Genomic DNA, 57671 nt, shown 5'->3' on the forward strand with positions numbered 1-57671 from the left:
ATCAGACACCGTCTGAATTTGCAGCGGGCTGGAGAAAGGGTCATTCTGAGAATGAAGATTCCGACGTTACTAACTGAGTGTTGTATCTAATCGTGGGGGCAGGTCACGTGGAGTATGCCTGTCAACGCGAATGGCTTATCGCCCATAAGGTTGATTTCCTGCAGGGGTATTATTTCATGCCACCTATGGCACTGGCTGAATTTCATCGCTATATGCAGCAGTATGGCTCCGCAGCAATAGGGTCTGCATGGAGGAGAAAAAGACTAAATTCAGACCCAATGCAAGTGGAGCGTTGTCGCTCACTATAGATACCGATACTGAGGCCCCACGAGATGATCGAGGGGCCTCAGTTTGTGTATTTAACTAAACATCACCTGCGCCCAGCGCGCCAGCCCCGCCGTGACGGAGCCAAAGTCATCGCCGCCGGCAATTGGAATGCCCGGCAGTTGTTCTGCCAGCGCTTTCTTGATCAGCGGCGAACGGGCGCTACCGCCGGTCAGGTAAATCACGTCCGGCTTCTCTTTGCCGTTCTCCAGCGCCAGTTGCACCTGTTCCAGAATGTGCTGCAGCGGCTGGGCGAGCGCGGTTTCCAGTCCTTCCTGAGAAATGGCGGTTGCCAGATCTTCACTGATAAACGGCAAGGAAACCGCGTGCTCCGGGCGATCGGAGAGGGCGATTTTGCTCTCTTCGGCAGTACGCACCACGCGATAACTCAGACGCTGACGCCAGACTTTGTAGAGCAGGGCGACCTTGTCGGCCTCCCGGGCATCGCGCACCATATCGTTCAGGAAGCGGCCATTCGCGCTGCTGTAAAAATCGCTCTGCGCGGGGACGTCGTTGATGGCGATAGCGTTCCACCAGGGCAGGATCGGCAGGGCGATCCCTTTTTCCGTTTGCCCACCCATGCCCAGCAGTGGCATCAGACTCTTAAAGGCGAGCGCGATATCCAGATCGTTACCGCCCACGCGGCAGCCGCTGTGCCCCAGCAGGCTGTTTTCGCGGTCACGACGGTTATGCCACTGCGGCCCCATCAGCAGCAGTGAGCAGTCGGTTGTGCCCCCGCCGATGTCGACGACCAGCACGCGCTTCTCTTCTGTCAGCGTGGCTTCAAAATCCAGCCCCGCCGCCACCGGCTCATACTGGAATACCACGTCGCGAAAGCCCGCGCGGTGCGCGGCACGCTCAAGGATCCCCTGCGCCTGCAGGTTAGCCTCGTCGCCACCCAGCCCCTGGAAGTTGATCGGACGGCCAATGACCGCCTGATCGATCGCCTCCGGTACCTGGGTTTGCGCCTGATTGCGAATGTGCAGCATCATGGCGCAGACCAGATCTTCAAACATCGCCACCTGCTGCGGCTTCAGCCCGCTGGCGCCGAGAAACGATTTTGGCGATTTAACGAAGTAGACCTCTTCCGGGTCGTCAATGTAGTGTCCGAGCGACGAGAGGCCGAACTGGACGCTCGACGGTGTGACGTCGATATCTTCTTCGCGGTTAAAACTGACGGCCCGGCGCAGCAACGCTTGTGATTCCGCCGCCGTGGCCGGAACCTGATGGTGGCGGAACAGCCATTCGCTGACCGCTTCGCGGGTTGGTGCGCAGAGCATTGACGGCAGCAGCGTACTCTCGTTTTCCATTTTCAGGAGCAATGGTTGTCCGTTTTGCATAATCGCAACCGAACAGTTCGCCGTACCGTAGTCGAATCCAATAAACACGATTAATCCCCATGCCAGTGAGAAGGGGCGAGACTTTAGCGGAATGCCCGACCGGCGACAACAGGAATATGAAAGCAAGGCGAAACAAGGCCTTTCGGTTTATGCTGAGGTGAACAAAAAAGGAGTGACAATGTATACCCTGACCTGGCAACCCCCTTACGACTGGCAATGGATGTTTGGCTTTCTTGGCGCGCGTGCGGTGGAGGGGATCGAGACGGTTACCGAACGCTACTACGAGCGCAGTTTCACCTGCCAGCGACACCAGGGGATCTTTCGCGTCACCCCGGATCTGAACACCCATACGCTCAACGTCACGCTTAGCCCGGGGTTAATCCCGGTTGCGCAGACCTGTCTTGAACGCATCGCAGGTCTGTTCGATCTTGCCTGCGATCCGCAGCAAATTCAGCAGGCGCTGGGCGACCTTGGCGCTGCGCGACCAGGGTTGCGCTTACCGGGGGCGATGGATGCCTACGAGCAGGGCGTGCGGGCGATCCTGGGGCAACTGGTCAGCGTGGCGATGGCGGCGAAGCTGGCCTCACGGGTGGTTGCCCTGTGCGGCGAACCGGTAAAAGATGCGCGGGGCTATCTGTGCTTTCCCACTCCTGAGGTGCTGGCTGCGGTGGATCCGCTGGCGCTGAAGGCCCTCGGCATGCCGGTCAAACGGGCGGAGTCGTTGATTCATCTGGCCCGCTCCGTGGTCGACGGCACGTTTCCGCTGTTCCCGCCTGCGGATATTGAGGCCGGGATGAAAGCCTTACAGCAGCGGCCGGGGATAGGGCGCTGGACGGCAAATTACCTTGCCCTGCGCGGCTGGCAGGCGAAAGATGTGTTCCTGCCGGATGACTACCTGATTAAGCAACGCTTTGCCGGCATGACGCCCGCGCAAATTCGCCGCTACGCCCAGCGCTGGCAGCCGTGGCGCTCTTACGCCCTGTTGCACATCTGGTACACCGACGGCTGGACGCCATCAGTTGATGGCGAAATAGCTGGTGTTCAGCAGTAGATCCAGCGGCTGCGGCTCACCGATGGTGTCACCGAAAATAAAATCAACGCCGATGCCGGAGAGCGTATCCATCATGATGGGTTGGTTACACGGACCGGCGATGGTACGCATCCCCAGACGCTGAGCATGGCCCTGAATAATGGTAACCATCATCTCATCCATCAGGTTGCCGTGCACATTGGTCACCACTTCGGCGTCCAGCATCAGATAATCAGCCACGTTGGCACCAAGGTGGCTAAAGAGCTCCATGTTGCGTCCCGCCTGGCTGAGCACCACGCGGCAGCCAACGTGGCGGAGCTTTTGTAGCCCCGTCTGGACGTTTGGATCCGGGTTTGCCACAACGTCGATCGCGATGACCAGATGCAGCAGACGGCCCGGTAAAGGTCCTTTATCCAGCAGGTCGAGCAATTCGTCGATCAGCGTGGCGCTGGCTAAACCCGCGGCGGACAGGGGAAGGGCGACCCCGAGGCCTTTTTTGGCAACCGGAGCGGCATACGCGCGGAAGAATTCGCTAAATATACGGCGGTCCAGCGCATGTAAAAGCTCAGGCTCCGCCAGGCCGGAACGGAAGGCGTGCTCTTCCAGCACTTCTCCCTGGCTGGTCCACAGGCGCAGCGAAATCAGCCAGAAGTTGCAGCTTTCCGGGATGCGCGGGGAGGCCACGCTGCGGGCGATCATCATCAGATGGTTGTCTTTGATCATATGCCACTGTTCATCAAGCGACATCATGCTGCGCGCGCTGTGGGCCCGCTCCTGCTGCGGCTCGTACACCGTCACCACGCCGCGACCGTTGTTTTTCGAGGCGTAGCAGGCAATGTCGGCCTGGGACATGACTTCCGAGGCCTGATGATTATTTTCATCAATCAGCGTGATCCCCGCGCTGGCGCCGATCCGGTGCAGGCGGCCCTCCCACATAAAGTGATAGTCGTTGATGGTATGGACCAGCCGACCCGCAATATAGCGGGCACTTTCAATATTGCAGTCCGGTAGCAGCAGCCCGAATTCATCCCCGCCCAGACGCGCCAGCACGTCGCTGGAGCGCAGCATGGTCAGCATCAAGGACGCAAGCTCCCGCAACAGGGCGTCGCCTGCCGCGTGGCCTGCGGTATCGTTGACGGCTTTGAAGCGATCAAGATCGATAAACACCAGCGCATGTCGCTGGCGCGTCTCCTGCACGGTTTGCAGCAGCCGCTTGAGGTGATTTTCGAAACTAACCCGGTTTGCCAGATGGGTGAGGGCATCGTGAGAAGCGCTATAACTGAGCTGACGCAACATTTTGCGCGATTCGGTGACGTCCTGAATAACCAGCACCGAGCCGATATTCTGCCCGTCCAGCGTGCTGAGTGGGGTGATGCTGTAATGGATATCAAAAACGCCGCCGGTACGGCAGTTCAGCACCACATCCTGCTCGATATCTGAACGGGACATATCGCCGCTGTGAATATTCTCCATCAGCGGCCCTTTTTCGCCGAAGGTGATATGCAGAACCTTCAGCACCGGCTGGCCGATGGCCTCGGTTTGCAACCAGCCGCTCATTTTCTCGGCGACCGGGTTCATAAAGGTGACATTCATGTCGACATCGGTACACAGCACTGCTTCGCCGATGGAGTCGAGGGTAATGTGCAAACGCTCTTTTTCCTGGAACAGGGCCTCATTGAGCTGCTTCACTTCGGTCATGTCCATATTGATACCGAGCAAGCGTTCGACTTCCCCCTGTTTGTTCAGGACCCGGTTCGCCAGGGAGCGAATATGGCGTACCCCCTCTTTCACGCGAATACGGAATTCAAGCTTAAACGGCAGCCGTGAAATGAGTGATTCCCGAAGCACTTTTTCAGCATGGGCGCGATCTTCAGGCAGCATCGTATCGTGCCAGAGCTGCCACGTAGGTTTGATGTGCGGCGGGATTTCATACAGCTCAAACATCCGCTTATCCCAGCTGATGATGTCCGGCTCCAGATCCCACTCCCAGATGCCAATGCCGCCCGCTTCATTGGCAAGGGTAATGCGCTCCATCAGCCGTTTATTGACCCATTCGGTCTGCTTCAGATCGTTAATATCTTCAATCTGGGCAATGAAATAGAGCGGTGAACCGTCGGCATGACGTACAACCGAGACCGCAAGCAGCGCCCAGACCACTTCGCCGCTGCGGGTGTAGTAGCGTTTCTCAAGGGTGTAGGTGTTGATATCCCCGTTGACCAGTTGTTCAAGCTGTTCGAGATCGGTGTGCAGATCTTCTGGCCAGGTTAGCTGCTGGAAGGTGAGCGACTGCAGCTCCGTCTGGCTGTAACCGAGAAAGTTACACAGCGCTTTATTGGCCTGCAGCCACTGGCCGTCAATGCTGACCAGCGCCATGCCAATGGCGGAATACTCCATCGCATTACGAAAACGCTCTTCACTTTCAGTGATGTGTTTTCGCTCTGCGCGAAAGGCATACATCACCATGGTCATGACGTTGGCTGGCAGAAGCAGCATCAGGAACGGCAGCCAGGGGGCATTCAGCATCGCGCCGGTGTGCTGCGTGGTCAATGCCTCCGGGTTATGGGCAATCATCAGCGAAACCACCATCACGGTGACCAGAAACACCATAAAGGCTTCCATGCGCGGCAGGCGCACAGCGCTCCACATCAGCAGAACAATGACGCAGGTAAAAGGCCACGGCAGCCAGACGATGGCCGCCCAGCTAAGGACCAGCGTCACGGCCATGGTTACCAGCGTTTCCAGCAGCAGCTTCGGGTCTCGATGGCGCAGGAGATAGTGCGGCTTAAACAGTAACCCTAATGGCACCAGAGCCAGTGCGCCAACCGCTTCAGACAAGACCCACACGAGGAAATTACGCAGCGGCTCCGGGCTGGGTATCAGTAAATGCACCAGCACACCGCCCACCAGCGGGGGGATCAGCGCGCTGCCGATGGCCAGGCGGATCCAGTCATTCAGATTCTGCAGCGGGTTGTACCAGGGGAGCAGTTTGCGCAGTAATAACGCACCAACTACCGCTTCCACTACGTTAATGGCGGTATAGGTCGGATTAATCGACGACCAGGAGAAGAGCATCCACGAGGCCAGAATATTGCCAAACGAACAGGCCAGGGCAATACCGGGCCACATTTTTCCGGCGTGGCGATAAAACGCCACCATCATAATGGCGGTGGGAAACCAGAGCGGAGCCAGCAGCGCGCCGAAGCGGGTCAACTCCAGCGAAAAAAGGGTAAAGATAAAGGTGACCAGGCCCAGACAGACAAGTCGCATAAGAGGATGTGGGGTGGTAACCAAAACCCGCTGGTGTTGTTTATTCATTACCGCTTTATCCAGAGACGCCATGCCGTCGGGAGTGAAGGTCCGGACGAGTGAATGTGCTAATTTGGTTTATGCTAGTACAAACAATTTACAATTCATATGGCGACTGCTCATAATTTGACATCATAGATTTATTAAATAGTTAGTGTTTAAAAAAATCCTGTTAAACGCTGAAAAAACGCGCGCAAAAATTTCACTCAGGGAACATGACGTCACTTTTCAGCCTGTCTCGCATAACCTGCGCTTTCGACTGGTATCACGCCCGTGAAATCCCTATAATTGCCGCGTTTGACGCTCCGGCGTCGTCCTTCCTTAACATCCAGGTTAATCAGGTCGCTAAATTTATGACTGATAAGTCTCATCAGTGCGTCATTATAGGCATTGCCGGCGCATCGGCTTCAGGTAAAAGTCTTATTGCCAGTACGCTTTACCGCGAACTGCGTGAACAAGTTGGTGATGAGCACATCGGCGTCATTCCCGAAGACAGCTATTACAAAGACCAATCCCATCTGTCGATGGAAGAGCGCGTAAAAACGAACTATGACCATCCTAATGCCATGGATCACAGCTTGCTGTTCCAGCATTTAGAAGCGCTCAAGAGCGGCCAGGCGATTGAACTGCCTGTTTATAGTTACGTGGAACATACCCGCACGCAGGAAACGATTCGCATTGAGCCAAAGAAGGTGATTATCCTTGAAGGCATCCTGCTTCTGACCGACGCGCGTCTGCGCGAGTCAATGAACTTCTCCATCTTTGTTGATACCCCGCTGGACATCTGCCTGATGCGCCGCATCAAGCGTGACGTGAACGAACGTGGCCGTTCAATGGACTCCGTCATGGCGCAGTACCAGAAAACCGTTCGCCCAATGTTCCTGCAATTTATTGAACCATCCAAACAATACGCCGATATTATCGTGCCGCGCGGAGGCAAAAACCGCATTGCCATTGATATCTTAAAAGCGAAAATCAGCCAGTTTTTTGAATAAGCCGCGCGAATTGTGTACCGTTCAGAGATAACCTGCTTTGCCCTGAGTCTTTATCCTCAGGGCACGATGCACGAAAGGAGAGAGTGCCATGCGTCTTTGTGATCGCGATATAGAAGCCTGGCTGGATGAAGGCCGCCTGTCTATTACCCCACGTCCACCCGTGGAGCGTATCAATGGTGTCACCGTTGATGTGCGACTGGGGAATAAATTCCGCACCTTCAGCGGCCATACCGCACCGTTCATCGACCTTAGCGGGCCGAAGGATGAAGTCAGCGCCGCGCTTGATCGCGTGATGAGTGACGAAATCGTTATCGACGAAGGCGAGGCCTTTTATCTGCATCCGGGCGAGTTGGCGCTGGCGGTGACCTTTGAATCGGTGACGCTGCCCGCGGATCTGGTGGGCTGGCTCGATGGCCGTTCCTCTCTGGCGCGTCTGGGGTTGATGGTACACGTGACCGCGCACCGTATCGATCCAGGCTGGTCGGGCCGAATCGTGCTGGAGTTTTTCAACGCCGGTAAACTGCCGCTGGCGCTGCGCCCGGGCATGATGATTGGTGCGCTGAGCTTTGAACCGCTGACGGGTCCGGCCGATCGTCCTTACAACCGCCGTCAGGACGCAAAATACCGCGACCAGCAGGGTGCGGTTGCCAGCCGTATTGATAAAGACTGATCGTTAGTCCATTGAGGATGCCATGAGAAGAGTTCTGACAACGCTGATGATTTTGCTGGTGGTGCTGGTTGCTGGCCTTTCAGCGTTGGTTCTGCTGGTTAACCCGAATGATTTCCGCGCCTATATGGTGCGGCAGGTCGAAGCCCGCAGTGGTTATCAACTGAAGCTGGATGGGCCGCTGCGCTGGCACGTCTGGCCCCAGCTCAGCATTCTCTCTGGCCGCATGTCGTTAACCGCGCCGGGGGCTGCTCAGCCCCTGGTGTCTGCCGATAACATGCGCCTTGATGTGGCGTTAGTTCCGCTCTTTTCGCACCTGTTGCAGGTCAACCAGGTGATGTTAAAAGGCGCGGTGATTCAGCTGACGCAACAAACTGAAGCCGTGCGTAACGCGGATGCGCCGGTTGCGCCGCGGGAAAATACCTTACCTGATGAACCGTCAGATACGGGCTGGTCATTCGATATTGGCAAACTGAAGGTGGCCGATAGCGTGCTGGTTTTCCAGCATGAAGACGATGAGCAGGTCACCGTACGGAATATCAACCTCAAAATGGAGCAGGATGAGCACCATCTTGCTTCGCTGGAGTTTAGCGGACGGGTCAACCGCGATCAGCGCGATCTCACTTTGTCTCTGAATGCCAGCGTCAATGCGTCGGATTATCCGCACCAGCTTACCGCCGACATTCAGCAGCTGAACTGGCAACTGACAGGAGCCGATCTCCCTGCCCAGGGGATTGCCGGTCAGGGAACGATGCAGGCCGTCTGGCGTGAAGAGTTAAAACAGCTTGAGATGAATAATCTCAACCTGCAGGCGAACGACAGCAGCCTGAAAGGGCAGGCGAGCGTCATTCTGGAGGCGAAGCCGAAATGGGTGCTCAATCTGCAGTTTGACAAGCTCAACCTGGAAAACCTGCTTCCTCCGCCTCCGGCGAGCGCTACGGACAACGATCCCGCGCAGCTCGGGCAAAACCAGGGGAAACAGACGCGTCCGGTTATCTCGTCTAATCTCGATCAGCCGGACTATAACGGTCTGCGGGGCTTCACGGCGGACATTCTGCTGAAGGCCAACAGCCTGCGCTGGCGCGGTATCGATTTCACCGACGTGAGCAGCCAGATGTTCAACCAGAACGGTTTGCTGGTGATCTCCGAACTGAGCGGCAAAATGGGCGCCGGGCACCTTTCCCTGCCGGGCACGCTGGATGTGCGTAAAGAGGCCTCGACTGCGGAATTTCAGCCGCGTCTCGACAACGTTGAGATTGGCACCATCCTGAAAGCCTTTGACTACCCCATCTCCATGACGGGTCAACTGACGCTGGCGGGGGATTTCTCGGGCACGAAGATCGATGCTGATGCTTTCCGCCGCGACTGGCAGGGGCAGGCTCACCTTGAACTGAAAGATGCCCGCATGGAAGGGCTCAACTTCCAGCAGCTGGTACAGCAGGCGGTGGAGCGTAGCAGCGATGTTAAAGCGCAGGAAAATTACGACAGCGCCACGCGTCTCGACAGCTTTAGCAGTGACCTGACGCTCGACAATGGGCAGCTCTCTCTGAACGGCATGCAGGGGACCTCCTCACTGTTGTCATTAACCGGCGAGGGCAAGCTGGATCTGGTAAAAGAGACGGCAGATACCCACTTCAACGTTCAGGTGCTGTCCGGCTGGCAGGGTGAAGGTAAGCTGATCGACTTCCTGAAAGAGACGCCGGTACCGCTGAGCGTATATGGCCAATGGCAGTCGCTGAACTACAGCCTGCAGGTGGATCAGATCCTGCGCAAGCATCTGCAGGATGAAGCCAAACGTCGGTTGAACGACTGGGCGGATCGCAATAAAGATACCCAAAACGGGAAGGATGTGAAGAAGCTGCTCGATAAGCTGTGATGCCTGTTGTGCCGGGTGGCGCTTCGCTTACCCGGCCTACAAAAGCCGGGCACAGTAGGCCGGGTAAGCGAAGCGCCACCCGGCTTTTTTACACCTCAAAATCCATCTCGTCTTCGTCGCGCAGCGGTATCAGCTGCACCTTCTGCACTCGATGGTTTTCAATCTGCAGCGTCTTGAGCATATAGTCGCCTACCTGAACTTCTTCACCCGGCTGGGGAATGCGCTGCAGATACTCCATCAGCAGACCTGCAATGGTGTGATACCCGCGCTTTTCATCCAGCGGCAGGGGAACATACTGGACCAGGTCTTCAAGCGGCATATGGCCGTTGGCCGTCCATGAACCGTCCGCGTTTTTCTGAATGTCGTGGCGCGCATCGATTTCATCCACTTCGTTTGGCAAATTACCGGCGATGGTTTCCATCACGTCGCTGAGCGTGACCAGCCCCTCAACCGAACCAAACTCATCCACCACAAAGGCAAAGTGCGTACGCGCGTTACGGAATTGCTCAAGGGCAGAGAGCAGCTGCAGCCCCTCCGGGAACACCAGCGGCTGGCGCACCAGGGCGCGCAAATTGAGTGCCTCACCGTGCAACTGCTGTTGCAGCAGGTCAATGACGTGCACCACGCCCAGCAGCTCCTCTTCTTCGTCACCCCCCGTCACGACCACCCGGGTATGCTGGTTTCTGTCCAGCAGGGCGCGGATCTGCTCTTCCGGGGCGGTGAGGTCGATATGTTCGATGTCATGGCGCGACGTCATGATGCTGCTGACCGTGCGCTGGTTAAGATTGAGCACCCGCTCAATCATCAGTCGTTCCTGCGGGTTGAAGATCTGCCCGTCACTGTGATCGGCCAGCATCGCGGAAGATTCAGCATCCAGCTCCGCATCTTCTTTCTTCCCGCTGAGCAGGCGCATCACCGTGTCGGCGGTGCGTTGACGTAATGTCTGATTTGCCGAGAGGAAGCGGCGGCGGTTGAAAATCGCCAGCTGGTTAAGCGCCTCAATCATGACGGAGAAACCAATGGCGGCGTAGAGATAGCCTTTCGGAATGTGGAACCCAAAGCCGTCGGCCACCAGGCTAAAGCCAATCATTAACAGGAAACTCAGGCAGAGAATGACAATGGTCGGGTGGCTGTTCACAAACCGGGTCAGCGCTTTACTCGCCATCACCATCAGCGTAATGGCAATGATCACCGCAGCCATCATCACCGCCAGATGGTCGACCATCCCGACGGCGGTAATGACGGAATCCAGGGAGAAGACCGCATCGAGCACCACAATTTGCGCCACCACCGGCCAGAATTTAGCCCCACGCCGCTGGGTGGGGTTTTCGCTGTCTTTGCCTTCGAGCCGCTCGTTCAGTTCTACCGTGGCTTTAAACAGCAGGAACAACCCGCCGAAGAGCATGATCAAATCACGCGCGCTAAAGCTCAGGCCGTGAACGGAGAAAAGGGGCTTTGTCAGGGTCACCAGCCAGGAGATTGAGGCCAGCAGCAGCAGTCGCATCACCATCGCCAGCAGCAGGCCCGTTACGCGCGCACGGTCGCGCTGCGCCGGGGGGAGTTTTTCGGCGAGGATGGCGATAAAGACCAGGTTATCAATACCGAGCACTAATTCGATGACGACCAGCGTAACCAGCCCGGCCCAGATTGATGGATCGGCAATCCATTCCATAGTAATCGCAATACCTTCTGTTATATGAGCAATGTCACACTTCGATCATGGATAAAGCCAGGGGAAATTGCAATGCCGGGCTGAGATTTCTCTTAATACGATCCGGCAAAAAGGAAGAACAATGCGGAATCTGTAAATAAGCTAAATACGTAGATTTAATTACGGCGAACGCATTTTAGGATATATCGCAATAAATGGTTTTTATTTTAATTTTGTCAATATAAAGAAAATCCTAAAACGTCAAAACTTTGCTCTTAATATTAATCTTAAAAACCGTTATTAGGACAGTTGTCTCCTTGCCTGCTATTAGGTTAGCTGCAACAATTCTCCCAGCATCAAATGTTAAATCTCCTTGTTGCTATTATTGTTCCGGTCTTCAGTGATGGTTATTCATTATCTGCCGTGTATCGCAAGCGGCTGATATATTTCCAGAAGGCCTTATCAAAGAGGGTGTCTATCCATAACGCATTGTTTAGTCAGTGGATTGGTAACTGAAAGCCAAGGGCGGTAGCGTGCCTGAAAGCGTGTGAATCAGCCTCGATTATTCTGTCAATAGCCAATGGATGAATAAGCTTTTTTTAGGACTGATGCCAGTTATATTTCTATTTGAACAACTGCATGCTGAAAGCCAAATCGACCCGGCTTATTTAATTGCACAGGATAATTACTCTGCCAAAGTGATAAATAATCAATGATGAAATCCAAAATGAAATTGATGCCATTATTGGTGTCTGTGACCTTGATGAGTGGTTGTACAGTCTTTCCCGGCAGCAATATGTCAACAATGGGTAAGGATGTGATCAAACAACAGGATGCTGATTTTGATCTCGACAAAATGGTGAATGTTTATCCACTGACACCACGTCTGGTCGAACAATTACGTCCACGTCCAAATGTTGCGCAGCCGAATATGTCTCTGGACCAGGAAATTGCCTCCTACCAGTACCGCGTAGGTCCGGGTGACGTGATTAATGTTACCGTGTGGGACCATCCGGAATTGACCACGCCAGCGGGCCAATACCGCAGCTCAAGCGACACCGGTAACTGGGTGCAGTCTGATGGCACCATGTTCTATCCCTATATCGGCAAAGTACACGTTGCCGGGAAAACCCTTGCCGAAATCCGTAGTGATATTACCGGCCGCTTAGCGCAGTACATCGCCGATCCGCAGGTGGACGTTAATATCGCCGCATTCCGTTCGCAAAAAGCCTATATCTCCGGACAGGTGAACAAATCTGGCCAGCAGGCCATCACCAACGTGCCGCTGACCGTGCTGGACGCCATTAACGCCGCGGGCGGCTTAACCGACGGTGCCGACTGGCGCAACGTCGTTCTGACCCACAACGGCAAAGAACAACGCATTTCTCTGCAGGCGCTGATGCAAAACGGCGACCTGACGCAGAACCGTCTGCTCTATCCGGGCGACATTCTGTATGTACCGCGTAATGACGATCTGAAAGTCTTCGTGATGGGTGAAGTGAAGAAACAGAGCACCCTCAAAATGGACTTCAGCGGCATGACCCTGACCGAAGCCCTGGGTAATGCAGAGGGTATCGATCTCACCACCTCTAATGCCACCGGTATCTTCGTGATCCGTCCGCTGAAAGGCGAGGGCAGTGCGAAAGGCAAGATTGCCAATATTTACCAGCTGGATATGTCCGATGCGACTTCTCTGGTAATGGCAACGGAGTTCCGCCTCCAGCCTTATGACGTGGTGTATGTCACCACCGCACCGGTTGCCCGCTGGAACCGTCTGATCAACCAGTTGCTGCCAACCATCAGTGGCGTTCGCTACATGACGGATACGGCGCGCGACATTCATACCTGGTAATCCGCGATGTTTAATAAAATTCTGGTGGTATGCGTGGGGAACATTTGCCGTTCCCCAACGGCTGAGCGGTTGCTGAAACACTACCAGCCCGAGCTCACCGTCGATTCTGCAGGGCTGGGCGCGCTGGTCGGTAAAGGTGCCGATGAAAGCGCCGCGAGCGTGGCCCGCGATCACAACCTTTCTCTTGACGGGCACTGCGCCCGCCAGGTCACCGGCCGCATGTGCCGGGAGTATGACCTGATCCTGACGATGGAAAAACGCCATATTCACTCGCTATGCGAAATCGCACCGGAGATGCGCGGCAAAGTGATGCTGTTTGGTCACTGGGAAAACGAACGCGAAATCCCCGATCCCTATCGCAAAAGCCGTGAGGCCTTTGAGGCGGTGTATACCTTACTTGACCAGTCTGCCCGTCAGTGGGCGCAGGCACTGAAAGCTCAGCAGGGATAACAATGACAGAAAAAACAAAACCTTCTGCCGCCCCGATTTCGGGCAGTGATGAAATCGATATTGGTCGCCTGGTCGGCACCGTCATAGAGGCGAAGTGGTGGGTACTTGGGATCACCGCCGTGTTTGCCGCCGCGGCGATCGTCTATACGCTGTTTGCGACACCCATCTATAGCGCCGATGCGCTGGTGCAGATTGAGCAGAACACCGGCAACTCGCTGGTGCAGGATATTGGCTCTGCCCTGGCGAACAAACCGCCTGCCTCCGAGGCCGAAATTCAGCTGATCCAGTCGCGTCTGGTGCTGGGTAAAACGGTTCACGATCTGGGGCTTGATATCTCCGTCACCAAAAATACCTTCCCGATATTTGGTGCCGGCTGGGATCGCCTGACCGGGCACAGCAACGACACGGTAAAAGTTACCGACTTTGTGCTGCCGAAAGGGAGCGCGGATCAAACCTTTACCCTGACAGTGCTAGGGCCGAAGCAGTATCAGCTGACCAGCGACGCAGGCTTCAGCGCGCGCGGTGAAGTGGGACAAATGCTGACAAAAGATGGCGTCAGCATGAAGGTGAGCGCTATTCAGGCGCAGGAAGGCAGCGAGTTTACCGTCACCAAATTCTCCACCCTGGGGATGATCAACAATCTGCAAAATAACCTGACGGTCACCGAAAATGGCAAGGACACGGGTGTCCTGAGCATGACCTTTACCGGTGAAGATAAGGATCAAATCCGCGAAATTCTCAACAGCATTACCCGCAACTACCTTGAGCAGAACGTCGAACGCAAGTCGGCTGAAGCGGCGAAAAGCCTGGCCTTCCTCGCCAAACAGCTCCCGGAAGTACGCGCACGTCTGGATGACGCAGAGAACAAACTGAACGCGTTTCGTCAGGATAAAGACTCCGTCGATCTGCCGCTGGAAGCGAAATCGGTGCTCGATTCGATGGTCAATATTGATGCGCAACTCAACGAGTTGACCTTCAAAGAGGCGGAAATTTCTAAGCTCTACACCAAACGTCACCCGGCCTATCGCACGCTGCTGGAAAAACGTCGCACCCTCGAAGAGGAGAAAGCGAAGCTTAATGACCGCGTCACCGCGATGCCAAAAACGCAGCAGGAAATTGTGCGTCTGACCCGCGACGTGGAATCCGGCCAGCAGGTCTATATGCAGCTGCTGAACAAACAGCAGGAGCTGAAGATTACCGAAGCCAGCACCGTCGGCGACGTGCGTATTGTTGACCCGGCCATTACCCAGCCTGGCGTACTGAAGCCGAAGAAAGCGCTGATTATCCTCGGCAGCATTATCCTCGGCCTGATGCTCTCCATTGTTGGTGTGTTGCTGCGCTCGCTGTTCAACCGCGGTATCGAAAGCCCCCAGGTGCTGGAAGAAAACGGTATCAACGTTTACGCCAGTATCCCGCTCTCCGAATGGCAGAAATCGCATGATCGGGTCAAAAGCGTCAAAGGCGTCAAGCGTTACAAACAGAGCCAGCTGCTGGCAGTGGGTAACCCGACGGACCTGGCAATTGAAGCGGTGCGCAGCCTGCGTACCAGTCTCCACTTCGCCATGATGCAGGCCAAAAACAACGTACTGATGTTAACCGGTGTCAGCCCGTCGATAGGTAAGACCTTTGTCTGTGCCAACCTGGCGGCGGTGGTCAGCCAGACCAATAAACGGGTGCTGCTGATCGACTGCGATATGCGTAAGGGCTATACCCACGAGCTGCTGGGGACCAATAACGTCAACGGTCTGTCGGAAATCCTGCTTGGCAAGGGTGAGATTAGCCAGAGCGCAAAACCGACCAGCATCCCGAAATTTGACCTCATCCCACGTGGTCAAGTGCCGCCAAACCCATCCGAACTGTTGATGAGCGACCGCTTTGCCGAGCTGGTGGAGTGGGCGAGCAAAAACTATGACCTGGTGCTGATCGATACACCACCAATTCTGGCCGTGACCGATGCGGCCGTGGTCGGTCGCCTGGCGGGAACCACGCTGATGGTGGCGCGCTATGCGGTGAACACCCTGAAGGAAGTGGAAACCAGCCTGAGCCGCTTCGAGCAGAATGGCATTGAGGTGAAAGGGGTGATCCTGAACTCCATCTTCCGCCGTGCGACCGGGTACCAGGATTACGGGTATTACGAGTACGAATATAAGTCTGACAGCAAATAACAATCCCCCTCACCCTAACCCTCTCCCGAGGGGAGAGGGAACTGCCCGGTGCAGCTATTCTCCCTCTCCCTTTGGGAGAGAGGCGGGGTGAGGGATCAGGGGAAGACTATGACCACACAACGCCCTTTAGTTTCTATTTATATGCCGACATGGAATCGTCAGCAGCTGGCGATCCGTGCAATCAAATCGGTGCTGCGCCAGGATTACGATAACTGGGAGATGATCATTGTTGATGACTGTTCCTCTTCGTATGAGCAGCTGCAAAAGTTTGTCACTGACCTCAATGACCCGCGTGTCAGCTATACCCATAACGCGATCAACTCCGGGGCGTGTGCGGTGCGTAATCAGGCAATTATGCAGGCCAAAGGGCAGTATCTGACCGGCATCGACGACGATGACGAGTGGACACCAAACCGTCTGTCCATTTTCCTGTCGCACAAGGAACAACTGGTCACCCACGCTTTCCTGTATGCCAACGACTATGTCTGTCAGGGCGAGGTTTACTCGCAGCCTGCCAGCCTGCCGCTGTACCCGAAATCACCATACTCTCGCCGCCTGTTCTACAAGCGCAACATCATCGGCAATCAGGTGTTCACCTGGGCGTGGCGCTTTAAAGAGTGCCTGTTCGATACCGAACTGAAGGCCGCGCAGGATTACGACATCTTCCTGCGAATGGTGGTGGAGTATGGCGAGCCGTGGAAGGTGGAAGAGGCCACGCAGATCCTGCACATCAACCACGGGGAGATGCAAATCACCTCCTCACCAAAAAAATTCTCGGGTTACTTCCATTTCTACCGCAAGCACAAGGATAAGTTTGACCGTGCCAGCCGGAAGTACCAGCTCTTTACCCTCTATCAGATCCGCAATAAGCGGATGACCTGGCGTACCTTGCTGACGCTGTTTTCCGTGCGCAACGGCAAGCGACTGGCTGATGGACTGCGGGGGAAATAATGTTTCTGGAAGATTGCCGCGCTAACAGCTGGAGCCTGCGCCCGTGCTGCATGGTTCTGGCGTACCGCATCGCGCATTTCTGCTCGGTGTGGCGTAAGAAAAATGTTCTGAACAACCTCTGGGCGGCACCGGTTCTGGTGCTGTACCGGATTATCACCGAATGCATTTTTGGCTATGAAATTCAGGCTGCGGCCACCATCGGCCGCCGCTTTACCATTCACCACGGCTATGCGGTGGTCATCAATAAGTTCGTGGTCGCCGGGGATGATTTCACTATTCGTCATGCGGTCACCATCGGCAACCGGGGGCCGGAGAGCCTGGCCTGCCCGGTCATCGGCAACAACGTCGAGCTGGGGGCGAACGTGGTGATCATTGGCGACATTACCATTGGTAACAACGTCACGATTGGTGCAGGCAGCGTGGTGCTGGACAGCATTCCGGATAACGCGCTGGTAGTGGGCGAAAAAGCCCGCGTGAAGGTGATCAAATGAACATTCTGCAATTTAACGTCCGTCTCGCCGAGGGCGGGGCGGCTGGCGTGGCGCTGGATCTGCACCAGCGTGCGCTGCAAAAAGGGCTTCAGTCTCGTTTTATCTACGGCTATGGCAAAGGCGGTAAGAAAAGCGTCAGCCACGATAGCTATCCGCAGGTGCACAAGCAGACGCCACGTCTGACGTCTGTCGCCAACATTGCGCTGTTTCGTCTGTTTAACCGCGATCTGTTTGGCAACCTGAACAACCTCTATCGTACGGTCACGCGCACTTCCGGCCCGGTTGTGCTCCATTTTCACGTGCTGCACAGCTACTGGCTGAACCTGCAAGAGGTGGTGACGTTTTGCCAGAAGGTACAGGCTCACAAGCCGGATACCCGCTTCATCTGGACGCTGCACGACCACTGGAGCGTGACCGGACGCTGTGCGTTCACCGACGGCTGTGAAGGCTGGAAAAACGCCTGCCAGAAGTGCCCGACATTAACCAATTACCCGCCGGTGAAAGTGGATCGCGCTCACCAGCTGGTGGACGGAAAACGTCAGCAGTTCCGCGATATGCTGTCGCTCGGCTGCACGTTTATCTCCCCCAGCCAGCATGTGGCCGATGCTTTTAACAGTCTGTATGGGGCAGGGCGGTGTCAGATCATCAACAACGGGATCGACGTGGCGACGGAAGCGATTCTGGCCGAGTTGACCCCGGTTGCGGAAACCGCAGGCAAACCGAAAATTGCAATCGTCGCTCATGACCTGCGTTACGACGGCAAAACCAACCAGCAGCTGGTGCGCGATATGATGGCGCTGGGTGACAAAATCGAACTGCATACCTTCGGCAAATTCTCGCCGTTCGACGGCGCTAACGTGGTGAATCACGGGTTTGAAACGGATAAGCGCAAGCTGATGAGCGCCCTCAACGGGATGGATGCGCTGGTGTTCAGCTCGCGCGTCGATAACTACCCGCTGATCCTCTGCGAAGCGCTCTCGATTGGCGTGCCGGTGATCGCCACCCACAGCGATGCGGCGCGTGAAGTGCTGGAAAAATCGGGCGGGAAAACGTTCGCGGAACAGGAGGTGCTGCCGCTGGTGCAACTGCCGAAGCCGCAGATTGCGCAGGCCGTTTTTGGCACTGACCTGGAATCGTTCCGCAACCGCAGCCGCAAGGCCTACAGTGGACAACAGATGCTGGAGGAATATGTCTCGTTCTATCAGAGTCTGTAGTTATCTGCTGCTGCCGCTGATCTATCTGCTGGTCAACGTCAAAATTGCCCAGCTTGGCGAAAGCTTCCCGATAACCATTGTGACTTTCTTGCCTGCTCTGCTTCTGTTGTACGTCGATAAAATCAACCTCAAGAAGCTGATGATTGCCTTAGGGATGGGCTTTGGCCTGACGCTGTTTAACTACATCTTTGGCCAGTCGCTGGATCCCAGCAAGTACGTCACCTCTACCATGCTGTTTGTTTATATTGTCATTATTATTGGCATGGTGTGGAGTATTCGTTTTAAAACTATTTCTCCGCACAATTATCGGAAAATCCTCAGGCTCTTTTATATTGCCGTTGCGTTAATTGTTATGCTTGCTGCACTGGAAATGGCGCAAATTATTCTCACCGGTGGTAGCAGCCTGATGGAGATAATTTCGAAATATCTCATTTACAGTAACAGCTATGTACTGAACTTCATTAAGTTTGGCGGTAAGCGTACGACAGCCCTCTATTTTGAACCGGCGTTTTTCGCTCTGGCGTTAATCTCAATTTGGCTCAGCATCAAACAGTTTGGTATCAAAACCCCTAAGACCGATGCTATGATTCTTGCAGGAATCGTTCTGTCTGGTTCGTTCTCAGGGGTCATGACATTTATCCTGTTTTACCTCCTGGAGTGGGCATTCCAGTACCTGAACAAAGATGCGATTAAGAAAAAGCTGCCGCTGGCGATCATCTCCCTGACGGTATTTTTAGTAGGCGTGATATTTGCATTCCCGTATATCTCAGAGCGACTGGGAGATTTGGGAACGGAAGGCTCATCGTCCTATTATCGCATTATCGGGCCGCTGGTGATGGTGGGTTATTCCTTAACCCATATCGACGGTGTAGTAAGATTCGGCTCACTTTACGAATATGTTGCATCATTCGGAATCTTTAACGGTGCGGATGTCGGTAAAACCATAGACAATGGCCTGTATCTGTTAATTATTTATTTTTCGTGGTTCGCCGTACTGTTGACGCTCTGGTATCTGTTTAAAGTTTTCAAAATGATGATTAACGCGTTTGGGGATAACCAGAACTTTCGCGTGCAGCTTTATCTGTTTACGCCAGTGTCGCTGTTTTTTACGGGGTCAATATTTAGCCCGGAATATGCTTTCTTGATTGTCTGTCCGTTTATTCTGCGCAAGGCGCTTAATATTACGAACGTATGACGAAATGAGGTGATTTATGTTTCTTAGCGTCATTACTGTTGCCTTTCGTAATTACGAAGGGGTGGTAAAAACCTGGCGCTCGCTGCGCAACCTGGCGCGCGATCCGAGTCTCAGCTTTGAGTGGATCGTGGTCGATGGCGGCTCGAACGATGGCACGGCGGAGTTTCTGGAAAAACTCAACGGTGAGTTCAACTTACGCTTCGTAAGCGAGAAAGATAAAGGCATCTACGATGCGATGAACAAAGGCATTAACATGGCGCAAGGCCGTTATGCCATCTTCCTTAACTCGGGCGATGTGTTCCATGACGATGTGGCGCAATTTGCCCGTCAGCTGGCGCGCCAGAAAGACGACGCGATGTATATTGGCGATGCGCTGCTCGATTTTGGCGACGGGCATAAAATTTGCCGCAGCGCGAAACCCGGCTGGTATATCTATCACAGTTTACCGGCAAGCCATCAGGCCATTTTCTTCCCGGTAAAAGGTCTGAAAAAACAGCCTTACGATCTGCAGTATAAAGTGTCATCAGATTATGCCCTGGCCGCCAGTCTGTATAAATCAGGCTACCCGTTCCGTCGAATTAAAGGGCTGGTGTCTGAATTTTCAATGGGCGGTGTATCCACCTCGAATAATCTGGAATTGTGCCAGGATGCAAAAAACGTACAGCGTAAGATATTACGCGTGCCCGCATTCTGGGCGGAATTGTCTTATTTATTCCGCCTGCGCACCACGGGTAAAACGAAAACCTTATATAACAAAGCCTGAATATAAGGAAATGTAATGCAGGATCTTAACGGGTTCACCGTGCCGAAAGGTTTCCGGGGCGGGAACGGAATTAAAGTGCAGTTATGGTGGGCCGTTCAGGCCACCTTATTTGCCTGGTCACCGCAAATACTGTATCGCTGGCGTGCCTTTTTATTGCGTCTGTTTGGCGCAAAAATCGGAAAAAACGTAGTTATTCGTCCATCGGTAAAAATTACTTACCCCTGGAAATTAACGCTTGGCGATTACGCCTGGGTAGGGGATGACGCCGTGTTATATACCCTTGGCGATATCACGATTGGTGCAAACGCAGTGGTGTCACAGAAGTGTTATTTGTGTACCGGCAGCCACGATTTTATGAGTCAGCATTTTGATATTACCGCTTCGCCAATTGTGATTGGCGAAAAATGCTGGCTGGCAACAGATGTATTTGTTGCACCTGGTGTTTCTGTTGGCGATGGCACGGTAGTCGGTGCCCGCAGCAGCGTTTTTAAATCGCTACCGGCAAATAAAATTTGCCGTGGCAACCCCGCAGTGGTGATACGCGAACGCGTTGAAACTGATTAAATTCATAAGTAGAGGAATATAAACATGTCTAAAGTCGCTCTCATCACCGGCGTTACCGGGCAGGATGGTTCTTACCTGGCAGAGTTACTGCTGGAAAAAGGTTATGAAGTTCACGGTATTAAGCGTCGTGCTTCTTCTTTCAACACGGAACGTGTGGATCATATTTACCAGGATCCGCATGCGGCGAACCCGAAATTCCATCTGCACTACGGCGACCTGACCGATACCTCCAACCTGACCCGCATCCTGCAGGAAGTACAGCCGGATGAAGTTTACAACCTGGGCGCGATGAGCCACGTAGCGGTTTCTTTCGAATCCCCGGAATACACCGCTGACGTTGACGCCATGGGTACGCTGCGTCTGCTGGAAGCGATTCGTTTCCTCGGCCTTGAGAAGAAAACCCGTTTCTACCAGGCATCCACCTCTGAACTGTACGGTCTGGTGCAGGAAATCCCGCAGAAAGAGACCACCCCGTTCTACCCACGTTCTCCTTACGCGGTAGCCAAACTGTATGCCTACTGGATCACCGTAAACTACCGTGAATCTTACGGCATGTACGCCTGTAACGGCATTCTGTTTAACCACGAATCCCCACGTCGTGGCGAAACCTTTGTGACCCGTAAAATTACCCGCGCTATCGCCAACATCGCTCAGGGTCTGGAATCCTGCCTGCACCTCGGCAACATGGACTCCCTGCGTGACTGGGGCCATGCCAAAGACTACGTGAAGATGCAGTGGATGATGCTGCAGCAGGAGCAGCCAGAAGACTTCGTGATTGCGACCGGTGTGCAGTACTCCGTCCGTCAATTCGTGGAAATGGCTGCCGCACAGCTGGGTATCAAACTGCGCTTCGAAGGCACTGGCGTGGAAGAGAAGGGGATCGTTGTCTCTGTGACCGGCCATGACGCACCGGGCGTGAAACCAGGTGATGTGATTGTGCAGGTTGACCCGCGTTACTTCCGTCCTGCGGAAGTGGAAACCCTGCTGGGCGACCCAACCAAAGCGCACGAGAAACTGGGCTGGAAACCAGAAACCACTCTGCAGGAGATGGTCTCTGAGATGGTAGCCAAAGATCTTGAAGCAGCGAAAAAACACTCCCTGCTCAAATCTCATGGCTACGAGGTTGCCATCGCGCTGGAGTCCTGAGAATGACAAAACAACGTATTTTTGTCGCCGGTCATCGCGGAATGGTGGGTTCCGCGATTGTTCGCCAGCTGGAGCAGCGCGGTGACGTGGAAGTGGTTGTCCGTACCCGCGACGAGCTGAATCTGCTCGATAGCCGTGCGGTACAGGACTTCTTTGCCAATGAACGTATCGATCAGGTGTATCTGGCGGCGGCAAAAGTGGGCGGCATTGTCGCTAACAACACTTACCCGGCAGATTTCATCTACGAGAACATGATGATTGAGAGCAACATCATTCACGCGGCACATCTGCACAACGTGAACAAGCTGTTGTTCCTCGGCTCATCCTGTATCTACCCGAAAATGGCGAAACAGCCGATCGCCGAGAGCGAACTGTTGCAGGGGACGCTGGAAGCAACCAACGAGCCGTACGCCATTGCCAAAATTGCCGGGATCAAGCTGTGCGAGTCCTACAACCGTCAGTACAACCGTGACTATCGCTCGGTGATGCCGACCAACCTGTACGGGCCGCACGATAACTTCCACCCGAGCAACTCGCACGTGATCCCGGCGCTGCTGCGTCGTTTCCACGAGGCGACCGCCGAGAACGCACCGGATGTGGTGGTGTGGGGCAGCGGCACGCCGATGCGCGAATTCCTGCACGTGGATGACATGGCCGCGGCCAGCATTCACGTGATGGAGCTGGATCGAGAGGTGTGGCAGGAGAACACCGAGCCGATGCTGTCGCACATCAACGTTGGCACTGGCGTGGATTGCACCATTCGCGAGCTGGCGCAGACCATCGCCCAGGTGGTGGGCTACAAGGGCCGCGTGGTGTTTGACGCCACCAAACCGGACGGCACGCCGCGCAAACTGCTGGACGTCACCCGTCTGCATCAGCTGGGCTGGTATCACGAGGTGTCGCTGGAACAAGGGCTGGCAAGTACCTACCAGTGGTTCCTGGAAAACCAGCACCGCTTCCGGGGGTAACAATGTTTTTAAGTCAGGAAGATTTTGCCACGGTAGTGCGCTCCACTCCGCTCATCTCAATTGATTTGATCGTGGAGAACGAACGCGGCGAGTTCTTGCTGGGGAAACGAACCAATCGTCCTGCTCAGGGCTTCTGGTTCGTGCCCGGCGGGCGCGTGCAGAAGGATGAGACGCTGGCCAACGCGTTTGAGCGTCTCACTCTGGCGGAACTGGGCCTGCAACTGCCGATGGCAGCAGGCCAGTTTTACGGGGTCTGGCAGCACTTCTATGACGATAACTTTTCAGGCACCGACTTCACCACGCACTACATCGTGCTGGGGTTCCGCCTGAAGGTGAGTGAGGCAGACCTGCGTCTGCCTGATTCTCAGCACGACGACTACCGCTGGCAGACGCCAGAGGCGCTGCTGGCCAGCGACAATGTGCATGACAACAGTCGTGCCTATTTCCTGGCCGATCGTCAGTCTGAGGTGCCGGGACTATGAAGATCCTCGTATATGGAATCAACTACTCGCCGGAATTGACCGGTATCGGGAAATACACCGGCGAGATGGTCGAGTGGATGGCGAGCCAGGGACATGACGTGCGGGTCATTACCGCGCCGCCGTACTACCCGGAATGGAAAGTGGGCGAGCGCTACTCCAGCTGGCGCTATCGCCGCGAAGAGGGCGCTGCGACCGTCTGGCGTTGCCCGCTGTACGTGCCGAAGCAGCCCTCGACGCTGAAACGTTTAATTCATCTGGGCAGCTTTGCCCTGAGCAGTTTCTTCCCGCTGATGGCGCAGCGTCGCTGGAAGCCGGACCGCATCATCGGCGTGGTGCCGACGCTGTTCTGCACGCCGGGCATGCGGCTGCTGGGCAAGCTCTCCGGTGCGCGCACGTTGCTGCACATTCAGGATTATGAAGTCGACGCCATGCTGGGCCTGGGGATGGCAGGTAAAGGCAAGGGCGGCAAAGTGGCGAAACTCGCCAGCGCTTTTGAGCGCAGCGGTCTGCATAACGTGGATTATGTCTCCACCATCTCGCGCTCGATGATGAACAAAGCGCAGGAGAAGGGCGTCGCGCCGGAAAAGGTGATCTTTTTCCCGAACTGGTCCGAAGTGGCCCGTTTCCGTGACGTAACAGAACACGACGCGCAGGCGCTTCGCGCAGAGCTCGGTTTGCCTGATGACCAAAAAATCATTCTTTATTCAGGCAATATCGGCGAAAAGCAGGGGCTGGAGAACGTTATCGAGGCGGCTCAACAGCTTAGCGAACATCCGTGGATGTTTGTGATTGTCGGTCAGGGCGGCGGAAAAGCGCGTCTGGAGAAGATGGCCAGTGAACGCGGCCTGACTAACGTGAAATTCTTCCCGCTTCAGTCTTACGAGGCGCTGCCTGCGCTGCTGAAGATGGGTGACTGCCATCTGGTGGTGCAAAAGCGCGGCGCGGCGGATGCGGTGCTGCCGTCCAAGTTGACCAACATTCTGGCCGTGGGCGGGAACGCCGTGATCACGGCAGAAGCTGAAACCGAATTAGGCCAGCTGTGTGACAGCTACCCGGGGATCGCCGTTTGCGTGGAGCCGGAATCGGTTCCGGCGCTGGTGACCGGAATTGAACAGGCACTCGCCATGCCAAAAGTGAACACGGTGGCACGTGAATATGCCGAACGCACGCTCGAGAAAGAGAACGTGCTGAGCCAATTTATTGCAGATATACGGGGATAAATCATGAGTCAAACCACGTTGTATCCGGTTGTGATGGCAGGTGGCTCTGGTAGCCGGTTGTGGCCGCTGTCCCGCGTGCTCTATCCAAAACAGTTCCTCTGCCTGAAAGGGGATCTCACCATGCTGCAAACGACGGTTAACCGTCTGCAGGGTGTGGAGTGTGAAAGCCCGGTGGTGATTTGTAACGAACAGCACCGCTTTATTGTTGCCGAGCAGCTGCGCCAGCTGAACAAACTCACAGAAAATATCATTCTGGAGCCTGCCGGACGAAATACCGCCCCAGCCATTGCCCTGGCGGCGCTGGCGGCAAAACGCAGCAGCCCGGATTGCGATCCGCTGATGCTGGTCCTGGCGGCAGACCACGTCATTCAGCAGGAAGAGGCGTTCCGCGACGCGGTGCGGGCGGCCATTCCTTACGCAGAAAGCGGCAAGCTGGTGACCTTCGGCATCGTGCCGGATCTGCCAGAAACCGGCTATGGCTATATCCGCCGCGGCAGCGTGACGCCGGGCGAAGGCGACAGCGTGGCGTTTGACGTGGCGCAGTTCGTTGAGAAACCGAATCTGGAAACCGCGCAGGCCTACGTTGCCAGCGGTGAATACTACTGGAACAGCGGTATGTTCCTGTTCCGCGCCGGTCGCTATCTGGAAGAACTGCAAAAGTATCGTCCGGATATCCTGAGCGCCTGCGAAAAAGCCATGAACGTGGTGGATCCGGATCTCGACTTTATTCGCGTCGACGAAGCCGCTTTCCTCGCCTGCCCGGAAGAGTCCATTGACTATGCGGTCATGGAGCGCACGGCGGATGCGGTGGTGGTGCCGATGGATGCAGGCTGGAGCGATGTTGGCTCCTGGTCCTCCCTGTGGGAGATCAGCGCCCATACCCCGGAGGGTAACGTCCATCACGGTGATGTGATTAGCCACAAAACCGAGAACAGCTACGTCTACGCCGAATCCGGCCTCGTGACCACGGTGGGGGTGAAGGATCTGGTGGTCGTCCAGACCAAAGACGCCGTGCTGATTGCCGACCGTAACGCCGTGCAGGACGTTAAAAAGGTGGTGGAGAAGATCAAAGCCGACGGTCGCCACGAGCACCATATTCACCGCGAAGTGTACCGGCCGTGGGGCAAATACGACTCCATCGATGCGGGCGAACGTTACCAGGTGAAGCGCATTACCGTGAAGCCGGGCGAAGGCCTGTCGGTACAGATGCATCACCATCGTGCCGAGCACTGGGTGGTGGTAGCGGGTACCGCCAAAGTGACCATCGACGGTGAAGTGAAACTGCTCGGTGAAAACGAGTCAATTTATATTCCGCTGGGGGCGACACACTGTCTGGAAAACCCAGGGAAGATACCTCTCGATTTAATTGAAGTGCGCTCCGGCGCGTATCTGGAAGAGGACGATATTGTCCGTTTCCAGGACCGCTACGGTCGGGTGTAACCGCTTCGCATCATGCCCGGTGGCGCTGTGCTTACCGGGCCTACGAATGAATAAAAAATATTTTGCCTGTTAATTGGGCGGGCCAACTGTTGCCTGAAAAAGGGGTCATGATGGAAAAGTTAACCTGTTTTAAAGCCTACGATATTCGCGGCAAGCTGGGTGAAGAGCTGAATGAAGACATTGCGTGGCGCATCGGCCGCGCGTACGGCGAATACCTGAAACCGAAAACTATTGTACTGGGTGGCGACGTGCGTCTGACCAGCGAATCCCTGAAGCTGGCGCTGGCGAAAGGGCTGCAGGACGCGGGCGTGGACGTGCTGGATATCGGCCTTTCCGGTACCGAAGAGATCTATTTTGCCACCTTCCACCTGGGCGTGGACGGCGGGATTGAAGTCACGGCCAGCCATAATCCGATGGATTACAACGGTATGAAGCTGGTGCGCAAGGGTGCGCGCCCTATCAGCGGTGATACCGGCCTGCGCGACGTGCAGCGTCTGGCGGAAGCCAACGACTTCCCGCCGGTGAACGAGTCTGCACGCGGCAGCTACAAGCAGATCGATCTGCGTAAAGAGTACATTGACCACCTGCTGGGTTACATCAACGTAGCAAACCTTAAGCCGCTGAAGCTGGTCATCAACTCCGGCAACGGCGCGGCGGGCCCGGTGGTGGATGCCCTGGAAGCCCGCTTTAAGGCGCTGAACGTGCCGGTGACCTTCGTCAAGGTACACAACACCCCGGATGGCAACTTCCCGAACGGTATCCCGAACCCGCTGCTGCCAGAGTGCCGCGACGACACCCGCAATGCGGTGATTGAACACGGTGCGGATATGGGCATCGCCTTTGACGGCGATTTCGACCGCTGCTTCCTGTTCGACGAAAAAGGGCAGTTCATCGAGGGCTATTACATTGTCGGCCTGCTGGCGGAAGCGTTCCTCGAGAAAAATCCGGGGGCGAAGATCATTCATGACCCGCGCCTCTCCTGGAACACCGTTGACGTGGTGTCAGCGGCAGGCGGTACGCCGGTGATGTCCAAAACCGGTCACGCGTTTATTAAAGAGCGTATGCGCGAAGAAGACGCCATCTACGGCGGCGAGATGAGCGCCCATCACTACTTCCGCGATTTTGCCTACTGCGACAGCGGGATGATCCCGTGGCTGCTGGTGACCGAACTGCTGTGCCTGAAAGGTCAGACCCTGGGCGAGCTGGTGCGCGACCGTATGGCGGCCTTCCCGGCAAGTGGAGAGATCAACAGCAAACTGGCGCAGCCGGCTGAGGCCATTGCCCGCGTGGAACAGCACTTTGCTATTCACGCGCTGGAAATTGACCGTACCGACGGTATCAGCATGGCGTTCCCGCAGTGGCGCTTTAACCTGCGCTCGTCCAATACCGAGCCGGTGGTGCGCCTGAACGTGGAATCCCGCGCCGACACCGCGCTGATGGAAGCCCGAACGAAGGACATTCTGGCGCTGTTGAATCAGTAATATTTGCCCCTCCCGGTGGGAGGGGAAACCGAATACAGGAACAACGATGACGAATCTAAAAAAGCGCGAACGAGCGAGAACGAATGCATCGTTAATCTCTATGGTGCAGCGTTTTTCTGATATCACCATCATGGTCGGCGGATTGTGGGCGGTGTGTTGGATCAGCGGGCAATCGTTCTTATACATGCATCTGCTGATGGCACTAATTGCGCTGGTCGTGTTTCAGATGATCGGCGGGATGACGGATTTCTATCGTTCGTGGCGTGGCGTCAAGATGACCACCGAACTGATGTTGTTACTGCAGAACTGGACCTTAAGCCTGATCTTCAGCGCGGGCCTGGTGGCGTTCAGCCATGATTTTGATAATCGTCTGGTGACGTATCTGTGCTGGTATCTGTTAACCAGCGTCGGCATGGTGGTTTGCCGCTCCCTTATCCGCTTTGGCGCGGGCTGGTTGCGTAACCGTGGTTACAACCGCCGCTATGTCGCCGTTGCCGGCGATCTGCCTGTGGGCCAGGTGCTGCTTGATAGCTTCCGCAAAGAGCCGTGGTTAGGTTTTGAAGTGGTTGGGATCTACCACGACGCGAAACCGGGTGGCGTGCCGTCGGACTGGGCGGGCAACTACGATCAGCTTATTGACGATGCGAAAGCGGGAAAAATTCACAACGTCTACATTGCCATGCAGATGAAAGAGGAGTCCCGCATTAAGAAACTGATGCGCGACCTGGCGGACACCACCTGTTCCGTGATCCTCATTCCGGACGTCTTTACCTTCAACATTCTCCATTCCCGTATCGAAGAGGTGAACGGTGTACCGGTAGTGCCGCTGTACGACACGCCGCTGTCAGGTATCAACCGTGTTCTCAAACGTCTGGAAGACATTGTGCTCTCTTCACTGATCCTTCTGCTGATCTCTCCGGTGCTGTGCTGCATTGCCCTGGCGGTGAAGCTGAGCTCTCCCGGCCCGGTCATCTTCCGTCAGACGCGCTACGGCATGGACGGTAAGCCGATCATGGTGTGGAAATTCCGCTCCATGAAGGTGATGGAGAACGACAAAGTGGTGACGCAGGCTACGCAGAACGATCCGCGCGTGACCCGCGTGGGGAATTTCCTGCGCCGCACCTCGCTGGACGAGCTGCCGCAGTTTATCAACGTCTTTACCGGCGGTATGTCGATTGTCGGGCCACGTCCGCATGCGGTTGCCCATAACGAGCAGTACCGTTCTCTGATTGAAGGCTACATGCTGCGCCATAAAGTGAAACCAGGCATTACCGGCTGGGCGCAAATCAACGGCTGGCGCGGTGAAACCGACACGCTGGAAAAAATGGAAAAACGCATTGAATTCGACCTTGAGTACATCCGTGAGTGGAGCCTCTGGTTCGATATCAAAATTGTTTTTCTGACCATCTTCAAAGGTTTCGTGAACAAAGCGGCGTACTAAGATGAGCTTACGTGAAAAAACCATCAGCGGCGCCAAGTGGTCAGCGATGGCGACTATCGTCATCATTGGCCTGGGGCTGGTGCAGATGACCGTGCTGGCGCGCATTATCGATAATCATCAGTTCGGTCTGCTGACCGTCTCGCTGGTGATTATCGCGCTGGCCGACACGCTGTCTGACTTCGGTATCGCCAACTCGATTATCCAGCGCAAAGAGATTAGCCAGCTGGAGCTGACCACGCTCTACTGGCTGAACGTGGGGCTGGGGATGTTTGTTTTTGTGCTGGTGTTCCTGCTGAGCGATGTGATCGCCAGCGTGCTGCACAACCCGGATCTGGCCCCGCTGATGCGCACGCTGTCGTTTGCCTTTGTGGTGATCCCGCACGGGCAGCAGTTCCGCGCGCTGATGCAAAAAGAGCTTGAGTTCAACAAGATCGGCATGATTGAAACCAGCGCCGTTCTGGCGGGCTTTACCTTCACGGTGGTGAGCGCCCATTTCTGGCCGCTGGCCATGACCGCCATTCTGGGGTATCTGGTGAACTCTACCGTGCGTACGCTGCTGTTCGGCTACTTTGGCCGCAAGATCTACCGCCCGGGGCTGCATTTTTCCCTGGCGTCCGTCTCCTCGAACCTGCGCTTTGGCGCCTGGCTGACGGCCGACAGCATCATCAACTATGTCAACACCAACCTTTCCACGCTGGTGCTGGCGCGCATTCTGGGGGCGAGCGTCGCGGGGGGCTATAACCTGGCCTACAACGTTGCGGTCGTCCCGCCAATGAAGCTGAACCCGATTATCACCCGCGTGTTGTTCCCGGCGTTCGCCAAAATTCAGGACGACACTGAAAAGCTGCGCGTCAACTTCTACAAGCTGCTCTCCGTGGTCGGCATTATTAACTTCCCGGTACTATTGGGTCTGATGGTGGTGTCGAGCAACTTTGTGCCGCTGGTATTTGGCGAGAAGTGGAACAGCATCATCCCGATCCTGCAGTTGCTCTGCGTGGTGGGGCTGCTGCGCTCCGTGGGTAACCCGATTGGCTCCCTGCTGATGGCGAAAGCGCGCGTGGATATCAGCTTTAAATTCAACGTATTTAAAACCTTCCTGTTTATTCCGGCAATTATCGTCGGCGGACACATGGCGGGCGCCATTGGCGTCACGCTGGGCTTTCTGCTGGTGCAAATCATCAACACCGTGCTGAGCTACTTCATCATGATCAAGCCGGTGCTGGGCTCCAGCTACCGTCAGTACATCCTGAGCCTGTGGCTGCCGTTTTATCTCTCCTTGCCGACCCTGGTGGTGAGCTACGGTCTGGGCGTGCTCCTGAAGGGGCATCTGCCACTGGCCGCGCTGCTGGCAGTGCAGGTTGCTGCGGGCGCACTGGCGTTTGGGGTGATGATTGTGCTGTCACGCAATGCGCTGGTGGTGGAGATGAAGCGCCAGTTTTGCCGTAACGAAAAAATGAAAACGCTGCTTCGCGCAGGCTAGTTATTTAAGAGGCCATTATGAAATTATTAATTCTTGGCAACCATACCTGCGGCAACCGTGGCGACAGCGCCATCCTGCGCGGTTTATTGGATGCAATTAACACCCTTAAGCCTGAGACAGAAGTGGACGTGATGAGCCGTTACCCGGTCAGCTCATCCTGGTTACTGAACCGCCCGGTGATGGGCGACCCGCTCTACAGCCAGATGAAACAGCACAATAACGCTGCGGGCGTGATGGGACGCGTGAAGAAAGTGTTGCGTCGCCGCTACCAGCATCAGGTGCTGCTTTCTCGCGTAACCTACACCGGCAAGCTGCGCAACATCGCCATCGCGCAGGGCTTTACCGATTTTGTGCGTCTGCTTTCCGGCTATGACGCCATCATTCAGGTGGGCGGTTCGTTCTTCGTCGATCTCTACGGCGTGCCGCAGTTTGAGCATGCCCTCTGTACCTTTATGGCGAAGAAGCCGCTGTTTATGATTGGTCACAGCGTCGGGCCATTCCAGGAACCTCAGTTCAACCAGCTGGCAAACTATGTGTTTGGCCACTGCGATGCCCTGATTTTACGTGAATCAGTCAGCCTCGACATGATGAAGCGCAGCGAGATCGACACCTCGAAAGTCGAGCACGGGGTGGATACCGCGTGGCTGGTGGATCACCAGGACGACAGCTTCCAGCCGAGCTACGCGGTGCAGCACTGGCTGGACGTGGCGGCGAAACAGAAAACCGTCGCTATTACCCTGCGCGAGCTGGCACCTTTTGATAAGCGTTTAGGCACCACTCAGGCCGCCTACGAGAAGGCCTTTGCCGAGGTCGTTAACCGCGTACTGGACAGCGGTTATCAGGTGCTGGCGCTCTCCACCTGTACCGGTATCGATAGCTACAACAAGGATGATCGCATGGTGGCGCTGAACCTGCGCCATCTGGTGAACGATCCGTCCCGGTATCACGTAGTGATGGACGAACTGAACGATCTGGAGATGGGCAAACTGCTCTCAGCCTGTGACCTGACCGTGGGTACCCGTCTGCACTCTGCCATCATCTCGATGAACTTTGGCACGCCAGCCATTGCCATCAACTATGAGCACAAGTCTGCCGGGATTATGCAGCAGCTGGGGATGCCGGAAATGGCCGTGGATATCCGTCATCTGCTGGATGGCTCGCTCGGCGCAATGGTGGGCGACACCCTTGGGCAACTGCCCGCCGTGAATGAGCGCCTGACCGTGGCGGTGAAAGCCGAGCGCGAAAAGGGAATGGGGATGGTGAAGTCGGTGCTTGACCGCGTGCGGGAGGGGAAATGAAGGTTGGTTTCTTCTTACTGAAATTTCCACTGTCGTCTGAAACCTTTGTACTCAATCAAATCACCGCGTTTATCGATATGGGATATGACGTGGAAATTATCGCCCTGCAAAAGGGCGATACGCAAAACACCCATGCGGCGTATACCCAGTATGGGCTGGAGGCGAAAACCCGCTGGCTGCAGGATGAGCCATCCGGAAAAGTGAACAAGCTGCGCTACCGTGCCAGCCAGACTTTACGCGGGCTCCATCGCGCGTCGACCTGGCGAGCGCTGAACATCTCCCGCTATGGCGCGGAGTCGCGCAATCTGATCCTGTCGGCCATCTGCGGGCAAACGGCGCAGCCGTACCGTGCTGATGTCTTTATCGCCCACTTTGGCCCGGCAGGGGTGACCGCAGCCAAACTGCGCGAGCTGGGGGTGATTGACGGGAAGATCGCCACGATCTTCCACGGCATTGATATCTCCAGCCGTGAAGTGCTGAACCACTACACGCCGGAGTATCAGCAGCTGTTCCAGCGCGGCGACATGATGCTGCCCATCAGCGACCTGTGGGCCGGACGCCTCAAAAAGATGGGTTGCCCGGGCGAGAAAATCACCGTCTCGCGGATGGGGGTGGATTTGGCGCGCTTTACCCGACGTCCGGTCAAGGTGCCGGGTAAACCGCTGCAGATTATCTCTGTTGCCCGACTGACCGAGAAAAAAGGGCTGCATGTGGCGATTGAAGCCTGCCGCCAGCTCAAGGCGCGCGGGGTGGATTTCCGTTATCGCATACTCGGTATCGGCCCGTGGGAGCGTCGCCTGCGTACGCTTATTGAACAGTATGAGCTGGAAACGCACGTGGAGATGCCGGGCTTTAAGCCGAGCCACGAGGTGAAGGCCATGCTCGATGAAGCCGACGTGTTTCTGCTGCCGTCCGTTACGGGCGCCGATGGCGACATGGAAGGCATACCGGTGGCGCTGATGGAGGCGATGGCGGTGGGGATTCCGGTGGTATCGACCCTGCACAGCGGGATCCCGGAGCTGATCAAGTCAGACCATTCCGGCTGGCTGGTCCCCGAAAATAACGCCATGGCCCTGGCCGATCGGCTGGCCGCGTTTAGCGATATCGACCAGCAGGCGCTGGAGCCCGTGCTGCACAATGCCCGACAAAAAGTCGAGGCAGATTTTAACCAGCAGGTGATCAATCGCCAGTTAGCGAGCCTGCTGCAAACGTTGTAACGCCGAGGTTGTATGCTGAAAAAGATTACCCGACGCAGCTTTGTCTCTTCTCTGTCCGTCCTGGCGGCAATGCCGCTACTGTCGCCCCGCGTTGCGCGGGCGGCAACCGGCAAGACGGTCTCTGTAAATCAGTACAATAATAACGACTGGATCGCCGCCTTTAAGCAGGCGTTTAACGAAGGCGACACCGTCGTAGTGCCTGCAGGGCTCACCTGCAAAAACATCAACACGGGCATTTTCATTCCTGACGGCAAAACGCTGCTGATTCGCGGGGCGTTAACCGGCAATGGCCGGGGGCGCTTTGTCCTGCAGGAGGGCAGTAAAGTCATCGGTGAGGGCGAAGGCCGTACCGAAAACATTACCCTTGACGTTCGTGGCTCTGACTGCGTGATCAAAGGGCTGGCGATGAGCGGATTTGGCCCGGTAACGCAAATCTACATTGGCGGCAAAAAGCCCAGCGTGATGCGTAATCTGGTCATTGATAACATCCGCGTGAGCCAGGCCAATTACGCCATCCTGCGCCAGGGGTTTCACAACCAGGTGGATGGCGCCCGCATCACCAACAGCAAATTCAGCCACCTGCAGGGCGATGCGATCGAGTGGAATGTGGCCATCAATGACCGCAATATTCTGATCTCCGACCATGTGATCGACAACATCAACTGCACCAACGGGAAGATTAACTGGGGGATTGGTATTGGCCTTGCGGGCAGTACCTACGACAACGACTACCCGGAAAAACAGACCGTGAAGAACTTTGTGGTTGCCAATATCACCGGCAGCAACTGCCGCCAGCTGGTGCACGTTGAGAACGGTAAACACTTTATTATCCGCAATATTAAAGCCAAAAATATTACGCCTGATTTCAGTAAAAAGGCGGGAATAGACAATGCCACGGTAGCAATTTATGGCTGTGATAATTTCGTTATTGATAATGTCGATATGGTCAATAGTGCCGGCATGTTAATCGGTTACGGCGTGATTAAAGGTGACTACCTATCGATTCCGCAGAACTTCAAGCTTAACGATATTCGTCTGGATAATAGCCAGCTTGCCTATAAGCTGCGCGGCATACAAATTTCATCCGGTAATGCGACCTCGTTTGTGGCCATCACCAACGTCGACATGCAGCGCGCGACGCTTGAACTGCATAACAAACCTCAGCACCTTTTCTTACGCAATATCAACGTAATGCAGGAAGCAGCAATCGGACCCGCGCTGAAGCTGAACTTCGACCTGCGTAAGGATGTGCGGGGTAAGTTTATGGCGAAAGACGAGACGTTGCTGTCGCTGGCAAACATCAAAGCAGTGAATGAAAAAGGGCAGAGCTCGGTGGATATTGACCGGGTGGATCAGCATGTGGTGAATACGGAACGGCTGAATTTTGCGCTGCCGCACAGATAATCGTCAGTGGGCTTTTTGCGACTATTCCTGGCACGTAATCGCATTCTATTCAGATTACAACTACTGTAATTTGTGGTGCTAAGGCGTAATATCATTACAGGATTACGGCAAATCATACTGGCGAAAACAGGTTTAAGAGCTATAATTCGTCAACCATTTTAAGGTGGAAGAAATAATGATTAATTTGAAAGCAGTCATTCCGGTAGCCGGACTGGGCATGCATATGCTGCCAGCCACAAAAGCCATTCCTAAAGAGATGCTACCGATCGTCGACAAGCCGATGATTCAATACATCGTCGACGAGATTGTTGCTGCAGGGATCAAAGAAATCGTTCTGGTTACGCACTCGTCCAAGAATGCGGTTGAAAACCACTTCGACACCTCTTACGAACTCGAAGCGCTGCTGGAGCAGCGTGTTAAACGTCAACTGCTGGCGGAAGTGCAGTCCATTTGTCCTCCTGGCGTGACCATCATGAACGTGCGTCAGGCGCAGCCGCTGGGCCTGGGCCACTCCATCCTGTGTGCTCGCCCTGTCGTGGGCGACAACCCGTTTATCGTGGTCCTGCCGGATATCATCATCGATACCGCTTCTGCGGATCCGCTGCGCTATAACCTGGCGGCGATGGTGGCGCGTTTCAACGAAACAGGCCGCAGCCAGGTGCTGGCGAAACGCATGAAAGGCGATCTGTCCGAGTACTCTGTTATCCAGACCAAAGAAGCGCTGGAGACAGAAGGGCAGGTGAGCCGCATCGTTGAGTTCATCGAAAAACCGGATCAGCCGCAGACGCTGGATTCTGACCTGATGGCTGTTGGTCGTTATGTCCTGAACGCGGATATCTGGGCCGAGCTGGAAAAAACCGAACCAGGCGCCTGGGACCGTATCCAGTTGACCGATGCCATTGCCGAGCTGGCGAAAAAGCAGTCTGTTGACGCGATGCTGATGACCGGTGAGAGCTACGACTGCGGTAAGAAGCTGGGCTACATGCAGGCGTTTGTGAACTATGGGCTGCGCAACCTGAAGGAAGGGGCGAAGTTCAGAAGCCGGATTGAGAAGTTGTTAGCTAACGACTGATTTTATCTTACTTGATTTGCACAAGCGGCAGTCATCATTTGGGTATGTTGAAACATAACCAAAATGGTAGCTGCCGTTTTTTGTTATTAATTCTAATGATAACATGGATTTATCTGATTTAAATCTGGTCAGATTTGTAACGATTTGTGCTTGTTTCTGAGGTCATTTAGGACGACAATTAACGCCAGTTTTTGTCTGAATCCAGACCAGAAAAATCATTTATTCAAACTTCGCTCAGTGCACTGGTAGCTGTTAAGCCAGGGGCGGTAGCGTGCCCGGCATTCTCAATGGAATAGCGAGGTCTGTACAGTTTCTCGCGATTCTGCACTCCTCGTGGGCAAAAAAATATCAGATTGAGCAGATAGGGGATATCAATGAAAGTATTGGTGACGGGCGGAACCGGGTTTCTTGGTACTGCTTTAGTCCGGGCGTTGAAATCATCGGGACACGAGGTACTAGTAACAACTCGCAAGCAGGAGAACCCTGAACAGGGAATTTACAACCTGGGTGATATCTCAGCCGATACCAACTGGGTAAATCTTCTTCAGGGATGCGACACAGTCATTCATACTGCAGGAAGGGCACATATTCTTAATGATGATGCACAGGATGCTTTGGCGGAATTTCGTCGGGTTAATCACGACGCGACCATGAAATTAGCGACAGATGCCGCGACCAGTGGTGTTAAACATTTTATTTTTGTAAGCTCGATCGGTGTCAACGGTAATGCTACTGCGGGAATCCCTTTTTCTGAAGCGTCGGAGCCCCGGCCAACCTCTGATTACGCAATTTCGAAGCTAGAAGCTGAGCAGAGTTTACTTAAAAGCTTCGCAGAGAGTGATATGGCAATCACTATTGTCCGTCCGGCATTAATTTGTGGTGAAAATGCTCCGGGTAATATACAGCGTCTTTTAAAACTGGTGTCGAAGAACTTGCCGTTGCCATTTAAAAATGTCGGGAACAAGCGGGCACTTGTATCATTAGGTAATGTCGTTAGCTTTATCAATGAATGCGTCGTTAATGAAAAATCCAAAAATCAACTCTATCTTCTCGCTGATATGGAACAACCTTCAACCGAAGATATGATTAACGCTTTTGCTTCAGGTATGGGGATTAACGCGAAAAATATCTATTTTCCTAAATTCATCCTGAAGGTATTGCTATCCGCAATTGGTAAAGGTGGAATTTTCGAACAGTTATTTGGCAATCTGGAAGTCGATGCCACAAAATCGCGGGAACATTTGCACTGGACACCCCCGATAACACTTCATGAAACTATGAAAAAAACGGCGAAATATTATATCGAAGGTAATAAATAATGGTGAATTTAGGGATTGTAATATTCGCTTTTTTAGTATCATGCATGCTGACCTGGGGGTTACGTGTATATGCGATAAAGCATAATGTTATCGACCGTCCAAACCAGCGGAGCTCGCATTCTGTGCCGACGCCGCGAGGTGGCGGGGTGGCTATTGTCCTTACGCTCCTGGTGGCGTTAGTATGGTTTTATTTCAGCCGCGTGCTTACATTAGATAGCTTCTTAGGTTTATTTATTCCTGGGTTAATGGTTGCCATCATTGGTTTCCTTGACGATCATGGTCATATCGCGGCTCGCTGGCGTCTATTAATGCATTTTATGGCCGCGGCAATTGGCATCTATTTCTTGGGATCTTTCCCTGCAGTTACACTGTTAGGTTACGATCTTTCCTTATCCTGGATTGGTATGATTCTCGGCTGCGTATATCTGGTCTGGATGCTGAATTTATATAATTTCATGGATGGAATTAATGGACTAGCCAGTGCAGAGGCAATCACATTTGCTTCATGTAGCGTGGTGTTGATTGTTGTTAATCAGTACACAGACGTGCCTGGGAGTATTTATCCGCTGACGCTAGCTCTTATCGGTGCCGCTGCCGGCTTTATTGTCTGGAACTTCCCGGTAGCGAAAATTTTCATGGGCGATGCCGGGAGTGGTTTCCTTGGGATAACCATCGGATTGATGATCCTCCATATTGCGAAAATAGATACGCATTTCTTTATTGCAGAATTATGCTTGCTGGGCGTATTTATCGTCGATGCCACTACAACTTTGCTGAGGAGAGTTGTAGCGGGCAAAAAAGTCTATGAAGCGCATGCCAGCCATGGCTATCAAATCCTTGCCAGAAAATATGGCACCCACGTTCCGGTGACAATGATGGCGATTGCCGTCAACCTGCTGTGGCTCTTCCCGATCGCCTTCCTTATTGCCTCAACCAAAATTGATGGTGTTGTTGGGCTGATTATCGCCTGGCTCCCCCTTTTAGCTGTTGCGCTCAAATGCGGTGCAGGCGTTAAAGACAAAGAGAGCAACGTAAATGCATAAATTGGTGATTTTGGGGGCGGGTGGTCATGGGCGTACGCTCTGCGAGATGGCGAGACTCCTGGGATATACGGATATCGTTTTTCTTGACGATAATGCATCTCCTTTCCATGACATAAAGAAACTCATTATTGGAAAAATTTCAGAACTACAGTTACATATCGAAAAGGCCAGTAAAGTAGCTATTGGTATTGGAAATAATAAAATAAGAGAACAGCTCTACCAGCAACTTGTCAGCTTAGGTATTCACCCCGTAACACTTATACATCCCTTTGCATTCATTAGTCCATCGGCGACAATTGCTGACGGCTCTGTTGTATTAGCGGGGGCAGTGGTTGGTGCCAACGTGAAATTAGGTGCGGGTACGATCGTAAATAGCCATTCGACAGTAGATCATGATTCTACTTTAGGTGATTTTGCCCACTTAGGAGTTGGTGTTCATCTTGCTGGCGGCGCTGTTATTGGGAAATCAGCGTTTCTGCAGGCGGGTACAGTGGGTGGTTATAATGCAATAGTAGATGATTACTCAGTGTGTTCAGCTGGTACTATTTTATAAACTGAATGCAAGCTTTAACGAGGCGACCAGTTTTTAGTATGCTAAATTATTTAATATCTTTATCCAGACCGATAAAACGTATTATTACACTTGCGATAGATGTTGTGCTTCTCTTATGTGCATTTTGGTTTGCATTTTGGGTACGCATCGATTCAATGACTCCAATAGATAGCAGGGAACATTGGTTATTTATATTTTCAATAATTATCGTCACTCTGACGATATTTGTTAAGCTAGGTCTTTATCGCGCCGTCATTCGCTATATTACTGCAAAAATATTACTAGTAGTTACAGTAGGGATGGTTATATCATCCATTTTGCTGATTATCGCAGCGTTTTATACCAATCTCTATTTGCCGAGAACGATTCCATTCATTTATTTCTCGTTCGGTTTACTGCTCATTGCCGGCTCGCGGCTTGGTATGAGGATGTTGGTAAATCGTGGGTTAAATCTGGGCACTCGAGTGGTGATTTATGGTGCCGGTGCATCGGGCCGTCAGCTACTGCCAGCGCTGAGCCAGATGGACGAATATTATCCTGTTGCTTTTGTCGATGACAACCGCGCTTTGCAAGGGCAGGTGATTCACGGCGTCAGCGTTTTCGCGCCGGAAAAACTGCCATGGTTGGTTGAGAAATACGAAGCGAAGAAAATTCTGCTCGCCATGCCAAGTGCCAGTCGAGCAAGGAAAAACGAAGTCATTAAAACACTGGAAGGTTTGCCGTGCGAGGTGCTCTCCATTCCAGGAATGGTCGATCTGGTAGAGGGTAAAGCGCGTATTGATTCGTTGCGCAAAGTGGTTATTACCGATCTGCTGGGTCGTGATCCCGTCTCACCGATTCCGGAGTTGGTTTCCCGAAATATCAACGGAAAAACGGTTATGGTTACCGGGGCGGGGGGATCGATTGGTTCTGAGCTTTGCAGACAGATAATTAAAAATAAGCCGAACCAGCTTATTCTGTTCGAGTTGTCAGAGTTCTCACTGTACTCCATTGATTCGGAACTGCGTAATCTGAATCTCAGCCAGAATCATGAGGTTAAAATTTACCCAATTCTCGGTAACGTACAAGATAAAGAGCATCTCGAGAGATTAATCAACACATTCAACGTCAATACGATTTATCACGCTGCGGCGTACAAGCATGTACCGCTTGTCGAGTTCAACGTTCTTGACGGAGTGCGCAATAATATCTTTGGTACGCTTAGTTGCGCTCAGGCTGCAGCGAGTTGCGGTGTAGAAAACTTTGTCTTAATTTCGACCGATAAAGCCGTGCGGCCTACCAATACAATGGGGGCGACAAAACGAATGGCTGAGCTAGTGCTGCAGGCGCTGGCGAAAGAATCCAGCAAAACTTGTTTTAGCATGGTTCGCTTCGGCAACGTATTAGGTTCGTCGGGTTCTGTTGTGCCGTTGTTTGAAAAACAGATCGCTGCGGGTGGTCCTGTGACACTGACCCATGAGAATATTACGCGTTACTTTATGACGATCCCTGAAGCAGCGCAGTTGGTAATACAGGCGGGAGCAATGGGTACCGGCGGTGATGTTTTTGTTCTGGATATGGGGGAACCTGTCAAGATTATCGATCTTGCACATCGCATGATTACCCTCCAGGGGCTCACGGTACGTGATGATAAAAATCCTTATGGTGATATTGCGATAAAAACGACGGGTCTGCGTCCGGGTGAGAAACTGTATGAAGAGTTACTTATCGGCGACAATGTTTCTACAACACAGCACCCACGTATCAGGACCGCTAATGAAGTGATGTTGCCATGGAGTGAGATGAACATTATTCTCCAGGACCTCGACAATGCCTGCAGCGAGTTCAACTACGAACGCGTGCGTGAAATACTATTGCAGGCACCCGCAGCGTTCAATCCAACCGATGGAATCTGCGACTTACTCTGGAATGAAAAGGTAAGTTGACATAGCAGACTTTTATCTTCTCCACCCTGGAGCTTCTCGAAAGTTTACAGGGTGTTGGCATGTAATAAACTGTTTCTGAAAACCTTAAGAGTGAATTAAACGTGAAAATTCTGGTCACTGGTGGAGCAGGCTTCATTGGGTCTGCAGTGGTACGACACATTATTAATGATACGCAAGATTCTGTTATTAACGTTGATAAACTGACTTACGCAGGGAATCTTGAATCTCTGGCTGACGTTGCGCAGAGCGATCGTTATCATTTTGAGCATGCCGATATCTGTGACAGCGATGCCATGGCGCGTATTTTTGCAGAGTACCAGCCGGATGCTGTGATGCATCTGGCCGCTGAGAGCCACGTTGATCGCTCAATTACTGGCCCGGCAGCTTTTATCGAGACTAACATTGTCGGTACCTATGTGCTGCTGGAAGCAAGCCGCAAGTACTGGTCCGAGTTAAGTTCTGAGAAAAAATCGGTATTTCGGTTCCACCACATTTCAACAGATGAAGTGTATGGCGATCTTCCACATCCGGACGAAGTTGCAAAGGGTTATGAACTGCCGTTGTTTACTGAAAACACCGCCTATGCCCCAAGCAGCCCGTACTCTGCTTCTAAAGCATCCAGCGATCATTTAGTCCGTGCTTGGCTGCGCACCTATGGTTTCCCTACGATTGTTACTAACTGTTCTAACAACTACGGTCCCTACCACTTCCCGGAAAAACTTATCCCGCTGGTAATCCTCAATGCGCTGGATGGAAATCCCCTGCCGGTTTACGGTAAAGGTGATCAGATCCGAGATTGGCTATACGTTGAAGATCACGCTCGCGCGTTATATACCGTGGTGACGCAAGGCAAGATTGGCGAAACCTACAACATCGGTGGCCACAATGAAAAACAAAATCTTGATGTGGTAAATACCATCTGCTCCTTATTAGATGAAATTGTGCCGAAGGAAGGCTCCTATCGCGACCAGATAACCTATGTTGCTGACCGTCCGGGTCATGACCGCCGCTACGCGATTGACGCAAAAAAAATTGGCCAGGAGCTGGGCTGGAAGCCTCAGGAAACCTTCGAAAGTGGCATTCGCAAAACCGTAGAATGGTACCTGGCGAACACACAGTGGGTAGAGAACGTGAAAAGCGGTAATTACAAATTGTGGATTGAAGAAAATTATGGGGATCGTACTTAATGAACATCCTGTTGTTTGGCAAAACAGGGCAGGTGGGATGGGAGCTACAGCGTGCTCTTGTGCCACTGGGTAATTTGATTGCTGTTGACGTCCATTCGCGGGACTATTGCGGTGATTTCAGTGATCCTGAAGGCATTGCAGAAACTGTGCGCCGTATTAAGCCTGATGTGATCGTCAACGCGGCTGCGCACACTGCAGTTGATAAGGCCGAGTCAGAACCTGAATTCGCTCAGTTGCTGAATGCAACGAGTGTTGAGGCGATTGCTAAAGAGGCTCAGAAAGTGGGGGCTTGGGTTGTTCATTATTCCACAGATTATGTATTCCCGGGGAATGGGGATACGCCTTGGCTGGAAACGGATGCTACTTCGCCATTAAATGTTTATGGTGAAACTAAACTTGCTGGCGAAAAAGCATTGAGCGACAACTGCACGCGCCATTTAATTTTCCGCACTAGCTGGGTTTATGCGGCTAAAGGGAATAATTTTGCGCGTACCATGCTGCGACTTGCCAAAGAGCGCAATGAACTCTCGGTAATTAACGACCAAGTTGGTGCGCCTACGGGTGCTGAATTGTTAGCAGACTGTACAGCTCATGCTATTCGGGTTGCATTGGAAAAGCCAGAGGTAGCCGGTACTTATCACCTTGTCGCAAGTGGAACTACAACATGGTTCGACTACGCCTCGCTGGTCTTTGACGAAGCGAGAAAAGCGGGCATTGAACTGGCATTAACGCAGCTTCATGGAGTACCCACCAGTGCTTACCCAACGTCAGCGAAGCGCCCTGCAAATTCACGCCTGAATACACAGAAATTCCAGCAGAGTTTCAACTTGGTTCTTCCACAATGGGAAATAGGTGTTAAACGCATGCTGACAGAATGGTTTACGGCAACTGCGATTTAATAATGAATAAGATGCCCGGGAATGGGCATCTCGTAAATTAAGAGATGATAAAATGAAAACGCGTAAAGGTATTATTCTCGCAGGTGGTTCTGGTACTCGCCTGTATCCGGTAACAATGGCTGTCAGCAAACAATTACTGCCAATCTATGATAAACCGATGATTTACTATCCATTGTCAACATTAATGCTGGCTGGTATTCGAGATATTTTGATTATTAGTACTCCACAGGATACTCCGCGTTTTGAACAACTTCTGGGTGATGGTAGTCAGTGGGGGTTAAACTTACAATATAAAATTCAGCCAAGCCCGGATGGCCTCGCGCAGGCGTTTATCATCGGTGAAGAATTTATCGGAAATGATGATTGTGCCTTGGTTCTAGGGGATAATATCTTTTATGGGCACGATTTGCCAAAACTGATGGATACCGCCGTTAATAAAGACAGTGGCGCGACAGTATTCGCGTATCACGTGAACGATCCAGAACGTTACGGCGTAGTAGAATTCGATCAAAATGGTACGGCCATCAGTCTCGAAGAAAAACCGCTTAAACCAAAGAGTAATTATGCTGTGACAGGACTTTATTTCTATGATAATAGTGTTGTTGAGATGGCGAAGAATTTAAAACCGTCCGCACGTGGCGAACTTGAAATTACTGATATCAACCGTATATATATGGAACAAGGTAAACTTTCAGTTGCCATGATGGGACGTGGTTATGCCTGGCTGGATACAGGAACTCACCAAAGCTTGATAGAAGCAAGTAACTTTATTGCGACTATTGAAGAACGCCAGGGATTAAAGGTTTCATGTCCAGAAGAAATTGCCTATCGTAAAGGGTTTATTAATGCTGACCAAATAGCGAAACTCGCTAAACCGCTAGCAAAAAATAATTATGGCCAATATCTTTTGAAAATGATTGATAAGAAAATATAAGAACCTGTTTTTGTAGTTCATCTCTTTATAAAAACAAGGATGTTATATCAGGTTATTTTATTAAACTAATTGCTCTTATATTAAACAACATTGGTGTTTATGAGTAAACCAGTACGGCTGTGCGGGGATAATATGCGTTTTAGTGTGTTGATGTCGCTTTATGACAAGGAGAAATCTGCCTACCTGGATGAATGTTTAGAAAGTTTGGCCTCTCAAACGCTACAGGCAGATGAGATTGTGCTTGTCTATGATGGTCCAATTAATAAGGCTTTAAAAGCAGTAGTAGATAAGTGGTTATCGTCCTTACCTATTAAAATAGTTGCATTAAAAAATAATGTAGGATTAGGAGAGGCGCTTAATGAAGGAATGAAGCATTGTTCTTTCGATTATATTATGCGAATGGATACAGATGATATATGTAAAAGCAATCGTTTTGAACTACAAACAAAGTTTATGGAAATGAACCCTGATATTGATATATCAGGAAGTTGCACTTATGAATTCATCGGAAATAAAAATAATATTGTCTCTGAAAGGAAAGTACCCCTCACAAACGATGAGATAAAAAAATTCGCAAGACTTAAAAATCCGTTTAATCATATGACGGTTATTTTTAAGAAATCGAGTATTCAGGCTGTTGGCGGATATCAGCACCATTATCTTATGGAAGATTATAATTTATGGCTTAGGCTACTGGGGAATGGATTTAAGGCAGGTAATCTTGACGTGCCATTAGTATTGGTCAGAGTTGGAGCCGATATGCTGGTTCGACGACGAGGTATAAAGTATATTGCAAGTGAATATAAGCTTGCGCAGCTCAAAAGAAAGACGCACTTTCAGAATATATTTACGTCATACTATTATTTCATTTTAAGAAGCATTCCAAGATTATTGCCGCTTTGGGCTCTGAAGCGAATTTACGATGTTACGCGAAAATAGTATTTATTCTATGTATTACATGTTTGAATAGAGGGTTTGATGAAAATTACTAATACTTCACTCCATGGTGTCATGATTATCGAACCTCGAGTATTTAATGATGAAAGAGGTTATTTCTTTGAAAGCTTCAATGAGAAAAATTTCAAAGAGAAAATAAATTCTGATGTAAGCTTCAAACAAGATAATCAATCCCGCTCAGTTAAAGGAGTGTTACGCGGATTACATTATCAGGAGGCTCCTTTCGCACAAGGAAAATTGGTCAGATGTGTATCCGGAGAAGTTTTTGATGTGGCTGTCGATATTCGTAAAGGTTCTCTTACCTATGGACAGTGGGTTGGTGTTGTATTATCCGAGGAAAATAATAAACAGCTTTGGATCCCGCCTGGATTTGCGCATGGCTTTCTTACCTTAAGTCAATATGCTGAATTTCTCTATAAAACTACTGATTATTACTCGCCAACTCATGAGCGTTGTATTAAATGGAATGATAAAGACTTGAATATAGAATGGCCACAAATGGAATATATTATTTCTGAGAAAGATCAAAATGGCTCAGCATTTGCTTCACTAAATATTCAAGGTAAATAATGAAAATAAATTTTATCCCACTTCAAAAGCATGGTGATGACCGCGGTTCGTTAGTCGCTTTAGAAGAAGAAAATAATATACCTTTTAGTATTAAAAGAGTTTATTACATCTTTGATACTAAAGAGGGGGTTCGGAGAGGCTTTCACGCCCATAAGAAATTAAAGCAGGTAGCTATTGCAGTAAAAGGTTCGTGTCGTTTCCTGTTAGATGATGGGACGGAGCGTATTGAGGTGGTGCTCGATAATCCAGCACAAGGCCTTCTTATAGAGTCATGTATTTGGCGTGAAATGTATGATTTCTCAAGTGATTGTGTTCTTATGGTATTAGCAGACAGTCATTATGATGAAAAAGATTATATCCGTGATTATGATACATTCACCATTCATGCTAACGAAAACAGCAAAGCTTAAGAGACTAAAATGATTAATTTTTTAAATTTAAAAGAACTCAATAGTAAGTATGAAGAGGAATTAAAGGAAGCATGCTCACGGGTGATCCAATCTGGTTGGTATATAATGGGTGATGAGCTCAGCAATTTTGAGTCAGAATTCGCACGTTATGTAGGATCAAAGTATTGCCTGGGTGTTGCCAACGGTCTGGACGCCTTGACTCTCTCGCTCAAAGCCTGGATTTTAATGGGCAAATTAAAAGAAGGTGACGAGGTTATTGTTCAGGCAAATACGTATATCGCATCCATATTGTCAATTACCGCTAATAACCTCATTCCTGTCCTGGTTGAGCCTTCTGAGAAAAGTTATAACCTTTCTGTCGAGAATATTAAAAAAGCTATTTCACCGAAAACGAAAGCGATTCTACCTGTACACCTTTATGGCCAATTGAGCCCGATGCAGGAAATTATGGATATCGCACATGAACATGGACTGCTGGTTCTTGAGGACTGTGCTCAGTCACATGGTGCTTCCATGTGTGACCGCAATGCAGGCAACTGGGGAAATGCAGCGGGCTTTAGTTTTTATCCAGGCAAGAATCTTGGCGCTCTGGGAGATGCAGGTGCTATTACTACTAGTGATAATGAATTTTTTGAGGTAGTAAAGGCATTAAGAAATTATGGCTCTCATAAGAAATATCAGAATATCTACGAAGGTGTAAATAGCCGTCTGGATGAGATTCAGGCAGCAATGTTAAGAGTAAAATTGCGGCATTTGAATGATGAGACTATTTCTCGCCAAAAAATTTCACAAAAATATCGTAAATTTATTATAAATCCTCACATTACTTTACCGGAAATTGCGTCTGGTGATGAAAAAAGCCATGTATGGCATTTATTTGTTATCCGTACAAATAATCGTGATAAATTGCAGGAATATTTGTCCCAGAACAACATCCAGACTCTTATTCATTATCCAATTCCACCGCATAAGCAACAAGCTTATTCCTCCTGGAATCATTTAAGCTTACCAATATCAGAAGCCATGCATAATGAAGTGTTATCAATACCGTTAGACTCGACGCTTAACGATGATAATGTAAATTATATTATAAAAATATTGAATGGCTATACCGGATGAAAAAGTTATTGGGCATAACTGCTATGTCCGGTGTAATGACATTAGTTAAGATTGGGATCGGGTTTATAATAGCAAAACTAATTGCGCTATATACCGGACCAACAGGTATGGCATTATTAGGACAATTGCAGAGTTTAGTTACAGGTGTTAATGGAATAGCCAACGCCCCTACAGGCACAGGTATAGTAAAATACACTGCGGAAAATTACGATAGTTATGAGAAATGCTCGCCCTGGTGGCGAGCATCAATTTATTACACATTTATTATTACGCTGTGTTTTACTCCGTTTCTTTTATTTTTTTCATCAAATATAGCTGAATGGATTTTCCATGATATTCAATATCGATGGATCGTTGTTATTACTATATTGACGTTACCAATAACTTCATTTGGTACTGCTATTACATCAGTGTTAAATGGGTTACAGAATTATAAGTTTTATATTCTGACGGGGATGCTTTCAGCGGTGCTCTCAGGAGGCCTTATCTCCATTATGATAGTATGCTGGGGGATAAACGGCGCTTTGGTTGCAGCTTCATTACAGTACGTATTTATAGGTCTGATTGCCTTTATAATTAATTGCAGACAAGCATGGATGAAGTTTTCTTATTGGTTCGGACGAACTGACCGCAAAGCAAACAAGAATATTTTAGAATTTGTACTAATGACCGCTGTTAGCGCAGTGATTATTCCTTTTGCTTTGATTTTTATTAGAAACTCTCTTGTTTCACATACTGGATGGGATTCTGCAGGACAATGGCAAGCAGTATGGAAAATTTCAGAAGTCTACTTAGGTGTTCTAACGATGGCGCTTTCAGTTTACTATTTGCCAAGGCTAGCTTCTATAAATAGTCCGGATGAAATAAAAAAAGAAATAAATTCGGTTGTTTTATTTGTATTACCTTTAATTATACTTGCTGCATTGTTTATCTACTTTCTTCGTGATTATGTGATTATTATATTATTCACTCGGGATTTTTTACCTGCGAGAGATTTATTCGCTATACAATTAATTGGTGATGTTATAAAAGTCATTAGTTGGTTATATGCATATCCGATGTTAGCGAAAAAAGCAACCAAATACTTCATAAGTACAGAAATTATATTTGGATTTACTTGGGTACTCTTAAGTCTTTTCTTTATAGAGAAATTTGGCGTTTCAGGCGCAAATATTGCTTATGTTATAAATTACATAATGTACTTAATCGTTGTATTCTTTAATCTTAAACGAGTTATTTCGTAGCAATAAAATTGAGTAATAAATTATTCTGGAGTAATCGTGATATCAATTGTTGTTCTTTCATACAATCATGAGAAGTATATAAGTGAAACCTTAACCTCTGTGTATGGTTTAAATATCCCAAAAGAAGTGATCATCATTGATGATTGTTCAAAAGATTCATCAGCGAAAATCATTCAGGATACCATAGCTAAGCACGAGGCATTTGATTATACCAATGTCATTATAAAAGATAAAAATGTTGGTCTAATTGATTCGCTTAATACTGGTCTGAAAATGGCACATTCAGATTACATATATTTTATTGCATCAGACGATGTGGTTGATGCACATGGGTTTACTGCCCTTTATCGTGAATTATGCAGTAATAATGGCGCTCAATTTATGATGGGTAACGCATGGATCTATCACACCGGTAAAACACCTACAGAAGTAGCCTATAAAAAGCAGCATAAAGATTTCTTTGCATATAACGATAATGTCTTGCGCGAAAAAATATTTACCAATTATCCTAAGCCTTTATTATTACAAGCCACAATTTTTAAAAAAAGTGCATTGCAAATTATTGGAGGATGGGACGTAAAACTTGCGTGGGATGATTATCCTATGTTTGTTAAACTATTTCAGAAATTTTCTTTGTCTAATGGCGATTATTTTTTTTATGACAACGTTAATGTTGCAAAATATCGACAGCATGATTCAAATGCATATAAGAATCTGCCAAAGCAGCTATCTATGATTGAGATGGCAATGAAAGAATTGGCGCCATCTGAACTATACGATACAGCAATTTCTCGGCAGTATGCATTTTATTTACTTTTGGCGGTGAAGTCCCGGGATTTGAAATCTGTACGTCATGTTCTTAATAGCGTCGTACGAGAAAAAGTTCTTTTGATGACAATTTATAATCTAGGTGCAGAGATAATTCAGTGGTACCATAGGAAGAAAAAATGAGAGATTATATTTTCTTTGATTTTTTGTTCAGCAATTATCTTGAATATGTAACATATGCACTTCTTTTATCCATCAGTCTTTTCTTCCTATCAAACTGGAAAGTAAAGAATATTATGGATCCTTTTCATTATTATTATGCTTTTACGTACGGCACTGGCTATGCAATAATTTTAATTTTATTTGTCCATGAATTAGTTGATTTTTACCTTTTTAGTTATTTATTTTTAAGTGGCACATTTTTCTTTCTAATTTTCTGCTTCTCTTCAGGTTCCAAAGCTAAATATAATCGCTCGTTATTTAACCGACTTAGTATTTCAATAATGGATCAGGAAAGGTTTCTTCTGAAATTTCTTTCCATTCTTTATTTGTCATTATTTGTATTTTATCTTTCTCAGGTTTCACTAACAATGTTTTTTACCTCTCGCTTTGAAGCGAATAGAGGACTTGGAATTATTGTGCGTTTAATGGATGCACTGCGAGTAGTTCTAGCTGGTTGGTATTTCTATTATTATCTTCGCGGTCGTAAAAAACGTTTTTTAATTATTGCTTTACTTATATCTGCGATTGGAGCTCTTATTTCAGGCGCGAAGTTTGCTTTCCTGGAGCAAATTTACGTACTCTGTGTTGTCGGGTTCATTACAACAAGAAAAACATTTAAATTTAACCTCAGATCGCTTTTTTTAATACTAATAATTGCATCATGTTTTTTATTGTTTTCTCTTTATTTCATTTCTAAATTGTCAGTGATGATTGGTTATACGTCATCGCAGTATATCCCCGGAGCCCCCGTTGCATTGGAACTCCTCTTGTTACGTATATTGGCAAATGGAGATGCTTACTATTTATCTTTAACTGAACATGTTATCGATACGGTTATTGTTGAACATCCATGGCTACAGTTGCTGTCTAATACCTTTGGTAACTCAGTAATGGCTAAACTTTTCGATATAGATTTTTCGAATTTGGATGTCGGCAGACAGATATGGTTATACTGGTATCCCGATGATCCGGTAATGCGAGGACCGACCAACCATTTTGACCTTGCAGGTTATGCATATTTTGGGTATGTAGGAGGGCTGCTTTTCTCTGCTGTTATTGGTTATGTTATTGGGGTGGTCAATAGCTGGAAATTATATTGCGATAACTCTTCTGCTGTAGTTGTTGCATTTGTTGCAGCACTATATTGCCGCTCATTGCCTCTAATCCTTAATCCTTCTGTTGGTATTGCCTACATGGTTGATATCTATATCATACTTTTCGTATCTCTTGTATTGATAACTATTTCTAAAGGTGCAACAAAGAATGCTTACCGGCATCGTGATCGTAACTTATAACTCAGATATAGAACGCCTGGGCTTAATTTTAACCTCCTTAGAGGGGCATGGGTTAAAATATTTTGTCTCCGATAATTCAACTGATTTTGAAAAGAAGTCAGCTATACAAAATATTTGTAATACACTAAATGCGTCATTCATTGATATGTATGGTAATGTGGGTATTGCCAAAGCTCAAAACGAAGGAATTCTTTTGGCTTTAAGAGAGGGGTGTGATGATGTTCTGCTATTAGATGATGATAGCCTTCCATCTTCTGATATGTTAAAAAAATTATTAGATGCAAGGAATTTACTTGTACATAAAACGGGCACAATACCTGTTGTTTGTGCTAATGCCATCGCTGAAAATGGTCAAACTTTATCGTATTTTCAAAAGCCAGTAATCGATGGTATTTTCGCTTATCGTGATATGATCAGTTCAGGTACACTTATAAATAAAAGTATCTTCGATCTTGTCGGTCTGCATGAAGAGAAATTATTCATTGACTGTGTCGATTACGAATGGGGTTGGCGTGCGGCAAGTTTAGGTGTCAATATTTTTATCGTAAAAAATGCAGTTTTGAATCATAGATTAGGTAACGGTCGGGTTAAAGCTATTAATGCAGGTTATGGTGCACCTATTCGACATTATTACCAGTATCGTAATATATTATACATGATGAGCAGGCATTATGTCCCTTTGGCATGGCGAGTATCCCAGTTTTTTAAACTACTCATAAAGCCAATAGTAATTATTGTTTTTTTTGACAAAAAAATCACCCGGCTTAAATATGTCTTTAAAGGTATTACAGGTTTTATCAGAAAAGAATATGGTAATATTGTTAGTTGAATTAGCTGAATAGTCTGAAATTCTTTCGTCATGAAAGTGTCCATATGTTCTAGGTGCTTGCATTCGATGAACATTCAAAGAAAGATGTTTAGAGCAATATCTGCTATTCATCTCGTCTATTCCTGAGTTAACATCTAAGCCACATTTCAAGCCGCGCACAGTCGCGGCGACCACACCTGACAGGAGTATGTAATGTCCAAGCAACAGATCGGCGTTGTCGGTATGGCAGTGATGGGGCGCAACCTGGCGCTCAACATCGAAAGCCGTGGTTATACCGTCTCCGTTTTCAACCGCTCCCGTGATAAGACCGAAGAAGTCATCGCTGAGAATCCGGGTAAGAAACTGGTTCCTTTCTATACGGTTAAAGAGTTTGTTGAATCTCTGGAAACGCCTCGTCGTATCCTGTTAATGGTGAAAGCGGGCGCAGGTACCGATGCAGCCATCGATTCCCTGAAACCTTATCTGGAAAAAGGAGACATCATCATTGATGGTGGTAACACCTTCTTCCAGGACACCATTCGTCGTAACCGTGAACTCTCTGCTGAAGGTTTCAACTTCATCGGTACCGGTGTATCCGGTGGTGAAGAGGGCGCGCTGAAAGGCCCATCTATCATGCCTGGCGGCCAGAAAGAAGCGTATGAACTGGTTGCGCCAATCCTGACCAAAATCGCTGCGGTTGCGGAAGATGGTGAGCCGTGTGTGACCTATATCGGTCCGGACGGTGCAGGCCACTATGTGAAGATGGTTCACAACGGCATCGAATACGGCGATATGCAGCTGATTGCTGAAGCCTACTCTCTGCTGAAGGGGGGCCTGAACCTCTCAAACGAAGAACTCGCAGAGACCTTCACCGAGTGGAACAAAGGCGAGCTGAACAGCTATCTGATCGACATCACCAAAGATATCTTCACGAAGAAAGATGAAGAGGGTAAATACCTGGTCGATGTGATTCTGGATGAAGCGGCGAACAAAGGTACCGGCAAATGGACCAGCCAGAGCTCTCTGGACCTGGGCGAACCGCTGTCTCTGATCACCGAATCCGTATTCGCTCGCTACATCTCTTCTCTGAAAGATCAGCGCGTTGCGGCTTCCAAAGTGCTGTCTGGTCCGCAGGCTAAACCAGCTGGTGACAAAGCGGAATTCGTTGAGAAGGTTCGTCGTGCTCTGTACCTGGGCAAAATCGTCTCTTACGCGCAAGGTTTTTCTCAGTTGCGCGCGGCTTCTGACGAAAACAACTGGGATCTGAACTACGGTGAAATCGCGAAGATCTTCCGTGCAGGTTGCATCATCCGCGCCCAGTTCCTGCAGAAAATCACCGATGCCTATGCTGAAAATGCAGGTATCGCGAACTTGCTTCTGGCACCTTACTTTAAGAAGATTGCTGACGAATACCAGCAGGCGCTGCGTGATGTGGTTGCATACGCTGTACAGAATGGTATTCCTGTGCCGACCTTCTCCGCTGCAGTGGCGTACTACGACAGCTATCGCGCTGCCGTACTGCCTGCCAACCTGATCCAGGCGCAGCGTGACTACTTCGGTGCGCATACGTATAAACGTACAGATAAAGAAGGTGTGTTCCATACCGAATGGATGGAATGAAGTAACGCTTTGTAATCACAACCCGGAGCTTGTCTCCGGGTTTTTTTTATGCAAACACATGCCGCATGTTATTCGAAGTAGTCTGAATCTCACCTCCCTCGAAGTGAATCTTCCTGGTTTGCCTTGACAGTTCTGTTTGCCAGGAGGTACAAAGCCAAACAGTTATGTTTATCGCGATGGTCAGGCGACCATCAGTACAGTTAACTCACAGAAGTCATTAGCGAATGAAAATAACAATCTCCGGAACAGGGTATGTCGGCCTTTCTAACGGCATCCTGATTGCTCAGAATCATGAAGTAGTTGCATTGGATATCGTGCAGACCAAAGTGGACATGCTCAATCAGAAAAAATCGCCGATTGTCGACAAAGAAATCCAGGACTATCTCAGCAATAAACCGCTGAATTTCCGCGCGACGACAGATAAAGAAGATGCATACCGCGATGCGGATTATGTCATCATTGCGACACCTACAGACTACGATCCAAAAAATAACTACTTCAATACTTCTTCCGTTGAAGCTGTAATTCGCGATGTCACCGAAATCAATCCGAAAGCGGTGATGGTAATCAAATCGACGATTCCGGTAGGCTTTACTAAGTCAATTAAAGAAAAACTTGGTATTGACAATATTTTCTTCTCGCCGGAGTTTCTTCGTGAAGGACGAGCCCTGTATGATAACCTCCATCCGTCACGTATTGTAATTGGAGAACGTTCCGAGCGTGCTAAACGTTTTGCTGCGCTGCTGCAGGAAGGCGCAATTAAACAGAATATCGCTACGCTGTTTACTGACTCTACAGAAGCAGAAGCAATCAAGCTTTTCGCCAATACATATCTTGCGATGCGTGTTGCCTATTTTAATGAACTCGACAGCTATGCTGAAAGTTTAGGATTAAATTCAAAGCAGATTATTGAAGGCGTTTGCCTTGATCCACGTATCGGCAATCATTATAACAATCCATCCTTTGGCTACGGTGGTTATTGCTTACCAAAAGATACTAAGCAACTGTTGGCAAACTACGATCAGGTGCCGAACAATCTGATCTCCGCCATCGTTGATGCTAATCGTACGCGTAAAGACTTTATCGCCGATTCTATTCTCGCGCGTCACCCGAAAGTAGTTGGTGTATATCGCCTGATTATGAAGAGTGGTTCTGACAACTTCCGTGCTTCTTCGATTCAGGGGATCATGAAACGAATCAAGGCAAAAGGTGTTACAGTTATCATCTACGAACCAGTAATGAAGGAAGAAGAATTCTTCCACTCTCGTGTGGTGCGTGACCTGGAAGCCTTCAAGCAGGAAGCTGATGTGATTATCTCTAATCGTATGGCTGATGAATTGACGAATGTGGCGGATAAAGTCTACACTCGCGATCTATTTGGTAATGACTAACAATAGAAAATATAGGAAGGGTGGGTATCCACCCTTCTTAACTAACGAACAATCTCAATTTTCTTTGGAAGATATTTCTTATATTTATCTAATGTTGCCAGAATTTTCTCTTTCGAAATTGTGTAAAGATAATCCTCCTCGGTCTCCCCCGTGCGTTCTGCCCCAAATCGTTCGTGAAACTTGATCACTGAGAGATTGCCTTTCCTGACATCGAAGTGTGCTTTTTTAAATCCTAAATCAAGGGCGTATGTATAGAGTAAAAGCGCCGATTCTATTGCACAGTATGAAGGGGCATCTTCAGCGACTACCCATGATCCCCAACAGAACGAGTCTCCTTGCTGATCATACATTCGAACTGTTCCTAGTGGCTTATTATCAAGATCGGTAATCAGGAAGTAGGCCTGCCCTTCACTGCTCAAATAATTTTCAAGCCAATTTCTTTGCTTACTAACGTCACTAGATGTAGCGCTAATAAAACGCCCTTTTTTTTCATTTGTCCTGATTTTGACGATAAATTCAGCATCAGAAGGTGCGACATTTCTTAACCGGACGTTCTTTCCGGTAATGCTTTCTGCTTGAGTGATGGTAACTTCGTGCGATTTGCCTTTCATTCTTTTAAACCTCAAATTCATTCTGAATAATGAAATCTCGTTAATTTTAAGAGTTTTTACACGTTATAGTACTTACGATACCAGTCGACGAAGTTTTTTACTCCCTCTTTCACTGATGTCTGAGGCTTAAAGCCAGTGACGTTAAAGAGCGGTGTAGTATCCGCGCTGGTCTCCAGTACATCACCTGGCTGGATCGGCATCATGTTTTTCTCTGCTTCTTTTCCGAGCGCTTCTTCCAGGGCAGTGATGTAATCCATCAGTTCTACTGGTGAACTGTTACCGATGTTGTAAACCCGGTAAGGCGCTGAGCTGGTTGCAGATGAGCCGGTCTCAACGGTCCAGTTTATGTAGGGTTGAGGAATAATCTCCTGCAGGCGAATAATCGCTTCAGCAATATCATCAATGTAAGTGAAGTCGCGCTTCATCTTCCCGTAGTTATATACATCAATGCTTTTGCCCTCAATCATCGCCTTCGTAAACTTAAATAGCGCCATGTCCGGGCGTCCCCACGGACCATACACAGTAAAGAAACGCAGGCCGGTGGTGGGCAAATTGTAGAGGTGCGAATAGGTATGGGACATCAACTCGTTGGCTTTTTTGGTGGCCGCGTAGAGCGAAACTGGGTGATCTACCGAGTCGTCGGTTGAGAAGGGCATCTTGCGGTTAAGACCATATACGGAGCTCGACGAAGCATATACAAGGTGTTGAATCTTATTGTGGCGACACCCTTCAAGGACATTGAGATGACCGACAAGGTTAGCTTCGGCGTAAACGTGAGGATTTTCCAGAGAGTAGCGAACACCTGCCTGGGCGGCCAGATGGATCACGCGATCAAATCTCTCCTCGGCGAATAGGGCTGCCATGCCTTCGCGATCGGCTAAATCTAGTTGGTGGAAAGTAAAATTATCGGCTTTAAGCAGTTCCAGGCGTGCCAGTTTAAGACTGACATCGTAGTAATCATTAAGATTATCAATGCCAGCAACCTGATGGCCCGCATCCAGGAGCCGTTTACTGACATTCGCACCGATAAAACCAGCTGCACCTGTTACCAGAAACTTCATATCTTCCCTCATAAACACATGTTCTTACCGATGCCATCGAGCACCGAATTGAGTCTATGATAGCGCGAAGGGCGCAAGTTACATAACCCATCTTTCCGATATAACTCATCGGATTCTTATAGAAAAATCTCCAGTAAGAGATACACTATGCAGACATTACTATGTTTGCCCTTTTTCATCTGTTAGGGATTGTATGACGCAAAACAACTATAGCCAGGTCAACCGAAACAATGACCCGGAGCAAATTGATTTACTTGATTTAGTGTTGCAGCTGTGGCGTGGAAAGTGGACCATAGTTGCTTTCATTGTCGTTTTTATCGTTGTTGCTGTTGGCTATTTATCTGTCGCAAAAGAAAAATGGATTTCAACTGCCATTATTGCGCAGCCTGATGCAGCGCAAATTGCAAGTTATTCAAATGCCTTGAATATTCTCTATGGTAGCGCAGCGCCCTCAATGCTAGATATTCAAACGCGCGCAATTGGTCGTTTTAATTCCTCATTTTCTGCTTTATCTCAGGCACTTGAGAATCAGGAGAGCCCTGAAAAGCTGACTATTGCACCGACTGTCAGCGGCCAGCCGTTACCATTAAGTGTTACCTATACCGGTGAATCAGCGCAGGCCGCACAAAAGCAACTGGCGCAGTTCATTCAGTTGGTTGATGAGCAGACGGCGAAGGAGCTTTCCGTTGACCTTAAGGACAATATTAAGCAGCAGATAAAAACCCTGAACGATTCTCTGGAAAACCAGGTGAAGATATCACAGGAACAAAAAGATCTGCGTGTCAAGCAGATTACTGAAGCCCTCAAGAATGCTGAAGCCGCTAAAATTAACGCGCCGCAGATTCAGCAAACCCAGGACGTAACACAGGAAACCATGTTTCTTTTGGGAAGCGAAGCGCTTAAATCTATGATTGAAAACGAGGCTTCTCGCCCGCTGGTCTTTCCACCGGCGTATTACCAGACCAGACAAAATTTGTTGGACATTCAGAACCTGAACGTTAACCCTGACACTATTCATGTCTATCGTTACGTGATGAAACCTGATCTCCCTGTTCGACGCGACAGCCCGAAAAAAGCAGTTATTCTTATCCTGGCTGTGTTACTCGGTGGGATTATCGGCTCGGGCATGGTATTGGGGCGTCAGGCACTCCGCAACTATCAGCGAAAAGACTAAGACTTTTTGTCCGGCAGTACCTTAGCTGCACGGGCCTATATAAAAAACCCGGGGAAATTCCCCGGTTTTTTTATTTATGCCGCTTACGAAGATTCTCAATCACCGCCGTCAAATCCAGCTCCTGATCCTGCAGCAGCACCAGCAGGTGATACATCAAATCAGACGCTTCGTTGGTCAGCTCTTCGCGGTCATGCACCGTCGCGGCCAGCGCGGTCTCTACGCCTTCTTCACCCACTTTCTGCGCAATACGCTTGGTGCCGCTTGCATACAGCTTCGCCGTATACGAGCTTGAAGGATCTGCCGTTTTACGCTCAGCCAGTAATAGTTCCAGTTGATACAGGAACAGCCACTGGTGGCTTGCCTCTCCAAAGCAGCTGCTGGTGCCTTTATGGCAGGTCGGGCCGATGGGGTTAGCCAGAACCAGCAGAGTATCGTTGTCGCAATCCGGCGTAATGCTAACCACACTCAGAAAATGGCCAGAGGTTTCCCCTTTGGTCCACAGGCGCTGTTTCGTGCGCGAGAAAAAGGTCACTTTACCGCTGTCGACCGTTTTCGCCAGCGCCTCCTGGTTCATGTATCCCAGCATCAGCACTTCACCGGAAACGGCATGCTGGACAACCACGGGCAGTAATCCGTCAGTTTTTTCCCAGTCCAGCTGCGCCTGTTGTTGCTCTGTTAACATACCCTGATCTCCACGCCCTGGTCGGCCAGGTACGTTTTTAACTCACCAATATTGATAATCTGTTTGTGGAACACGGAAGCCGCCAGCGCGCCGTCAACGTTCGCATCGCGGAAGGCTTCCAGGAAGTGTTCCATAGTGCCCGCACCGCCGGAGGCGATCAGCGGGACATGACAAACCTCACGCACTTTTTTCAGCTGTTCAAGGTCATACCCGTTACGCACGCCGTCCTGGTTCATCATATTCAGCACAATTTCGCCCGCACCACGTTTCTGCACTTCCTGGACCCACTCCAGCGTCTCCCAATGGGTCACGCGGGTACGGCTTTCGTCGCCGGTATACTGGTTGACGTGATACTTGCCGGTGGCCGCGTCATACCAGGTGTCGATCCCGACAACA

General features: G+C 50.4%; 50 protein-coding genes (1 of these 50 running past the window's edge). 43 read left to right on the forward strand and 7 right to left on the reverse strand.

The annotated features are described in order from the left end of the window. Positions 1-359: 359 nt before the first annotated feature. Positions 360-1712 carry a molecular chaperone gene (gene yegD, locus ACOTX3_RS20235; protein WP_058678674.1) on the reverse strand — a complete coding sequence of 451 codons (1353 nt, stop codon included), beginning with the start codon at positions 1710-1712 and terminating at the stop codon, positions 360-362. A gap of 130 nt (positions 1713-1842) precedes the next feature. Between yegD and alkA the strand changes: the two genes are divergently transcribed. Further along, the gene (gene alkA, locus ACOTX3_RS20240; RefSeq protein WP_058678675.1) at positions 1843-2715 is read left to right on the forward strand and encodes a DNA-3-methyladenine glycosylase 2; all 873 of its coding nucleotides are present in this window, start codon (positions 1843-1845) and stop codon (positions 2713-2715) included. Here alkA and ACOTX3_RS20245 read toward each other — a convergent pair. After that, complete coding sequence (locus tag ACOTX3_RS20245) at positions 2680-6009, reverse strand: diguanylate cyclase (protein WP_044159316.1); 3330 nt, start codon at positions 6007-6009, stop codon at positions 2680-2682. The genes alkA and ACOTX3_RS20245 overlap by 36 nt on opposite strands. A 344-nt stretch (positions 6010-6353) precedes the next feature. Between ACOTX3_RS20245 and udk the strand changes: the two genes are divergently transcribed. From udk to asmA, 3 genes are all read left to right on the forward strand, one after another. Then, the gene (gene udk / locus ACOTX3_RS20250; protein ID WP_008500855.1) at positions 6354-6995 is read left to right on the forward strand and encodes a uridine kinase; all 642 of its coding nucleotides are present in this window, start codon (positions 6354-6356) and stop codon (positions 6993-6995) included. Positions 6996-7083: 88 nt separating this feature from the next. Then, positions 7084-7665: a dCTP deaminase gene (gene dcd / locus ACOTX3_RS20255; RefSeq protein ID WP_013097886.1), complete on the forward strand. Its 582-nt coding sequence runs from the start codon at positions 7084-7086 to the stop codon at positions 7663-7665. A gap of 22 nt (positions 7666-7687) precedes the next feature. Continuing rightward, positions 7688-9538, forward strand: coding sequence for an outer membrane assembly protein AsmA (asmA, locus tag ACOTX3_RS20260; protein ID WP_127869215.1), 1851 nt, complete (start codon positions 7688-7690; stop codon positions 9536-9538). An 88-nt stretch (positions 9539-9626) separates the two neighbouring features. On the opposite strand, the gene ACOTX3_RS20265 is transcribed toward asmA, so the two are convergent. Further along, on the reverse strand, positions 9627-11210 hold the full coding sequence (locus ACOTX3_RS20265) for a TerC family protein (protein ID WP_421631634.1): 1584 nt from the start codon (positions 11208-11210) through the stop codon (positions 9627-9629). A gap of 691 nt (positions 11211-11901) precedes the next feature. Here ACOTX3_RS20265 and ACOTX3_RS20270 point away from each other — a divergent pair. From ACOTX3_RS20270 to ugd, 38 genes are all read left to right on the forward strand, one after another. After that, entirely contained in the window at positions 11902-13041 is a 1140-nt protein-coding gene (locus ACOTX3_RS20270) for a polysaccharide export protein (RefSeq protein ID WP_014170829.1), read from the forward strand. Between the two features lie 6 nt (positions 13042-13047). Next, positions 13048-13491 (forward strand): low molecular weight protein-tyrosine-phosphatase Wzb, encoded by a 444-nt coding sequence (wzb, locus tag ACOTX3_RS20275; RefSeq protein ID WP_020690185.1) that lies wholly within the window; start codon positions 13048-13050, stop codon positions 13489-13491. A 2-nt stretch (positions 13492-13493) separates the two neighbouring features. Beyond that, positions 13494-15656, forward strand: a complete 2163-nt coding sequence (gene wzc, locus ACOTX3_RS20280; RefSeq protein WP_047023873.1) for a tyrosine-protein kinase Wzc — start codon at positions 13494-13496, stop codon at positions 15654-15656. A gap of 108 nt (positions 15657-15764) precedes the next feature. Beyond that, positions 15765-16607, forward strand: a complete 843-nt coding sequence (gene wcaA, locus ACOTX3_RS20285) for a colanic acid biosynthesis glycosyltransferase WcaA (protein WP_047351629.1) — start codon at positions 15765-15767, stop codon at positions 16605-16607. Beyond that, the gene (wcaB, locus tag ACOTX3_RS20290) at positions 16607-17098 is read left to right on the forward strand and encodes a colanic acid biosynthesis acetyltransferase WcaB (protein WP_013097879.1); all 492 of its coding nucleotides are present in this window, start codon (positions 16607-16609) and stop codon (positions 17096-17098) included. The genes wcaA and wcaB overlap by 1 nt, the downstream gene beginning before the upstream one ends. Next, the gene (gene wcaC / locus ACOTX3_RS20295) at positions 17095-18312 is read left to right on the forward strand and encodes a colanic acid biosynthesis glycosyltransferase WcaC (RefSeq protein ID WP_013097878.1); all 1218 of its coding nucleotides are present in this window, start codon (positions 17095-17097) and stop codon (positions 18310-18312) included. Before wcaB ends, wcaC begins: the two co-directional genes overlap by 4 nt. Next, entirely contained in the window at positions 18287-19507 is a 1221-nt protein-coding gene (gene wcaD / locus ACOTX3_RS20300; RefSeq protein WP_013097877.1) for a colanic acid polymerase WcaD, read from the forward strand. Before wcaC ends, wcaD begins: the two co-directional genes overlap by 26 nt. Positions 19508-19523: 16 nt before the next feature. Beyond that, a complete protein-coding gene (gene wcaE, locus ACOTX3_RS20305) occupies positions 19524-20270 on the forward strand; it encodes a colanic acid biosynthesis glycosyltransferase WcaE (RefSeq protein WP_013097876.1) in 747 nt (248 codons plus the stop codon). Positions 20271-20285: 15 nt separating this feature from the next. Then, positions 20286-20834 carry a colanic acid biosynthesis acetyltransferase WcaF gene (wcaF, locus tag ACOTX3_RS20310; protein ID WP_013097875.1) on the forward strand — a complete coding sequence of 183 codons (549 nt, stop codon included), beginning with the start codon at positions 20286-20288 and terminating at the stop codon, positions 20832-20834. 24 nt (positions 20835-20858) lie between these two features. Next, positions 20859-21980, forward strand: coding sequence for a GDP-mannose 4,6-dehydratase (gene gmd / locus ACOTX3_RS20315; RefSeq protein WP_003863514.1), 1122 nt, complete (start codon positions 20859-20861; stop codon positions 21978-21980). A gap of 2 nt (positions 21981-21982) precedes the next feature. Continuing rightward, a complete protein-coding gene (fcl, locus tag ACOTX3_RS20320) occupies positions 21983-22948 on the forward strand; it encodes a GDP-L-fucose synthase (RefSeq protein WP_013097874.1) in 966 nt (321 codons plus the stop codon). A gap of 2 nt (positions 22949-22950) precedes the next feature. After that, a complete protein-coding gene (locus tag ACOTX3_RS20325) occupies positions 22951-23430 on the forward strand; it encodes a GDP-mannose mannosyl hydrolase (RefSeq protein WP_029881806.1) in 480 nt (159 codons plus the stop codon). Then, complete coding sequence (gene wcaI / locus ACOTX3_RS20330) at positions 23427-24650, forward strand: colanic acid biosynthesis fucosyltransferase WcaI (protein ID WP_013097872.1); 1224 nt, start codon at positions 23427-23429, stop codon at positions 24648-24650. The genes ACOTX3_RS20325 and wcaI overlap by 4 nt, the downstream gene beginning before the upstream one ends. Positions 24651-24653: 3 nt before the next feature. After that, positions 24654-26090, forward strand: a complete 1437-nt coding sequence (gene cpsB / locus ACOTX3_RS20335) for a mannose-1-phosphate guanyltransferase (protein ID WP_000084309.1) — start codon at positions 24654-24656, stop codon at positions 26088-26090. A gap of 110 nt (positions 26091-26200) precedes the next feature. Then, on the forward strand, positions 26201-27571 hold the full coding sequence (gene cpsG / locus ACOTX3_RS20340) for a colanic acid biosynthesis phosphomannomutase CpsG (RefSeq protein ID WP_013097871.1): 1371 nt from the start codon (positions 26201-26203) through the stop codon (positions 27569-27571). Between the two features lie 46 nt (positions 27572-27617). Beyond that, positions 27618-29012, forward strand: coding sequence for an undecaprenyl-phosphate glucose phosphotransferase (wcaJ, locus tag ACOTX3_RS20345; RefSeq protein ID WP_014832616.1), 1395 nt, complete (start codon positions 27618-27620; stop codon positions 29010-29012). A 1-nt stretch (position 29013) separates the two neighbouring features. Then, entirely contained in the window at positions 29014-30492 is a 1479-nt protein-coding gene (gene wzxC, locus ACOTX3_RS20350; protein ID WP_045294482.1) for a colanic acid undecaprenyl disphosphate flippase WzxC, read from the forward strand. A gap of 17 nt (positions 30493-30509) precedes the next feature. Further along, complete coding sequence (gene wcaK, locus ACOTX3_RS20355) at positions 30510-31790, forward strand: colanic acid biosynthesis pyruvyl transferase WcaK (RefSeq protein ID WP_058678677.1); 1281 nt, start codon at positions 30510-30512, stop codon at positions 31788-31790. Further along, a complete protein-coding gene (wcaL, locus tag ACOTX3_RS20360) occupies positions 31787-33007 on the forward strand; it encodes a colanic acid biosynthesis glycosyltransferase WcaL (RefSeq protein ID WP_020690194.1) in 1221 nt (406 codons plus the stop codon). Before wcaK ends, wcaL begins: the two co-directional genes overlap by 4 nt. 12 nt (positions 33008-33019) lie before the next feature. After that, positions 33020-34411, forward strand: coding sequence for a colanic acid biosynthesis protein WcaM (wcaM, locus tag ACOTX3_RS20365; RefSeq protein WP_020690195.1), 1392 nt, complete (start codon positions 33020-33022; stop codon positions 34409-34411). Positions 34412-34586: 175 nt separating this feature from the next. Then, entirely contained in the window at positions 34587-35483 is an 897-nt protein-coding gene (gene galF / locus ACOTX3_RS20370) for a GalU regulator GalF (RefSeq protein WP_013097865.1), read from the forward strand. Positions 35484-35857: 374 nt separating this feature from the next. After that, on the forward strand, positions 35858-36802 hold the full coding sequence (locus tag ACOTX3_RS20375; protein ID WP_058678678.1) for an NAD-dependent epimerase/dehydratase family protein: 945 nt from the start codon (positions 35858-35860) through the stop codon (positions 36800-36802). After that, the gene (locus tag ACOTX3_RS20380) at positions 36802-37845 is read left to right on the forward strand and encodes an MraY family glycosyltransferase (protein ID WP_127869216.1); all 1044 of its coding nucleotides are present in this window, start codon (positions 36802-36804) and stop codon (positions 37843-37845) included. The genes ACOTX3_RS20375 and ACOTX3_RS20380 overlap by 1 nt, the downstream gene beginning before the upstream one ends. Then, the gene (locus tag ACOTX3_RS20385) at positions 37838-38398 is read left to right on the forward strand and encodes a sugar O-acyltransferase (RefSeq protein WP_062857346.1); all 561 of its coding nucleotides are present in this window, start codon (positions 37838-37840) and stop codon (positions 38396-38398) included. Before ACOTX3_RS20380 ends, ACOTX3_RS20385 begins: the two co-directional genes overlap by 8 nt. A 155-nt stretch (positions 38399-38553) precedes the next feature. Next, positions 38554-40323, forward strand: coding sequence for a polysaccharide biosynthesis protein (locus tag ACOTX3_RS20390; protein ID WP_371867755.1), 1770 nt, complete (start codon positions 38554-38556; stop codon positions 40321-40323). Between the two features lie 101 nt (positions 40324-40424). Next, on the forward strand, positions 40425-41510 hold the full coding sequence (gene rfbB / locus ACOTX3_RS20395) for a dTDP-glucose 4,6-dehydratase (protein ID WP_058678682.1): 1086 nt from the start codon (positions 40425-40427) through the stop codon (positions 41508-41510). Then, positions 41510-42409 carry a dTDP-4-dehydrorhamnose reductase gene (gene rfbD, locus ACOTX3_RS20400; RefSeq protein WP_058678683.1) on the forward strand — a complete coding sequence of 300 codons (900 nt, stop codon included), beginning with the start codon at positions 41510-41512 and terminating at the stop codon, positions 42407-42409. Before rfbB ends, rfbD begins: the two co-directional genes overlap by 1 nt. Positions 42410-42461: 52 nt before the next feature. Continuing rightward, entirely contained in the window at positions 42462-43343 is an 882-nt protein-coding gene (rfbA, locus tag ACOTX3_RS20405; RefSeq protein WP_058678684.1) for a glucose-1-phosphate thymidylyltransferase RfbA, read from the forward strand. Between the two features lie 99 nt (positions 43344-43442). Then, positions 43443-44282: a glycosyltransferase gene (locus tag ACOTX3_RS20410; RefSeq protein ID WP_234355600.1), complete on the forward strand. Its 840-nt coding sequence runs from the start codon at positions 43443-43445 to the stop codon at positions 44280-44282. Positions 44283-44321: 39 nt separating this feature from the next. Next, on the forward strand, positions 44322-44870 hold the full coding sequence (rfbC, locus tag ACOTX3_RS20415; protein ID WP_058678686.1) for a dTDP-4-dehydrorhamnose 3,5-epimerase: 549 nt from the start codon (positions 44322-44324) through the stop codon (positions 44868-44870). After that, positions 44870-45280, forward strand: coding sequence for a sugar 3,4-ketoisomerase (locus tag ACOTX3_RS20420; RefSeq protein WP_058678687.1), 411 nt, complete (start codon positions 44870-44872; stop codon positions 45278-45280). The genes rfbC and ACOTX3_RS20420 overlap by 1 nt, the downstream gene beginning before the upstream one ends. Before the next feature lie 9 nt (positions 45281-45289). Further along, positions 45290-46399: a DegT/DnrJ/EryC1/StrS family aminotransferase gene (locus tag ACOTX3_RS20425; RefSeq protein WP_058678688.1), complete on the forward strand. Its 1110-nt coding sequence runs from the start codon at positions 45290-45292 to the stop codon at positions 46397-46399. Beyond that, positions 46396-47643 (forward strand): O-antigen translocase, encoded by a 1248-nt coding sequence (locus ACOTX3_RS20430; RefSeq protein ID WP_058678689.1) that lies wholly within the window; start codon positions 46396-46398, stop codon positions 47641-47643. The genes ACOTX3_RS20425 and ACOTX3_RS20430 overlap by 4 nt, the downstream gene beginning before the upstream one ends. Before the next feature lie 36 nt (positions 47644-47679). After that, positions 47680-48594, forward strand: coding sequence for a glycosyltransferase family 2 protein (locus tag ACOTX3_RS20435; protein WP_058678690.1), 915 nt, complete (start codon positions 47680-47682; stop codon positions 48592-48594). Further along, positions 48591-49928 (forward strand): hypothetical protein, encoded by a 1338-nt coding sequence (locus ACOTX3_RS20440; protein ID WP_058678691.1) that lies wholly within the window; start codon positions 48591-48593, stop codon positions 49926-49928. The genes ACOTX3_RS20435 and ACOTX3_RS20440 overlap by 4 nt, the downstream gene beginning before the upstream one ends. Then, on the forward strand, positions 49897-50757 hold the full coding sequence (locus tag ACOTX3_RS20445; protein WP_058678692.1) for a glycosyltransferase: 861 nt from the start codon (positions 49897-49899) through the stop codon (positions 50755-50757). The genes ACOTX3_RS20440 and ACOTX3_RS20445 overlap by 32 nt, the downstream gene beginning before the upstream one ends. Before the next feature lie 192 nt (positions 50758-50949). After that, positions 50950-52356, forward strand: coding sequence for an NADP-dependent phosphogluconate dehydrogenase (gene gndA / locus ACOTX3_RS20450; protein ID WP_001376067.1), 1407 nt, complete (start codon positions 50950-50952; stop codon positions 52354-52356). 224 nt (positions 52357-52580) lie between these two features. Further along, entirely contained in the window at positions 52581-53747 is a 1167-nt protein-coding gene (gene ugd, locus ACOTX3_RS20455; RefSeq protein WP_058678693.1) for a UDP-glucose 6-dehydrogenase, read from the forward strand. Between the two features lie 41 nt (positions 53748-53788). Here the strand turns inward: ugd and ACOTX3_RS20460 are convergent, their stop codons facing one another. Together ACOTX3_RS20460 and ACOTX3_RS20465 are read right to left on the reverse strand one after the other, a co-directional pair. Continuing rightward, entirely contained in the window at positions 53789-54358 is a 570-nt protein-coding gene (locus ACOTX3_RS20460; RefSeq protein ID WP_058678694.1) for a GNAT family N-acetyltransferase, read from the reverse strand. 56 nt (positions 54359-54414) lie between these two features. After that, a complete protein-coding gene (locus tag ACOTX3_RS20465; protein WP_058678695.1) occupies positions 54415-55419 on the reverse strand; it encodes an NAD-dependent epimerase in 1005 nt (334 codons plus the stop codon). 193 nt (positions 55420-55612) lie between these two features. Here ACOTX3_RS20465 and wzzB point away from each other — a divergent pair, with 193 nt between their 5' ends. Then, positions 55613-56593: an LPS O-antigen chain length determinant protein WzzB gene (wzzB, locus tag ACOTX3_RS20470; protein WP_058678696.1), complete on the forward strand. Its 981-nt coding sequence runs from the start codon at positions 55613-55615 to the stop codon at positions 56591-56593. A gap of 70 nt (positions 56594-56663) precedes the next feature. Here the strand turns inward: wzzB and hisIE are convergent, their stop codons facing one another. Continuing rightward, positions 56664-57275, reverse strand: a complete 612-nt coding sequence (hisIE, locus tag ACOTX3_RS20475) for a bifunctional phosphoribosyl-AMP cyclohydrolase/phosphoribosyl-ATP diphosphatase HisIE (RefSeq protein WP_127869217.1) — start codon at positions 57273-57275, stop codon at positions 56664-56666. After that, positions 57269-57671, reverse strand: the 3' portion of a protein-coding gene (gene hisF, locus ACOTX3_RS20480) for an imidazole glycerol phosphate synthase subunit HisF (RefSeq protein ID WP_038979601.1). The gene runs 374 nt beyond the window's last position; 403 of the gene's 777 nt are visible here — the last part of the coding sequence; its start codon lies beyond the right edge, outside the window; the stop codon is at positions 57269-57271. The genes hisIE and hisF overlap by 7 nt, the downstream gene beginning before the upstream one ends.

It is taken from the genome of Enterobacter cloacae complex sp. IR5384, from assembly GCF_049237265.1.
GTDB classification, from domain to species: Bacteria; Pseudomonadota; Gammaproteobacteria; order Enterobacterales; family Enterobacteriaceae; genus Enterobacter; species Enterobacter cloacae.

What these genes read in the sequence shown, in the direction of transcription:
- alkA (WP_058678675.1), top strand. Translation starts at nt 1,843, where the DNA reads ATGTATACCCTGACCTGGCAACCCCCTTACGACTGGCAATGGATGTTT.
- ACOTX3_RS20245 (WP_044159316.1), bottom strand. Translation starts at nt 6,009, where the DNA reads ATGAATAAACAACACCAGCGGGTTTTGGTTACCACCCCACATCCTCTT.
- udk (WP_008500855.1), top strand. Translation starts at nt 6,354, where the DNA reads ATGACTGATAAGTCTCATCAGTGCGTCATTATAGGCATTGCCGGCGCA.
- dcd (WP_013097886.1), top strand. Translation starts at nt 7,084, where the DNA reads ATGCGTCTTTGTGATCGCGATATAGAAGCCTGGCTGGATGAAGGCCGC.
- asmA (WP_127869215.1), top strand. Translation starts at nt 7,688, where the DNA reads ATGAGAAGAGTTCTGACAACGCTGATGATTTTGCTGGTGGTGCTGGTT.
- ACOTX3_RS20265 (WP_421631634.1), bottom strand. Translation starts at nt 11,210, where the DNA reads ATGGAATGGATTGCCGATCCATCAATCTGGGCCGGGCTGGTTACGCTG.
- ACOTX3_RS20270 (WP_014170829.1), top strand. Translation starts at nt 11,902, where the DNA reads ATGATGAAATCCAAAATGAAATTGATGCCATTATTGGTGTCTGTGACC.
- wzb (WP_020690185.1), top strand. Translation starts at nt 13,048, where the DNA reads ATGTTTAATAAAATTCTGGTGGTATGCGTGGGGAACATTTGCCGTTCC.
- wzc (WP_047023873.1), top strand. Translation starts at nt 13,494, where the DNA reads ATGACAGAAAAAACAAAACCTTCTGCCGCCCCGATTTCGGGCAGTGAT.
- wcaA (WP_047351629.1), top strand. Translation starts at nt 15,765, where the DNA reads ATGACCACACAACGCCCTTTAGTTTCTATTTATATGCCGACATGGAAT.
- wcaB (WP_013097879.1), top strand. Translation starts at nt 16,607, where the DNA reads ATGTTTCTGGAAGATTGCCGCGCTAACAGCTGGAGCCTGCGCCCGTGC.
- wcaC (WP_013097878.1), top strand. Translation starts at nt 17,095, where the DNA reads ATGAACATTCTGCAATTTAACGTCCGTCTCGCCGAGGGCGGGGCGGCT.
- wcaD (WP_013097877.1), top strand. Translation starts at nt 18,287, where the DNA reads ATGTCTCGTTCTATCAGAGTCTGTAGTTATCTGCTGCTGCCGCTGATC.
- wcaE (WP_013097876.1), top strand. Translation starts at nt 19,524, where the DNA reads ATGTTTCTTAGCGTCATTACTGTTGCCTTTCGTAATTACGAAGGGGTG.
- wcaF (WP_013097875.1), top strand. Translation starts at nt 20,286, where the DNA reads ATGCAGGATCTTAACGGGTTCACCGTGCCGAAAGGTTTCCGGGGCGGG.
- gmd (WP_003863514.1), top strand. Translation starts at nt 20,859, where the DNA reads ATGTCTAAAGTCGCTCTCATCACCGGCGTTACCGGGCAGGATGGTTCT.
- fcl (WP_013097874.1), top strand. Translation starts at nt 21,983, where the DNA reads ATGACAAAACAACGTATTTTTGTCGCCGGTCATCGCGGAATGGTGGGT.
- ACOTX3_RS20325 (WP_029881806.1), top strand. Translation starts at nt 22,951, where the DNA reads ATGTTTTTAAGTCAGGAAGATTTTGCCACGGTAGTGCGCTCCACTCCG.
- wcaI (WP_013097872.1), top strand. Translation starts at nt 23,427, where the DNA reads ATGAAGATCCTCGTATATGGAATCAACTACTCGCCGGAATTGACCGGT.
- cpsB (WP_000084309.1), top strand. Translation starts at nt 24,654, where the DNA reads ATGAGTCAAACCACGTTGTATCCGGTTGTGATGGCAGGTGGCTCTGGT.
- cpsG (WP_013097871.1), top strand. Translation starts at nt 26,201, where the DNA reads ATGGAAAAGTTAACCTGTTTTAAAGCCTACGATATTCGCGGCAAGCTG.
- wcaJ (WP_014832616.1), top strand. Translation starts at nt 27,618, where the DNA reads ATGACGAATCTAAAAAAGCGCGAACGAGCGAGAACGAATGCATCGTTA.
- wzxC (WP_045294482.1), top strand. Translation starts at nt 29,014, where the DNA reads ATGAGCTTACGTGAAAAAACCATCAGCGGCGCCAAGTGGTCAGCGATG.
- wcaK (WP_058678677.1), top strand. Translation starts at nt 30,510, where the DNA reads ATGAAATTATTAATTCTTGGCAACCATACCTGCGGCAACCGTGGCGAC.
- wcaL (WP_020690194.1), top strand. Translation starts at nt 31,787, where the DNA reads ATGAAGGTTGGTTTCTTCTTACTGAAATTTCCACTGTCGTCTGAAACC.
- wcaM (WP_020690195.1), top strand. Translation starts at nt 33,020, where the DNA reads ATGCTGAAAAAGATTACCCGACGCAGCTTTGTCTCTTCTCTGTCCGTC.
- galF (WP_013097865.1), top strand. Translation starts at nt 34,587, where the DNA reads ATGATTAATTTGAAAGCAGTCATTCCGGTAGCCGGACTGGGCATGCAT.
- ACOTX3_RS20375 (WP_058678678.1), top strand. Translation starts at nt 35,858, where the DNA reads ATGAAAGTATTGGTGACGGGCGGAACCGGGTTTCTTGGTACTGCTTTA.
- ACOTX3_RS20380 (WP_127869216.1), top strand. Translation starts at nt 36,802, where the DNA reads ATGGTGAATTTAGGGATTGTAATATTCGCTTTTTTAGTATCATGCATG.
- ACOTX3_RS20385 (WP_062857346.1), top strand. Translation starts at nt 37,838, where the DNA reads ATGCATAAATTGGTGATTTTGGGGGCGGGTGGTCATGGGCGTACGCTC.
- ACOTX3_RS20390 (WP_371867755.1), top strand. Translation starts at nt 38,554, where the DNA reads ATGACTCCAATAGATAGCAGGGAACATTGGTTATTTATATTTTCAATA.
- rfbD (WP_058678683.1), top strand. Translation starts at nt 41,510, where the DNA reads ATGAACATCCTGTTGTTTGGCAAAACAGGGCAGGTGGGATGGGAGCTA.
- rfbA (WP_058678684.1), top strand. Translation starts at nt 42,462, where the DNA reads ATGAAAACGCGTAAAGGTATTATTCTCGCAGGTGGTTCTGGTACTCGC.
- ACOTX3_RS20410 (WP_234355600.1), top strand. Translation starts at nt 43,443, where the DNA reads ATGAGTAAACCAGTACGGCTGTGCGGGGATAATATGCGTTTTAGTGTG.
- rfbC (WP_058678686.1), top strand. Translation starts at nt 44,322, where the DNA reads ATGAAAATTACTAATACTTCACTCCATGGTGTCATGATTATCGAACCT.
- ACOTX3_RS20420 (WP_058678687.1), top strand. Translation starts at nt 44,870, where the DNA reads ATGAAAATAAATTTTATCCCACTTCAAAAGCATGGTGATGACCGCGGT.
- ACOTX3_RS20425 (WP_058678688.1), top strand. Translation starts at nt 45,290, where the DNA reads ATGATTAATTTTTTAAATTTAAAAGAACTCAATAGTAAGTATGAAGAG.
- ACOTX3_RS20430 (WP_058678689.1), top strand. Translation starts at nt 46,396, where the DNA reads ATGAAAAAGTTATTGGGCATAACTGCTATGTCCGGTGTAATGACATTA.
- ACOTX3_RS20440 (WP_058678691.1), top strand. Translation starts at nt 48,591, where the DNA reads ATGAGAGATTATATTTTCTTTGATTTTTTGTTCAGCAATTATCTTGAA.
- ACOTX3_RS20445 (WP_058678692.1), top strand. Translation starts at nt 49,897, where the DNA reads ATGCTTACCGGCATCGTGATCGTAACTTATAACTCAGATATAGAACGC.
- gndA (WP_001376067.1), top strand. Translation starts at nt 50,950, where the DNA reads ATGTCCAAGCAACAGATCGGCGTTGTCGGTATGGCAGTGATGGGGCGC.
- ugd (WP_058678693.1), top strand. Translation starts at nt 52,581, where the DNA reads ATGAAAATAACAATCTCCGGAACAGGGTATGTCGGCCTTTCTAACGGC.
- ACOTX3_RS20460 (WP_058678694.1), bottom strand. Translation starts at nt 54,358, where the DNA reads ATGAAAGGCAAATCGCACGAAGTTACCATCACTCAAGCAGAAAGCATT.
- ACOTX3_RS20465 (WP_058678695.1), bottom strand. Translation starts at nt 55,419, where the DNA reads ATGAAGTTTCTGGTAACAGGTGCAGCTGGTTTTATCGGTGCGAATGTC.
- wzzB (WP_058678696.1), top strand. Translation starts at nt 55,613, where the DNA reads ATGACGCAAAACAACTATAGCCAGGTCAACCGAAACAATGACCCGGAG.
- hisIE (WP_127869217.1), bottom strand. Translation starts at nt 57,275, where the DNA reads ATGTTAACAGAGCAACAACAGGCGCAGCTGGACTGGGAAAAAACTGAC.